General features: G+C 61.6%; 49 protein-coding genes, 1 tRNA gene and 1 pseudogene (1 of these 51 cut by a window edge). 27 read left to right on the forward strand and 24 right to left on the reverse strand.

Annotated elements, in window-relative coordinates; all coding sequences use genetic code 11:
* Window positions 1-223: pseudogene (locus ABDB87_RS16765) on the forward strand (hypothetical protein); the annotation flags it as partial.
* A gap of 85 nt (window positions 224-308) precedes the next feature.
* Here the strand turns inward: ABDB87_RS16765 and ABDB87_RS16770 are convergent.
* Window positions 309-3,038, reverse strand: coding sequence for an EAL domain-containing protein (locus tag ABDB87_RS16770; protein WP_345929179.1), 2,730 nt, complete (start codon window positions 3,036-3,038; stop codon window positions 309-311).
* 550 nt (window positions 3,039-3,588) lie between these two features.
* Between ABDB87_RS16770 and ABDB87_RS16775 the strand changes: the two genes are divergently transcribed.
* The 4 genes from ABDB87_RS16775 (at window position 3,589) to ABDB87_RS16790 (ending at window position 7,217) form a co-directional block, all read left to right on the forward strand.
* Window positions 3,589-4,041 (forward strand): hypothetical protein, encoded by a 453-nt coding sequence (locus ABDB87_RS16775; RefSeq protein ID WP_345929405.1) that lies wholly within the window; start codon window positions 3,589-3,591, stop codon window positions 4,039-4,041.
* A 283-nt stretch (window positions 4,042-4,324) separates the two neighbouring features.
* Window positions 4,325-4,867, forward strand: a complete 543-nt coding sequence (locus ABDB87_RS16780; RefSeq protein ID WP_345929180.1) for a GbsR/MarR family transcriptional regulator — start codon at window positions 4,325-4,327, stop codon at window positions 4,865-4,867.
* Window positions 4,868-4,896: 29 nt separating this feature from the next.
* Window positions 4,897-6,225 carry a cytochrome ubiquinol oxidase subunit I gene (locus ABDB87_RS16785; RefSeq protein WP_345929182.1) on the forward strand — a complete coding sequence of 443 codons (1,329 nt, stop codon included), beginning with the start codon at window positions 4,897-4,899 and terminating at the stop codon, window positions 6,223-6,225.
* Window positions 6,222-7,217, forward strand: coding sequence for a cytochrome d ubiquinol oxidase subunit II (locus ABDB87_RS16790; protein ID WP_345929184.1), 996 nt, complete (start codon window positions 6,222-6,224; stop codon window positions 7,215-7,217). Before ABDB87_RS16785 ends, ABDB87_RS16790 begins: the two co-directional genes overlap by 4 nt.
* A 176-nt stretch (window positions 7,218-7,393) precedes the next feature.
* Here the strand turns inward: ABDB87_RS16790 and ABDB87_RS16795 are convergent, their stop codons facing one another.
* The 5 genes from ABDB87_RS16795 to ABDB87_RS16815 all read right to left on the reverse strand — a co-directional run bounded on the left by ABDB87_RS16795 (window position 7,394) and on the right by ABDB87_RS16815 (window position 16,152).
* Window positions 7,394-8,815 (reverse strand): efflux transporter outer membrane subunit, encoded by a 1,422-nt coding sequence (locus tag ABDB87_RS16795; RefSeq protein WP_345929186.1) that lies wholly within the window; start codon window positions 8,813-8,815, stop codon window positions 7,394-7,396.
* Complete coding sequence (locus tag ABDB87_RS16800; RefSeq protein ID WP_345929188.1) at window positions 8,812-11,964, reverse strand: efflux RND transporter permease subunit; 3,153 nt, start codon at window positions 11,962-11,964, stop codon at window positions 8,812-8,814. Before ABDB87_RS16800 ends, ABDB87_RS16795 begins: the two co-directional genes overlap by 4 nt.
* A 24-nt stretch (window positions 11,965-11,988) precedes the next feature.
* The gene (locus ABDB87_RS16805; protein ID WP_345929190.1) at window positions 11,989-13,131 is read right to left on the reverse strand and encodes an efflux RND transporter periplasmic adaptor subunit; all 1,143 of its coding nucleotides are present in this window, start codon (window positions 13,129-13,131) and stop codon (window positions 11,989-11,991) included.
* A gap of 68 nt (window positions 13,132-13,199) precedes the next feature.
* Window positions 13,200-13,760 (reverse strand): TetR/AcrR family transcriptional regulator, encoded by a 561-nt coding sequence (locus tag ABDB87_RS16810; protein WP_345929192.1) that lies wholly within the window; start codon window positions 13,758-13,760, stop codon window positions 13,200-13,202.
* Between the two features lie 511 nt (window positions 13,761-14,271).
* Window positions 14,272-16,152 (reverse strand): methyl-accepting chemotaxis protein, encoded by a 1,881-nt coding sequence (locus ABDB87_RS16815; protein WP_345929194.1) that lies wholly within the window; start codon window positions 16,150-16,152, stop codon window positions 14,272-14,274.
* 384 nt (window positions 16,153-16,536) lie between these two features.
* Between ABDB87_RS16815 and ABDB87_RS16820 the strand changes: the two genes are divergently transcribed.
* From ABDB87_RS16820 to ABDB87_RS16850, 7 genes are all read left to right on the forward strand, one after another.
* On the forward strand, window positions 16,537-17,040 hold the full coding sequence (locus ABDB87_RS16820; RefSeq protein ID WP_345929196.1) for a sigma-70 family RNA polymerase sigma factor: 504 nt from the start codon (window positions 16,537-16,539) through the stop codon (window positions 17,038-17,040).
* 8 nt (window positions 17,041-17,048) lie between these two features.
* Complete coding sequence (locus ABDB87_RS16825) at window positions 17,049-18,008, forward strand: FecR domain-containing protein (RefSeq protein ID WP_345929198.1); 960 nt, start codon at window positions 17,049-17,051, stop codon at window positions 18,006-18,008.
* A gap of 84 nt (window positions 18,009-18,092) precedes the next feature.
* The gene (locus tag ABDB87_RS16830; protein ID WP_345929200.1) at window positions 18,093-20,528 is read left to right on the forward strand and encodes a TonB-dependent siderophore receptor; all 2,436 of its coding nucleotides are present in this window, start codon (window positions 18,093-18,095) and stop codon (window positions 20,526-20,528) included.
* 1 nt (window position 20,529) lies between these two features.
* Window positions 20,530-21,750: a PepSY-associated TM helix domain-containing protein gene (locus ABDB87_RS16835; protein WP_345929202.1), complete on the forward strand. Its 1,221-nt coding sequence runs from the start codon at window positions 20,530-20,532 to the stop codon at window positions 21,748-21,750.
* 287 nt (window positions 21,751-22,037) lie between these two features.
* On the forward strand, window positions 22,038-22,217 hold the full coding sequence (locus ABDB87_RS16840; protein WP_345929204.1) for a hypothetical protein: 180 nt from the start codon (window positions 22,038-22,040) through the stop codon (window positions 22,215-22,217).
* Window positions 22,214-22,465, forward strand: a complete 252-nt coding sequence (locus tag ABDB87_RS16845) for a hypothetical protein (RefSeq protein WP_345929206.1) — start codon at window positions 22,214-22,216, stop codon at window positions 22,463-22,465. Before ABDB87_RS16840 ends, ABDB87_RS16845 begins: the two co-directional genes overlap by 4 nt.
* Window positions 22,466-22,551: 86 nt before the next feature.
* A complete protein-coding gene (locus ABDB87_RS16850) occupies window positions 22,552-23,226 on the forward strand; it encodes a hypothetical protein (RefSeq protein WP_345929208.1) in 675 nt (224 codons plus the stop codon).
* 214 nt (window positions 23,227-23,440) lie between these two features.
* On the opposite strand, the gene ABDB87_RS16855 is transcribed toward ABDB87_RS16850, so the two are convergent.
* Window positions 23,441-23,516 (reverse strand) — tRNA-Val (locus ABDB87_RS16855).
* A 124-nt stretch (window positions 23,517-23,640) separates the two neighbouring features.
* Here ABDB87_RS16855 and gltX point away from each other — a divergent pair.
* Window positions 23,641-25,029: a glutamate--tRNA ligase gene (gltX, locus tag ABDB87_RS16860; RefSeq protein ID WP_345929210.1), complete on the forward strand. Its 1,389-nt coding sequence runs from the start codon at window positions 23,641-23,643 to the stop codon at window positions 25,027-25,029.
* Window positions 25,030-25,101: 72 nt separating this feature from the next.
* Here gltX and ABDB87_RS16865 read toward each other — a convergent pair whose 3' ends face one another.
* The 9 genes from ABDB87_RS16865 to ppsR all read right to left on the reverse strand — a co-directional run bounded on the left by ABDB87_RS16865 (window position 25,102) and on the right by ppsR (window position 36,400).
* Window positions 25,102-25,851 (reverse strand): rhamnogalacturonan acetylesterase, encoded by a 750-nt coding sequence (locus ABDB87_RS16865; protein WP_345929212.1) that lies wholly within the window; start codon window positions 25,849-25,851, stop codon window positions 25,102-25,104.
* 109 nt (window positions 25,852-25,960) lie between these two features.
* Window positions 25,961-27,118, reverse strand: a complete 1,158-nt coding sequence (gene dinB / locus ABDB87_RS16870; protein ID WP_345929214.1) for a DNA polymerase IV — start codon at window positions 27,116-27,118, stop codon at window positions 25,961-25,963.
* 30 nt (window positions 27,119-27,148) lie between these two features.
* Window positions 27,149-28,051: a TIGR01777 family oxidoreductase gene (locus tag ABDB87_RS16875; protein ID WP_345929216.1), complete on the reverse strand. Its 903-nt coding sequence runs from the start codon at window positions 28,049-28,051 to the stop codon at window positions 27,149-27,151.
* Between the two features lie 74 nt (window positions 28,052-28,125).
* Window positions 28,126-29,031: a DUF808 domain-containing protein gene (locus ABDB87_RS16880; protein ID WP_345929218.1), complete on the reverse strand. Its 906-nt coding sequence runs from the start codon at window positions 29,029-29,031 to the stop codon at window positions 28,126-28,128.
* A 90-nt stretch (window positions 29,032-29,121) separates the two neighbouring features.
* Window positions 29,122-30,963 carry a glutamine--tRNA ligase/YqeY domain fusion protein gene (locus ABDB87_RS16885; RefSeq protein WP_345929220.1) on the reverse strand — a complete coding sequence of 614 codons (1,842 nt, stop codon included), beginning with the start codon at window positions 30,961-30,963 and terminating at the stop codon, window positions 29,122-29,124.
* A 44-nt stretch (window positions 30,964-31,007) separates the two neighbouring features.
* Window positions 31,008-32,231 carry an MFS transporter gene (locus ABDB87_RS16890; RefSeq protein ID WP_345929222.1) on the reverse strand — a complete coding sequence of 408 codons (1,224 nt, stop codon included), beginning with the start codon at window positions 32,229-32,231 and terminating at the stop codon, window positions 31,008-31,010.
* 72 nt (window positions 32,232-32,303) lie between these two features.
* A complete protein-coding gene (locus ABDB87_RS16895) occupies window positions 32,304-32,630 on the reverse strand; it encodes a cupin domain-containing protein (protein WP_345929224.1) in 327 nt (108 codons plus the stop codon).
* A gap of 122 nt (window positions 32,631-32,752) precedes the next feature.
* Window positions 32,753-35,335 (reverse strand): sodium-translocating pyrophosphatase, encoded by a 2,583-nt coding sequence (locus ABDB87_RS16900; RefSeq protein WP_345929226.1) that lies wholly within the window; start codon window positions 35,333-35,335, stop codon window positions 32,753-32,755.
* 234 nt (window positions 35,336-35,569) lie between these two features.
* Window positions 35,570-36,400: a posphoenolpyruvate synthetase regulatory kinase/phosphorylase PpsR gene (gene ppsR, locus ABDB87_RS16905; RefSeq protein WP_345929389.1), complete on the reverse strand. Its 831-nt coding sequence runs from the start codon at window positions 36,398-36,400 to the stop codon at window positions 35,570-35,572.
* Window positions 36,401-36,529: 129 nt separating this feature from the next.
* Here ppsR and ppsA point away from each other — a divergent pair, with 129 nt between their 5' ends.
* The 5 genes from ppsA to ABDB87_RS16930 all read left to right on the forward strand — a co-directional run bounded on the left by ppsA (window position 36,530) and on the right by ABDB87_RS16930 (window position 41,353).
* Window positions 36,530-38,905, forward strand: a complete 2,376-nt coding sequence (gene ppsA / locus ABDB87_RS16910; protein ID WP_345929391.1) for a phosphoenolpyruvate synthase — start codon at window positions 36,530-36,532, stop codon at window positions 38,903-38,905.
* Between the two features lie 185 nt (window positions 38,906-39,090).
* Complete coding sequence (locus ABDB87_RS16915; RefSeq protein WP_345929229.1) at window positions 39,091-40,095, forward strand: M23 family metallopeptidase; 1,005 nt, start codon at window positions 39,091-39,093, stop codon at window positions 40,093-40,095.
* Entirely contained in the window at window positions 40,088-40,483 is a 396-nt protein-coding gene (locus ABDB87_RS16920) for a hypothetical protein (RefSeq protein ID WP_345929230.1), read from the forward strand. The genes ABDB87_RS16915 and ABDB87_RS16920 overlap by 8 nt, the downstream gene beginning before the upstream one ends.
* 10 nt (window positions 40,484-40,493) lie before the next feature.
* Entirely contained in the window at window positions 40,494-40,913 is a 420-nt protein-coding gene (locus tag ABDB87_RS16925) for a bactofilin family protein (RefSeq protein ID WP_345929232.1), read from the forward strand.
* A 2-nt stretch (window positions 40,914-40,915) separates the two neighbouring features.
* A complete protein-coding gene (locus ABDB87_RS16930) occupies window positions 40,916-41,353 on the forward strand; it encodes an NfeD family protein (protein WP_345929234.1) in 438 nt (145 codons plus the stop codon).
* Between the two features lie 25 nt (window positions 41,354-41,378).
* On the opposite strand, the gene mnmC is transcribed toward ABDB87_RS16930, so the two are convergent.
* From mnmC to ompR, 7 genes are all read right to left on the reverse strand, one after another.
* A complete protein-coding gene (gene mnmC, locus ABDB87_RS16935) occupies window positions 41,379-43,289 on the reverse strand; it encodes a bifunctional tRNA (5-methylaminomethyl-2-thiouridine)(34)-methyltransferase MnmC2/FAD-dependent 5-carboxymethylaminomethyl-2-thiouridine(34) oxidoreductase MnmC1 (protein WP_345929236.1) in 1,911 nt (636 codons plus the stop codon).
* Between the two features lie 123 nt (window positions 43,290-43,412).
* Window positions 43,413-44,204: an enoyl-ACP reductase FabI gene (locus ABDB87_RS16940; protein ID WP_345929237.1), complete on the reverse strand. Its 792-nt coding sequence runs from the start codon at window positions 44,202-44,204 to the stop codon at window positions 43,413-43,415.
* Between the two features lie 78 nt (window positions 44,205-44,282).
* Entirely contained in the window at window positions 44,283-45,068 is a 786-nt protein-coding gene (locus ABDB87_RS16945; RefSeq protein WP_345929239.1) for a peptidylprolyl isomerase, read from the reverse strand.
* Between the two features lie 46 nt (window positions 45,069-45,114).
* A complete protein-coding gene (locus tag ABDB87_RS16950; protein WP_345929241.1) occupies window positions 45,115-45,384 on the reverse strand; it encodes a BolA family protein in 270 nt (89 codons plus the stop codon).
* 3 nt (window positions 45,385-45,387) lie between these two features.
* Complete coding sequence (locus tag ABDB87_RS16955) at window positions 45,388-46,029, reverse strand: septation protein A (protein ID WP_345929243.1); 642 nt, start codon at window positions 46,027-46,029, stop codon at window positions 45,388-45,390.
* 57 nt (window positions 46,030-46,086) lie between these two features.
* Window positions 46,087-47,409, reverse strand: coding sequence for an ATP-binding protein (locus ABDB87_RS16960; RefSeq protein ID WP_345929245.1), 1,323 nt, complete (start codon window positions 47,407-47,409; stop codon window positions 46,087-46,089).
* A gap of 5 nt (window positions 47,410-47,414) precedes the next feature.
* Complete coding sequence (ompR, locus tag ABDB87_RS16965; protein WP_345929247.1) at window positions 47,415-48,131, reverse strand: osmolarity response regulator transcription factor OmpR; 717 nt, start codon at window positions 48,129-48,131, stop codon at window positions 47,415-47,417.
* Window positions 48,132-48,313: 182 nt separating this feature from the next.
* On the opposite strand from ompR, the gene ABDB87_RS16970 reads away from it, so the two are divergent.
* Genes ABDB87_RS16970 through ABDB87_RS16985 form a run of 4 tightly spaced genes read left to right on the forward strand, consistent with a single transcriptional unit; the run spans window position 48,314 to window position 50,632 of the window.
* A complete protein-coding gene (locus tag ABDB87_RS16970) occupies window positions 48,314-48,643 on the forward strand; it encodes a hypothetical protein (protein WP_345929249.1) in 330 nt (109 codons plus the stop codon).
* A gap of 38 nt (window positions 48,644-48,681) precedes the next feature.
* Window positions 48,682-49,359: a tRNA (adenosine(37)-N6)-threonylcarbamoyltransferase complex dimerization subunit type 1 TsaB gene (tsaB, locus tag ABDB87_RS16975; protein WP_345929251.1), complete on the forward strand. Its 678-nt coding sequence runs from the start codon at window positions 48,682-48,684 to the stop codon at window positions 49,357-49,359.
* Entirely contained in the window at window positions 49,356-49,802 is a 447-nt protein-coding gene (gene rimI, locus ABDB87_RS16980; protein ID WP_345929253.1) for a ribosomal protein S18-alanine N-acetyltransferase, read from the forward strand. The genes tsaB and rimI overlap by 4 nt, the downstream gene beginning before the upstream one ends.
* A gap of 35 nt (window positions 49,803-49,837) precedes the next feature.
* Window positions 49,838-50,632, forward strand: coding sequence for a uracil-DNA glycosylase (locus tag ABDB87_RS16985; protein WP_345929255.1), 795 nt, complete (start codon window positions 49,838-49,840; stop codon window positions 50,630-50,632).
* A gap of 47 nt (window positions 50,633-50,679) precedes the next feature.
* On the opposite strand, the gene lplT is transcribed toward ABDB87_RS16985, so the two are convergent.
* A complete protein-coding gene (gene lplT, locus ABDB87_RS16990; protein WP_345929257.1) occupies window positions 50,680-51,942 on the reverse strand; it encodes a lysophospholipid transporter LplT in 1,263 nt (420 codons plus the stop codon).
* A 167-nt stretch (window positions 51,943-52,109) separates the two neighbouring features.
* Between lplT and ABDB87_RS16995 the strand changes: the two genes are divergently transcribed.
* The 5 genes from ABDB87_RS16995 to dnaQ all read left to right on the forward strand — a co-directional run.
* Complete coding sequence (locus ABDB87_RS16995; RefSeq protein ID WP_345929259.1) at window positions 52,110-53,066, forward strand: LysR substrate-binding domain-containing protein; 957 nt, start codon at window positions 52,110-52,112, stop codon at window positions 53,064-53,066.
* Window positions 53,063-54,130, forward strand: coding sequence for an alanine racemase (gene alr, locus ABDB87_RS17000; protein WP_345929261.1), 1,068 nt, complete (start codon window positions 53,063-53,065; stop codon window positions 54,128-54,130). Before ABDB87_RS16995 ends, alr begins: the two co-directional genes overlap by 4 nt.
* Window positions 54,130-55,494: a DNA repair protein RadA gene (radA, locus tag ABDB87_RS17005; protein ID WP_345929263.1), complete on the forward strand. Its 1,365-nt coding sequence runs from the start codon at window positions 54,130-54,132 to the stop codon at window positions 55,492-55,494. Before alr ends, radA begins: the two co-directional genes overlap by 1 nt.
* 69 nt (window positions 55,495-55,563) lie before the next feature.
* Window positions 55,564-56,340: a triose-phosphate isomerase gene (tpiA, locus tag ABDB87_RS17010; RefSeq protein WP_345929265.1), complete on the forward strand. Its 777-nt coding sequence runs from the start codon at window positions 55,564-55,566 to the stop codon at window positions 56,338-56,340.
* A protein-coding gene (dnaQ, locus tag ABDB87_RS17015) for a DNA polymerase III subunit epsilon (protein ID WP_345929267.1) crosses the window boundary here: on the forward strand, window positions 56,337-56,980 show its 5' portion. It continues 67 nt past the right edge of the window; only the first 644 of its 711 coding nucleotides appear in the window; the start codon lies at window positions 56,337-56,339; its stop codon lies beyond the right edge, outside the window. Before tpiA ends, dnaQ begins: the two co-directional genes overlap by 4 nt.

Below are 56,980 nucleotides of genomic sequence, written 5' to 3' on the forward strand. Positions count from 1 at the left end.
CACCCCGCAAACCCGCACGGCTACGTTGCCGAGAGGTCAAGAAAGGCGGTTTTTGGAGGTGAAGTGTCGAACTCGGGTAACCAAGATGCGCTGTTTCAAGTTGCTCGGCGAGCGCGTGATGAACCGTGACTTTGATCGGCAGGTTGCGGAGCTGCAAATTCGCGCTGCATTGCTCAACCGTTTCACCCGGGTTGGCACGCCTCAAACCGTGCGCGTGGCATAAATCCGTCTGGGGTCAGGGGGAGGGGGCGGCCTTGCTTCAATTTGTGCAACAAAGCCGGGATAACGCGAAAATTGTCTGGAAGGATTCAACAGGGGTGTGACAGTTGGTCATGCCGCATGGCGCAGAAATCGGGTAGCGCCTGTGGCCGGGCGAAGTGAAAGCCCTGAAACGCTTTGCAGCCATGCATCAACAGGAACTGATGCTGGGCTTCAGTTTCTACCCCTTCGGCAATGACCTCCATCCCGAGCGAATGACCCATCGACAGGATGGCTTGCACGATGGCACAGCTATCTGAATCCTCCGGAACGCCTTGCACAAAACTCTGGTCGATTTTCAATTGCTGGAACGGAAGGCACTTAAGGTAAGAGAGCGACGAATAGCCTGTACCAAAATCATCCAGTGCGAACACGATCCCTTGTGCGCATAGCGATTGCATGTGACTGACGATGTTCGGGTCTTTGATCGCAAAAATGCTTTCCGTCAGTTCCAGTTTGAGACGTGCCGGATTGACGCCGGTGATGACCAGCATCTGAAGCAGGCGCTGGCTGAAGTCCGGCTTTATGAACTGCCGTGCGCTCACATTGACCGACAGCGTGAGGGGGGAAAGTTTTGGATCGTTCGACCATTCAACCAGTGTTTCGCAGGTTTTCAGTAATACCCAATGTCCGATTTCATGAATGGATCCAGTTTCTTCAGCGAGTGGAATAAATTGAGCCGGGGAAATCCAGTCTCCATTGGCGTGCCGCCAACGCAACAGGATTTCGCCTCCGGTGACTTCTTTGTCTCTGCCCACCTGGGCCTGGCAGAATAACCGGAATTCGTTGCGGGCAATCCCGCCGTGCAAGGCGACTTGCAGTCGAGCATTGATCTCTATGGCATATTGAACGGCGATATCAAAAAATCGGATAGTGTTGCGACCACCTTCTTTGGCCTTATAAAGCGCCATGTCCGCATGTTTTAGGATTTCGTCTACGGCAAGTTTTTCGCCTTGAAAAAGGCTGATGCCGATACTGGACGATGTGTGGTGCGGTTCAGCTTTCTCGCATAGTGCAAAGGGCTGGCTGATCGCATCGCGGATTTTCTCAGCCAGAGCTTCAGCTGCTTTGGCCGCCTGGTTTTCAGAGGTTCCGAGGTTTTCGAGCAGAATGACAAATTCATCGCCACCCAGCCGGGCCACGGTATCTGCGGCACGCAGGCCGGCGGTCAGACGGCGGGATACCTGAATCAGCAGCTGATCGCCTGCATCGTGTCCCTGTGTGTCGTTCAGGGTTTTGAAGTGATCCAGGTCGAGGAAAAAAATGGCGCACCATTCCTGGTTACGTGCGCTGCTCACCCGTGCGTGCTGCAAACGCTCTTGCAGCAGGCGCCGGTTTGGAAGTTCTGTCAGCGTGTCGTAGTAAGCCAGATTCATGATCTGAGCTTCTGCTTTTTTTCGCTGATTGATATCGTTAACCACGCTGATGAAAAAGCTGGGCTGCTGGGCATGGTCACGTACCAGTGCAACCGTGAGTTCGATCCAAGTGGATTCGCCGGTTTTTCGGAAATAGCGTTTTTCCAGTGTGTAGGTCGATATTTCACCAGCCAGCAACTGCGCAACCATTTTCAGGTCTTTGCCAAGGTCTTCCGGATGGGTGATGTCCTGAAAGCTTTTATGCAGCAGCTCGGCCTCGCTGTAACCCACGATTTCACATAGGCGCTGATTCACTTGCAGCCAGCGACCGTCAGGAGATATCAGGGCAATCCCCACGGCTGCCTGATCAAAGATTCCGCGAAATTTGCGCTCGCTCGCTTCCAGTGCCTGCGCTGCCTGGCGGATGGCGGATTGATCGCGCAGCATCAGCATGATCCGCAAATCCGCCCCATTCAAGCGTGACAGACTGGCTTCTACCGGATGCGCATAGCCATGTCTATCGGCGACAATCAGACTGAACTGGCTGTGTTCGACCAGCCCCGCACGCAGGCGTGCGAGTTCCAGATCGAGCAATTGCAATCCCTGCGGATCAATGCGCTGGCGCAAGTCCGGGGTGTCGACTGCATCGCCAAGCGCATGGCGTGCCGAGGTAGAAACATACAATGGCTCATTGCTCTCACCAAAGACGGCAATGACTTCTGCGGCGTGATCGGTGACCCAGAGTCGCTCCGCTTCGGAGCGATTCAATTCGAGCAGGAGTCTGGAATTCTGCTGATGCAGGTACATCAGGCTGCCTAGCGCCAGCATGCTGGCCAACTGGAATAATGCCAGTATCCAGCCCGTGCTCAGGGCAAGCTGCAGACCGTAGGCGTAAGGGGTAACAAGAAACAGCGACAACGCTTCGCATAAGCCACTCCATGCCCCGAGAGTTGCAAGCTGTCGGAAAAATGCCTGCGGGCTTTCCTGTAGCGGTTTCTTGTGGAAATGAAAGTACAGCAGAAGCCCGCCGGCATTGAGTGCGAGTCCCCATACTCCGGCCCACGCGCCGGCCCCGCCCAAATAGAGCCGATACAACATGCCGGTGATGGTTGTGACAATCCCGACCCATGGGCCGCCGAACAGCACGGCGGTGGCAAGAACCGCTCCTCTTGAATCCAGAATGACTCCTGCCGAAACCGTAAAAGGTCTGGCCAGGATCAGACACATCGCAGCTGAAAACAGGACGCCCAAAAGAGCCTGACGTGCAAACGTGTTGGCCGGATAGCCAAAGGAGACGACTACAACATAGCAGCCAAAGAGGCTGATCAGCGGGAAGAGTGTCGGCAATATGCCCAGTAACAACGACATGCCCACCTCCGACAACATGAGGTCAAGTGTTACGCCAGCACCGGGCATGTCTGTCATCTGAAGAGCCGGTTTGCTGAAGCGCCCGGCTATCTTGGATGGCGCTGTACCGTTTCACGGCACAGCCCGGTTGGACGACGCAAGGCTGCACACTGGCGGCTAAGGCCAGGTTGTTTGCCGTTGCGGGCAGTCCGGTCTCCGACGTCTTGTGACCATCTGGATCTCGCGATTGCAGATGATGCGACCGGCAGTCTTCGCTTTTAATCGGACTTCTTGAGAAAGACCTTAGTAAATGGCCGATGACATGCCCCTATGGCACGCAAAAGCAAGGTCAATCCACCGCGTAGGGCACGCATCGGGGGACTCTGCACAACTCTTCGCATCAATGAGACCGAGATTGAAATCGTCCGGGGAGTCAATCTGCGCGTCTATCGGGGGCGACGAGTTTTGGCGACAGTTGAACCGGGAAGGTATCGAAGTGGCGGGCTGCCCAGTCTGGCGACTCATGCGGTGCCAAGGCTTCTGCTTGGGAACTGGCCGATACATCGGTCGAGGAGATGCCTCTACCCGCGGCGCCATCTACTGGCATTTCCCTGACAAAGAGTCTTTGGTGAAGGCTGTATTCGAGGACATGGTCTGGCCCTTTGACATCGGAGCATCTCCCGATGCAGCGCCTCTGACCGAGGATCCGCTGGGCCTGCTCCATGAAGTGCTGTGGCAGAAAATGCATGACAGCCTCATGAACCCCAGGCAGCGGCGCAGAACGGAGATTGCCGTTCGCTATCGTGGCACCCCTGAACTGCCCGAGGAACTCAGCGCTCATCTGCAGCAGCTTTTACTGCGTGGTCTGGAGCGTTTGATCGTCATGCTGAATCTCGCTTATGAACGGGGCGAGTTGCGTCGCGGGCTCAATCCGGTTGGCGTCGCTCAAAGTCTGGTGGCTGCCTGCATCGGTGTGGTTGTCGAGCATATGAACAACCCTCAGGCGGACTTGATTCACTCTTTCAGCTTCGCGCCGGGCCTGGTTTTGCTGGGGGCTGGGAGGCACTTGAATCCTCGCTGAGGGGGCACGAGGATTCTTTTGGGGGCTTCCGGAGTCCCCTGATTTCCGAGGCTCAGGCGTCAGGGCGTTCAGAACAGCCTGGTTCACGCGGGGGAGGCCGCGTGCGCGTCGTGGTGTGGTCCCTGATGTTTCCGGCTGCTTGCGGGTCGGCGCGCAAGCTGTGCGGCCCGCGGTGGAATGGACAATCTCGGGGCGTGATCGGTGTTCTGTTTCTCAATTTTCAGAAATTACTGAAAATAGTGATAGGATTGATCCAGATCAAAATACAACAGAGAGCATGCCCGTGACGCCCCTTGTCCGCGCCTTCGTTTCCCACTTCGGCGAGATGGGTTCCCGCTGGGGAATCAACCGCACTGTCGGCCAGATCTACGCGCTGATCTATGTGTCGCCGCGCGCGCTGAACGCCGATGAAATCGCTGAAACCCTGGAGTTCTCACGCTCGAATGTGAGCATGGGCCTGAAAGAGCTTCAGGCCTGGAAGCTCGTTCGCCTGCGCCATTTCAGTGGAGACCGGCGCGAATACTTCGAAGCGCCCGGAGACGCTTGGGAGGTGTTCCGCACGCTGGCCGAAGAGCGCCGGCGGCGCGAGATCGAGCCGACACTGTCGATGCTGCGCAGCGCCTTGATGGAAGAGGCCGGCAACGAGGAAGACCTGCATGCTCAGGCCCGCATGCGCGACATGCATGCGCTGATCGAGCAGCTGACCAACTGGTTCGACGACATCCAGCGCCTCGACAGCGCCACCCTCAGCAAGCTGATGGGCATGGGCGCCACCGTGCACAAGCTGCTCGACTTCACCGACAAGTTCAAGCGCGCAAAGCGCTGAGTTTCAGCCTTACCCCCCGGAGTAGCACCATGGAAGCTGTTGATCCCTTCATGCTGGCGCGCATCCAGTTTGCCGCCAACATCACTTTTCACATCCTGTTTCCCACCCTCACGATTGCCTTGTGCTGGGCCTTGCTGTTCTTCCGCTGGCGCTGGATGGCCACGCGCAACCAGGCCTGGCTGGAGGCCTACCGGCTGTGGACCAAGGTCTTCGCGCTGTCTTTCGCGATGGGCGTGGTCTCGGGCATCACCATGAGCTTCCAGTTCGGCACCAACTGGCCCGGCTTCATGGAGCGGGTGGGCAACATCGCCGGCCCCTTGCTGGGCTATGAAGTACTCACTGCCTTCTTTCTGGAGGCCACCTTCCTTGGCGTGATGCTGTTCGGCCACGGCAAGGTCTCCGAGCGGGTGCATCTGTTTGCCACCGCGATGGTCGCACTCGGTACCACCTCCTCGGCCTTCTGGATCCTGGCCCTGAATTCCTGGATGCAGACGCCGGCCGGCTTCTATGTGGAGGGCGGTCAGTACCATGTGGCGAGCTGGCTGGCGGTGATTTTCAACCCGTCCTTTCCTTACCGCTTCGCCCATATGCTTTTGGCATCGGGCCTGACGGTGTCTTTCCTGATGGCGGGCCTGTCTGCCTGGCAGATCCTGAAGAAGCGGGAATCACCGGCCACTGGCGTCGCCTTGCGAACCGGTCTGATTGCGGGCGCGATTCTGATCCCGATCCAGATCTTCGTTGGCGACATGCACGGCCTCAACACGCTGCAACACCAGCCGCAGAAGATCGCGGCGGTCGAGGGCGTATGGGAGACCGAGCGTGGCGCGCCCTTGCTGCTGTTCGCCCTGCCTGACGAGAAGACGCGCAGCAACCGCTTCGAGATTGGCGTACCCAAGGGCGCGAGCCTGATCCTGAAACACGATGCAGACGGCGAGATCCGTGGCCTGAACGAGTTCGAGGGCAAGCATCCGCCGGTGGCTCCCCTGTTCTGGGCCTTCCGGATCATGGTGGGCATCGGTGTGCTGATGCTTGTCGCAAGCTGGACCGGCGTGTGGGCGCTGCGTCGTCGTGCACCTGATGCTCTGCCGCGCCCGCTGCTGTGGGGGCTGGTGGGCATGACCTTCTCCGGTTGGGGCGCCACCGTCGCCGGCTGGTATGTCACCGAGATCGGTCGCCAGCCCTATCTGGTCTTCGGTGAGCTGCTCACGCGGGATCTGGTGGGTCCGGCGCCCGCGTCCTCGATCGCGATTTCACTGATCGCCTACCTCGTCACCTACCTGCTGCTGATCGTGGCGTATGTCAGCGTCCTGTTCTACATGGCCGGCAAGCCGGTCAGCGCTCAAGGAGCCCACGCATGAGCTTCGATCAATTCCTGCCGGTCTACTTCTTCGTCATCCTCGGCGTGGCGATGCTGATGTATGTGCTGCTCGACGGTCTGGATCTGGGCATCGGCCTGCTGCTGCCGCTTGCCGAGGATGCCGAAAAAGACCGCATGATTGCCTCCATCGGCCCTTTCTGGGATGCCAACGAAACCTGGCTGGTGCTGGGGGTCGGCGTGCTGCTGATTGCCTTCCCGCAGGCTCACGGGCAGATTCTGGGAGCACTCTACCTGCCGGTCGCGGCCATGCTGATCGGGCTGATCCTGCGCGGGGTGGCCTTCGATTTCCGGGTCAAGGCGCGAGACCACCACAAGCGCCTGTGGAACCGGATCTTCTTTGTCGGCTCGCTGCTTGCCACGCTCGCACAGGGCTGGATGCTCGGCCGCTACGTCACCGGCTTTGCCGCCGGCGCCGGCGCGCATGCCTTCGCCTTGCTGATTGCGCTTACCCTTCCGACCGCCTATGTGATGATGGGGGGCTGCTGGCTGCTGATGAAGAGTGAAGGCACGCTGCAGGAGAAAGCCCGCTGCTGGGCGCGCAACAGCCTCCTGCCGGTCGCACTCGGCCTGCTGCTGATCTCGCTGGCCACGCCGCTGGTGAGCGATACGGTGCGTGACAAGTGGTTCGCGATGCCGGTTTTCCTCGCCCTGCTGCCGATTCCGCTGATCAGCGTGCTGGCGCTGGCCGGTCTTGCCTGGGTGCTGCAACGCCCCGGCGTGCGCGAGGAGTTCTCGTGGCTGCCTTTCGTGCTGGCCATCGTGATCCTGTTGATGGGGTTCTTCGGGTTGGCCTACAGCCTCTATCCCTTTGTCATCATGGATCGCATGACGCTCTGGCAGGCCGCTGCGTCAACGCCAGCACTGACCGTGATCTTTTTCGGCACCGTGGTGACCGTGCCACTGATCCTGCTCTACACCGCGTTTTCCTACTGGGTCTTCCGTGGCAAGAGCACGCTGTTGACCTACGGCTAGCGGCGTACGTCCCCAGCTTCCCGATCAGTTTCGGCTCACAAAGGTGCCATGCGTCTGCACAACAGGTGTTCGCGGTGCGTGCGAAAAGGGGGAGGCGAGGCGCGCCGCCGATCGGGCGCCGGATGCGGCGGGGGGCTGCCGCGATCCGGCGCTGGCCGGGGAACTTCGCTGCTCGCCTACTCTTTTACGCCGCCTCCCAGCACCTTGTAGAGCGTGACCAGATTGGTCTGGCTCGACAGTTTTGCGCTCACCAGTGAGAGCTGTGCGGCATAGAGCGAACGTTGGTACACGAGCATCGAGAGCGAGCTGTCCAGACCGTTCCTGTAGCGCAGCTGGGCGAGTTTGTAACTCTTGTCATAGGCCTCGAGCTGGCTCTGCTGGGCGTTCAGCACTTCATTGACGGCGCTGCGCTGGGCCAGTGCGTCAGCCACTTCACGGAAGGCCGTCTGAACGTCCCGCTCGTAGGTGGCGACCTCGATCTGCTGGCTGACCTTGGCCTGGTCGAGCGAGGCGCGCAGCCTGCCGGCAGTGAAGATCGGCAGGTTGATCTGCGGCGCGAACACCCAGGTGCCGTTGCCTGCGTTGAACAGGCGCCCGAGCTCGGTGCTGGCGGTGCCGGCGTTGGCTGTCAGCGTGATGCTCGGGAAGAAGGCCGCACGCGCGGCGCCGATGCTGGCGTTGGCAGACCTCAGCGCGTGTTCGTCGGCACGCAGGTCGGGGCGGCGCAGCAGGATGTCGGAACGCAAGCCGACCGGCACGTCTTCCAGGATTCCAGCCGCTTCGAACAGGCCCAGAGGTGGCCGGAGCTCAGCGGGCAGCGGGGTGCCGATCAGGAGCGCGAGCGCATTTTCGTCCTGCGTGACGGTGGTCCGGTAGTTGGCGATATCGGCTCGTGCGCTGTCGAGGCTCGCCTGCGCGGAGCTCACGTCGAGTTGCGAGGCGATCCGGAGCTCATGACGCCGGAGTGTGAGCCGCAAGCTGTCCTGCAGGCTCGCGAAGGTGTCTTCGGCAATCTTCAGGCGCTCCTGGTCGGCAGCCAGCGTGAGGTAGCCGCTGAGGACCTGGGCGATCAGACTGACCTGCGAGGCGTCTCGCGTTTCCACCAGTTGCAGCCAGGCTTCGCGTGAGGCATCAGCCTGATTCTGCAGCCTTCCGAAGAAGTCCAGCTCATAACTCGAAAAACCGAGCGTGGCCGTGTAGGTGTGGCTGATCCGGTTGCCGTCGGTGCCCAGCACATCCCGCGAGGCCTTGGCGTGATTGGCGCCACCCGTGGCACTCACGCTCGGGAACATGTCTGCGCGGCTGATGCCGTAAGCCGCCCGGGCTTTTTCGATGTTCAGTGCAGCAATGCGGAGATCGCGATTATTGGCGAGCGCGAGTTCGACCAGCTTGCGTGCGCGCTCATCGCGCACGAAGTGCCTCCAGCCCATGTCGATGGCATCAGAGGGGGGCGCGCTGTTGCTCCCGCCGTCTGTGGTCTGCGCCGGCAAGGTCGTGGGAATGGGCGCTTCAGGCCGCTCGTATTTCGGGGTCAGCAGCGTGCCGCACGCTGACAGAAAGAGGGTTGCCACGGCAACCGGGAGGAGAGCTTGCTTCATTCTTCAACTTTCTGTGCCGTGCTGGCGCGAGTGGCTTCGGAGCTGTCCGAGCGGCCGGGGAACACACCGCGGATGACGACGAAGAACACCGGAATCAGGAAGATCCCGAGCACGGTGGAGGCGAACATCCCGCCGAGCACACCGGTGCCGATGGCGTTCTGGGCGCCAGAGCCCGCACCGTTGGCAAGGGCCAGGGGCAACACGCCCAGGCCGAAGGCCAGCGAGGTCATCAGGATCGGGCGCAGGCGCTGGCGTACAGCCATGACGGTAGCATCAATCAGGCTGTGACCCTGTTCCTGCAGTGACTTGGCGAATTCAACGATCAGGATCGCGTTCTTGGTTGCCAGCCCCACCGTGGCGAGCAGGCCCACCTGGAAGTAGATGTCATTGGAGAGCCCGCGCAGCGTTGTGGCGAGCACCACGCCGAGCACGCCAAGCGGCACGACGAGGATCACCGAGAAAGGCACGGACCAGCTTTCATACAGCGCCGCCAGACACAGGAACACCACCAGCACCGAGAGCGCGTACAGCATGGGCGCCTGGGCGCCGGCCATGCGTTCCTGGTAGGACTGGCCGGTCCAGGAATAGCCGATGCCGGCCGGTAACCGGGCGACGAGCTTTTCCATCTCGGCCATCGCCGCACCGGAACTCACGCCCGGTTGCGGCGCGCCCTGGATGTTCATCGACGAAACACCGTTGTAGCGCTCGAGACGCGGCGAGGAGTAAGTCCAGGACGCCTTGGTGAAGGCGGAGAAGGGGACCATGTCGCCGTTTTCGTTTTTCACATGCCAGCGGTCGATATCCCTGGGTTGCATGCGGAAAGGTGCATCGCCCTGAACATAGACCTTCTTGGTGCGGCCGTTGTCGAGGAAGTCATTGACGTAGCTGCCGCCCCAGGCGGTCGACAGCGCGCTGTTGATGGACGAGAGATCCAGCCCCAGCGCGCCGGCCTGGCGCTTGTCGACCTGCAGGTGATATTGCTGCGTGTCGTCCATGCCGTTCGGACGGACGCCCGCGAGCAGCGGACTTTGCGCCGCCATGCCAAGCAGCATGTTGCGCGCTTCCATCAGTTTCTCGTGGCCGAGACCGCCCTGATCCTGCAACTGCATGTCGAAGCCGGAAGCATTGCCGAGATCCATGATGGCCGGCGGCGCGAAGGCAAAGACCATCGCTTCGTTGATCTGGCCGAAGGCTGCCATCGCGCGGCCGGTCACGGCGGCGACCTTCTGTTCCGCACGCTGACGCTGGCTCCAGTCTTTCAGCTGGACGAAGACCATCGCGGTGTTCTGGCCATTGCCGGCGAAGCTGAAACCGGTGACGGCGAAGACCGAGTCAACCGTGTCCTTCTCGTCTTCCAGGAAGTGTTGCTCCACCTTCTTGATCACTTCCAGCGTGCTGGCCTGGGTGGCGCCCGGCGGCAGCATCGCCGAGACGAACAGCACGCCCTGGTCTTCATCGGGCAGGAACGAGGTCGGCATCCTCACGAAGATAAAGCCCATGATCAGCACGATGCCAAGATAGACCGCGCTTGATGCGCCCTTGCGGCGCAGGATGCGGGCGACGGCGCCCTGATAGCGGTCGGCGCTGCGGTCGAAGGCCCGGTTGAACCAGCCGAAGAAGCCGCTCTGGTGATGGACTTCGCCCTTGGCCACCGGCTTGAGCAGGGTGGCACACAGCGCAGGCGTGAGGCTCAGGGCCACGACGACCGAGAGCGCCATCGACGAGACGATGGTGATCGAGAACTGGCGGTAGATCACGCCGGTGGAACCGCTGAAAAATGCCATCGGAATGAAGACGGCAGAGAGCACCAGACCGATGCCGATCAGCGCGCCGGTGATCTGGTTCATCGACTTGCGGGTGGCTTCCTTCGGCGAGAGACCTTCCTCGCTCATCACGCGCTCGACGTTCTCCACCACGACGATGGCGTCATCGACGAGCAGGCCGATGGCCAGCACTACGCCGAACATGGTCAGCGTGTTGATCGAGTAACCGAATGCGTAGAGGATGCCGAAAGTGCCCAGCAGCACGACCGGCACGGCGATCGTCGGGATCAGCGTGGCGCGGAAGTTCTGCAGGAAGAGATACATCACCAGGAATACCAGCAGGATCGCTTCGCCCAGTGTCTTGATCACTTCGTGAATGGAGTTCCGGACCACTGGCGTGGTGTCAAACGGATTGACGACAGACATCTTCGCCGGGAAGTAGCGGGAGAGCTCATTCACGCGGCTCGTGACCAGGCGTGCGGTTTCCAGCGCGTTGGCGCCGCTGCTCAGATTGACCGCCAGACCGGTAGCCGCCTTCGAGTTGAATCGCGAGAGGTAACCATAGTCTTCCGCGCCGATCTCGATGCGGGCCACATCCTTGAGGAAAACCGTCGAGCCGTCGGTCCGGGTCTTCAACAGGATGTTGCCGAATTCTTCGGGCGTTTTCAGCAGCGACTGAGCGGTGATCGTGACGTTGAGCTTCTGATCCTTCACCGAAGGCGTGCCGCCGATCTGGCCTGCCGAAACTTCGGCGTTCTGCGCGCTGATGGCCGTGCTGACGTCCTTGGGGTCGAGCTTGTAGGTCTTGAGCCGGTGCGGATCCAGCCAGATGCGCATGGCGTGCTGGGCACCGAAGAGCTGCACGCTGCCCACGCCTTTGACCCGGCTGATCGAATCCAGCAGGTTCGCCGATACGTAGTCCGACAGGTCCGTGTCGCTCATGCTGTTGTCGTCGGAGACAAAGCCCAGCACCATCAGGAAGTTCGCGTTGGCCTTGGCCACGGTGATGCCCTGCGTCTGCACCACGCTGGGCAGCTTGGGCGTGGCGAGTTGCAGCTTGTTCTGCACCTGGACCTGTGCGACGTCCGGATTCGTTCCGGCTTCGAAGGTCAGCGTGATCGAGGTCGAGCCTTGCGAGTCACTCGTGGAGGACATGTAGACCAGGCCATCGATACCCTTCAGGCTCTGTTCGATCACCTGTGTGACGGTGTTTTCGATGGTGGTGGCGGACGCGCCGGGATAGCTCGCCGAGATGCTGACCTGAGGCGGCGCGACGTTGGGATACTGCGAGATCGGCAGCTGGAAGATCGCGAGGGCACCGGCCATCATGATGATGATGGCAATCACCCAGGCGAAGATCGGCCGGTCAATGAAGAAGCGTGACATGGACGGAAATTCCTGGTGGTCGGATTACTTGGCCGGCGCAGCGGCCGGGGCAGAGGCTTCGGCAGCCGGCGCGATCTGCACCGCTGCGCCGGGCTGCACGTACTGCAGGCCGCCGGTGATGAGGCGGTCACCCGCCGCGAGGCCACTGCTGATGAGCCACATGTTGCCGACCGAGCGGCTGGTCTGAACCTCACGCTCTTCGACCTTGTCATCCTTGCCCAGCACCATGACGACCGCCTTGCCGCTGGCGTTGTGCACCACGTAGTTCTGCTGGACGAGGATGGCCTGTTCGCTCACGCCTTCCACCAGGGTCGCCTTCACGAACATGCCCGGCAGCAGGCGGTGCTTCGGATTCGGGAAGATCGCGCGCAGCGTGACCGAGCCGGTGTTTGGGTCGACCGACAAGTCAGAGAACTGCAGCTTGCCTTCGAGCGGATACTCGCGTCCGTCTTCAAGCGTGAGCTTCACCCGCGCCGCATTGTCGCCCGCTGCCTTGATGACGCCGTTGGCAAGCTGCTCCTGCAAATCAAGCAGCTCGCGGCTGGAACGCGTGACGTCCACATAGATCGGATCGAGCTGCTGCACGGTGGTCAGTGCCGTGCTCTGATCCGCGGTGACCAGCGCGCCGACGGTGACCGAGGATCTGCCGATGCGGCCGGCAACCGGGGCCTGCACATGGGTGTAGTCCAGATTGATGCGTGCGGTCTGCAGCGCGGCTTCGGCCTGCTTCAGCGAAGCCACGACATCGTCATAGTCCTGACGACCCACGGCGTCGTCAGCCGCGAGTTCCTTGTAGCGCTGGGCCTTGAGCCGCAGCGCGACAGCATTCGCTTCGGCACTCTCGAAACTCGCACGATAGGTCGCCGGGTCGATCTGGTAGAGCGCCTGACCCGCCTTCACTTCGCTGCCTTCTTCGAAGAGGCGCTTCTGGATGATGCCGCTGACCTGCGGACGAACTTCGGCAATCGTGTGCGCGGTCGTACGGCCGGCCAGCTCGGTGTCGAGCATGACTTTCCGGGGCGTAATGGTTTCGATGTTGACCACCGGCAGTTGTTGCGTGGCTTGCGCCTGGGCGGTGGCCTGCTCGCCGGATGTGCAGGCGCTCAGCGAGAGTGTGATCAGGGCGCAGAGCAGAAACGCCGATGTTGTCTTGAACGGGGGAAGCATGGGGGAGGGGTCTCGCAAAAAGTGATTTGAACAGCGGTTGTGCAAGTTGAAGCCAGTGCAGGAAAGACTCAGAGGGAATCGGTCAGGGCAAGAAGCCGGTCGAGCAGGGCGGTTCGGGTGTCGTGATCGAACTCGATCACACCAGAAGCTTCTGCTGCCCACAGGCCATCCGCAGCGAAGCGGCACAGCAGCAGCATCTGGGCAAGCTCAGGCGCATGCGCGGTGTCCTGCGCGATCAGCTCGAGCGTCCATTCGCGCTGCAGCCGTGCGAAATCCGGGAGTGCCAGCGTAAGGATCAGCATGGCCTTCGAGCACAGCGGGGCGACCTCGGCGAAGCAGGCGCGGATGTAGGCGCGTGTGTGGCGTTTCGGGCCGGCAGGCTCTTCTTCAAGGGCCTGGTAGAAAACAGGTTCGAAGACCTCCCGCAGGTGGTCGCATACGCCCTGCAGCAGCGCCTGCTTGCTGGCAAAGTGGTATTGCAGGCCGCCTTTCGTGACACCTGCCAGCTTTGCAACCTTGTCGAGGGTCACGGACTCATAGCCGTCACTGACGATCAAGGCCAGGGTCACGCTCAGCAACTGACTGCGAACCTGATCGGGCTGCTTCTTTCGGCGATGGGCTTCGGACATAACAATCCTTCCGTACGGATTGTTTAATGTAGAGCCTGCCGGCGTGAGCTGTCAAGCTCACCTTCATCCTTGAGCGGCTTCGTGTGAGCCATCAAGGTGAAGGAACAAAGGGCCGTGCGGCTGACGACGCCGCAGCATGATCCCTCATGCCTTGAGCGCCGATGTGTTCGCTTCCTCCGGATGGACGCGGCAGCGGCCGCAGGGCTCTGCGTGCTTCCTCGTTTCCGAAGCGCAGGGAACGATAGAAGCGAGGTTGAAACGAAGTGCTGCAGACAGTCGCGGGGTAGGTGCCGAGCTCTCCTGGTTCCCCAGCGTTTCTGCCGATAGCCTTCCCGACTCGGGGATCGGAGCGTCGGCAAAACGGAGGGGGCTTGTACGGCCATGCGCACTGCCTGAAACAGGCCGGAGCCTCGGGACCGGTGAATACGGACCGCATTCCCGGCTCCGAGTGAGAGGCCGGGGCCGAACCGGCGGGTTGGCCGCGTGCATACCGGTTCGCGGCCGGGGAGGCTTACAGCCTGAACTGGGCCACCAGTCCTTGCAGGCGCTGCGAGAGCTGATGCAGTTGTGCGCTGGTGCTGGCGGCAGACTGAACCGCCGCATCGGTTTCTGTCGTCATCCGGTTGACCTGCTCGGCAGCACGCGCCATTTCGGTGGTGGCCGCCGATTGCTCGCGGGTCGATTCGGCAATGTCGCGAATGCCGCGCACCACCTCATTCATCCGTGCATTGATGCCGGACATGTGCATGGCGACCTGATGGGAGGTGGTGACACCTTCCGTTACGAGATGGCGCGTGCTGTCCATGTCGGCGAGTGCCGAGGCGATTTCATCGTGATTCGAATGGATCAGCTCGCCGATTTCAACCGTGGCACGTGCCGTGCGCTCGGCGAGCTTGCGGACTTCATCAGCCACCACGGCAAAGCCGCGCCCTTGCTCCCCGGCACGGGCGGCTTCGATCGCGGCATTCAGCGCAAGCAGATTCGTCTGCTCGGCGATTTCCTTGATGACGCCGACGATGCTGGTGATCTGGCCGGAGCTTTGCCCCAGGCGGCCGAGTGTCGCCGAGAGCTGTTCGACCGCACCCGAGATGCGATCGATGCCGGAGGCCAGTTCATTGACTGCACTGGCTGAGTCCTGCGACACGCGCCCGGTTTCGATCGCGGTTGCCTCGGCAGACTGGGCGTTGTCGGCAATGTGGTTGATGCTGACGGTGATTTCCTCGATGGTGGCCGCGGTGGAGCTGGACAGATCGGCCTGTTTCAGGGAGTCGGCTGACAGCGTACGGGTGGCCTGCTCCAGGGTACGTACCTCGTCGTTCATCTGGACGGACTGCTGGCGCACGGCCAGGAACATTTCGCGCAGGCTGGCGGTGAAACGGTTGAAGGCTTCGGCGGTGAGGCCGATTTCGTCACGCCCGTCAATCTGCAGCGAGCGCGTCAGGTCGCCGCCACCGGAGGCGATTTCGGTGAGCGCGTCGCGCAGGCGGGTCAGCCCGCCAAGGAGCCGCGTCAGGGCCACATTGGCCACGACGATGGCCAGAGCGCCAAGCACCACACCTGCCACGACCAGCATCGCCAGCATCTTGCGCAGTGGCGAAAAGATCCGGTCACGATCAATGACGGTGCCCAGCAGCCAGTCCGTTCCCGCAACCGGGGTCACGCTTACCAGCGCATCCTTGTCGCCGATGCGGCGCTCCTCGAGTTGCCGGGCTTGCGCGATGCGCCCAAGATCCGCAGCGGCGAGGCCGGGAACGACTTCTTCGACCGGCTTGAGCGTGGATTCGCTTGCCGGGTGGGCCACGATCTTGCCCTCGCGGGTCACCAGGAAGGCGTAGCCATCGCCGTTGAGGCGAATGTCCTGGGTCAGCTTGACAATGTCCTCCAGCGCGATGTCACCGCCGACCGCACCGGTCATGACGCCATTCTCCATCACCGGCGCCGCGAAGGTCACGCCCAGCTTTTTGGTAGAGGAGAAGATGTAGGGCGCGGTGAGGATGGTGGCTTTTTCCTCGCTGGCCTTCTTGTACCAGGCACGCGAAGTCGGGTCGTAGCCTTCAGGCGGCTTCTTTTCCGGGTTGAAATACATCATGCGCTTGTCGGCAAACCCGGCGAAGGTCTGGTCGAAACGCCCGCCTTCCCTGGCGACCTGCAACACCAGATAGGGCTCGCTCTGCCCGTTGATGCGACTGGCCGCCGCGGTCACCGCGTCGCTGCGCTGCCCGGCCCAGCGACTCAGTGCTTCGCCGCTGCCATTGACTGCCGACTGGATTTCCCGCTCGACGCCATCGCGGATCTCCGTCTCCATGCGGAAATACGCCAGCAGCGTGACGATGAAGATGATGACGGCCACCAGGGCCGCAACGAACAGGATGAGACGGGATCGGAGAGTCATGGTCGGGCCGCTTGAAAGGTGAATGCCTCCTGCATATAACGGCTAGGGAATCCCCTACTTTAAGTAATGTCATGCCGATTTCGGGTTCGGTACGCCCATGGCATCGGGTTGGGCGCGGGTGACGCGGGCTGTCTATCCGCCATCGAGCATGCGATCGCGCTGAGACCGGGCACATACCCTGAGGGCTCGGCCGGCACGTGCGGCGAATGCGCGTTGTCCGCCGGGTACCTGAAGGCGCTGGCCGAGGCCACGAAGCGCCTTTCGGCGCGAGCGTGAATATTCCGCAGGCGCGCGACGGAGTGGGTGCAATTATCTGCAAAAATTGTAGAATGACAATCATTCTCGTTTGGTCTTTCCGGCCCTCCCCTGAGCCTCCAAAAGGACATGCAGCTCGTGAGTCCTGTCACCCGGACCGTAGAAGGTCTCTACCAGCAGCACCACACCTGGCTGCAGGGCTGGTTGCATCGCAAGCTGGGCTGTTCGCAGCTGGCCGCCGATTTCGCGCAGGACACCTTCACGCGTCTGCTGGGCGGGCGGATGCCGGACGTGCTTCATGAGCCGCGCGCCTACCTGACCACGCTCGCCAAGGGCTTGCTGGTCAACTGGTACCGGCGCCGGGATCTGGAACGCGCCTGTCTGGAGGCGCTGGCGCAATTGCCGGAGCCGGTACAGCCGTCCGCCGAAGAGCGTTACATGCTTTTCGAGACTCTCTGCGAAATCGATGACATGCTGGCCGATCTGCCCGCCCTGGTTCGTCAGACCTTCCTGATGTCACAGCTCGAGGAAATGAAGTATGACGAGATCGCCGATGCGCTCGGGATCTCCCTCAGTACTGTCAAGCGCTACATGCGCGAGGCCTTTCTGCGTTGCCTGCGCGTGCAGCCGTGAGCGCCGCGATGCGTGAGTCCTTCCCGCAGACGATCGAGGAGGAGGCGGCCGACTGGCTGGTCCGGATGGCGGAAGGCCCGCTTGCCCCGACCGAGCAGCTGGCCTGGCAGCAGTGGCACGAACGCAGCGCGCTGCACGCCGAGGCCTGGGCGCGCGCTGAACGGGTGCTGCAGAAACTGCACCGGATTCCCGGAGCGATCGCCTTGCCGGGCCTGGAGGCTGCCGCCCGCTCGCGTCGGGCGGCACTGAGCAGGATCGGCAAGCTGGTGCTCGGTGTTGCTGTGATGCCGCTGGCCTGGCAGGCCTGGCGCAGTGATCTGCGGCGCAGCCTGCAGGCCGATCAGCGAACCGCAAGCGGGGAGCAACGCTCACTGCCGCTTGAGGAGGGAACTCAGCTTCTGCTCAATACCGCCACTGCGCTGGACACCGATCTGCGCCCCTCCGGATACGAACTACGATTGCATGCCGGTGAGGTCTGGGTAGACGCCGCGCGGGCTTCCCGCGCGATTCGTCTCGAGACGCCGCACGGCGTGCTGGAGACCCAGCGGGCGCGTTTCGCGGTGCGCGTGTGGCCCGGGCATAGTCAGCTGGTGGTGGCGGAGGGCCTGCTGGATCTGCGTGCCGAGCCGGGCACGCACGTTGGGGCGGGCGAGGGATTGCGCTTCGGCAGCGGGCTCGCAGCGCGCGCACCTGCCGATCTGGCGGTGGCGTTGGCCTGGACGCGCGGTTTGCTGTTTGCGGACCAGATGCGTCTGGATACGCTTGCCGCAGAGCTGGCACGCTACCGGCCCGGGCTGATCGAATGCGATGAGCGTATTGCCGCGCTGCGTGTGTCCGGCACTTTTCCGGTGGGTTCGGTGGCGGCCACCGAGCGCGCCTTCGGAATGCTGATGGACACCCATCCCGTCGAGATCACGCAGCGCGCTGCCGGACTGTGGGTGAGCTGGCACGCAAGCGCCACGGCCTGAAAAAAAGTTCGATCGGCCTGACACTTTTTTCGTGCTCGATTGGCAAGGGGATGAAAGCGTCATGTTCACCAAGGAAATCATCCCATGCCCGTCACCCGCGTTTCGTCCTCATCCTTTTCGTCCTCCTCACCCTTTGCCCGTCGCGCCCTGAGCGTGATGTTGAGCGCCTTGCTCGGCGGCGGAGCCGTTCAGAGCGCCTGGGCGCAGTCCGCCGCCACGCGTGACGAGCGCGTTCAGCATTTCAGGATTCCGGCCGGCTCGCTCGGCAGCAGTCTGGCGAGGCTGGCCCTCGATGCCGGCCTGAACCTGTCCTTTGATCCGGCACTGACGGCCGGCCGGGAAAGCGCTGCGCTGGAAGGCGACTTCATGCCGAGCACCGCCCTGGCGATCCTCCTCAAGGGAAGCGGACTGGTCGCCTTTTCGCGCAATGACGGAAGCATCAACCTTCGCAAGCAGGAGGAAGCTGGCGCAGGCGGCGGGGCTGAGCCCGTGCTGAAAGCGGTCACAGTCGTGGCGACGAATCTTGGCGAGGGGGGCGAGGCACGCGCCTACAGCAGCAGCTCTGCCAGGCTGGGGGCGCTGGGCGAGAAGGCGCTCAAGGACACGCCCTACAGCCTCGAGGTGTTTTCACGCGACCTGATCGACAACAAGCAGGCACAGTCGCTCGCGGAGGCGACCAAGGGCGATGCCAGCATCGCGCTCTCGGGAAGCAACCTCACCGGTGAGAACAATGCCTTCGCGGTGCGTGGCATCGCGCCGGATTTCTACACAGGGCAGCGCATCGATGGCATGGCCACCCGCTCGCGGGCAGCCGACCTGCCGCTGGAGAATTTCGACCGGGTCGAGATCCTCAAGGGCGCGTCGGCCTTCCAGTATGGCTTCGGTGCGCCAGGGGGCGTCGTGAACTACGTGCTCAAGCGCCCGACCGAAGAGACCCTCAGACGGATCGGCACGCAGGTGATGGATAGCGGCCTGCTCGGTGTGCAGGGCGATTTCGGCGGACGCTTCGGAGCGGAACGGCAACTCGGCTACCGCGTCGCCGCGGTGCGCGAGGAGGGTGACACCTATATCAAGGGTGGGCGATCGAAGCGGGAGTCGGCCTCGCTTGCGGCGGATTGGCGGATCCGTCAGGATCTCACCTGGCGGGCCGACATGCTGGTCGCCCAACATGCCCGCTACGGTGGCTACTGGGCGCTGGTGCCCAATGCCAATGGCGTAGCGAACAACTACACCGCGGCGTCCCCCTTGTCGCCCATTGATGGCAGCCGACGCCTCGCCCCGTCCTTCACACGCTACGGCTCGGTTCATCAGGGCTGGGGGACGGATCTGGGCTGGCAGCTGAATCCGGACTGGCGCGCGGAACTGGCCTACCGCAGGGCGATCAACGGCCGCGAGTTCAACGCACCGGCGATCTTCACCGACGCCCAGGGAAACTATTCGATGCGGATCTGGAACTATGCCAACCGCTTCGAAAGCAATCAGACCCAGGCCAGCGTCCAGGGCAGATTCGCTACTGGCCTCTTGCGCCATGAGCTGGTGGCCGGCTACAGCATGACCTCGACAACGAGCTTCAATTCGCCCACGCAATCGAGCCTTCTGGCGGGCGGCTCGCTCTCGAATCCGGCTGACCCCGGCAATCCCTATTCAAGCCATGTGTCCTATCACGACGCGCGCACCGAGTATGACAAGGTCTTCCGGCGTGAGCTCTTCGCGTCCGACACCCTGCATGCCGGTGATGCCGTCGATTTCATCCTCGGCGCCCGCCATGGCCGCCTGGAAGATCGCTATACCGGCTATGACCGCGCTGCACTCACGCCCAGTGTGGCTGCGGTGTATCGGCCGCTCGCGTGGCTGAGCACCTATGCCAGCTATGTCGAAGCGCTGGAAGAGGGCGGCACCGCTCCCACCACGGCAGCGAACGCGGGGCAGGTCTTCGATCCGCTCAAGAGCACCCAGCACGAACTCGGTCTCAAGGCCGAAGGACGCGACTGGACGGCCAATGCTTCGGTCTTCCGCCTGCAACGCGGGCTCACCATGACCAGTTCGACCAACGTTTATTCTCAGGATGGAGAGGCGCATTACCAGGGCGTGGAACTTGGCCTCAAGACCCGCCTCGGACGCCAGTGGCTGCTCGGCAGCACCGCCATGTGGCTGGATGCCAAGGCCCAGAAAACCAGCAGCAGCGCGCTTGACGGCAAGCATATCCAGGGCGTGGCGCGTACCCAGTTGAGCCAGTATGCCGAGTACCGGGTGAGCGGGCTGCCGCTGACCCTGACGGCCGGTGCCCGCTATATCGGCAAGCGTCCGATCGATGCGGCCAACAACTGGTCGGTCGGTGCGGTCACCCTGTTTGACGCCGGCGCGCGCTACGAAACCGAGCTGCAGGGTTATCCGACCGTATTCCGGCTCAATGTCGACAACCTTGCCAACAAGGCTTACTGGATCACCATCCCGACCTACAGCTACCTGCAGCAGGGCGCGCCGCGGACGGTGAAGCTGTCGATGCAGCTGGACTTCTGAGATGCGGCGTATCCTCGTCTGGTGGCATCGCTACGTCGGCCTCGTGCTGGCGGTCTTCCTGCTCGTCTCGGGGCTGACCGGCAGTCTGCTGGCCTGGAACGACGAGCTGGAGGCGCTTCTCAGCCCGCAGCTGTTTCTTGCCGAGCCTCCGACGCCGGAGGCGCGCCCGCTCGATCCGCTCGTGCTGCGCGAGCAGGTGGCAAGGCGGTATCCGGCGACATTTGTGCCACGCGTGCCACTGCAGATCGAGCCTGGCAAGTCGGTGATGTTCCGGCTCTATGCGCTACCTGATCCGCGCACGGGAAAAACGCCCGAGTTGGCTGTCGACCAGGTCTTCGTGGATCCCTATGGCGGGCGCATCCTCGGCACGCGGAAGTATGGCGATCTGGGCCAGGGACTGGTCAACCTGATGCCCTTCGTCTTCGAGCTGCACGATGCGCTGGCCATGGGCAGGACCGGCACCGTGCTGCTGGGCGTGATTGCCTTGCTATGGAGCATCGACTGCATCGCGGCAATCTGGCTGACCTTCCCGGCCGCACGCGCAAGCAGCCAGGGCAAGTCCTGGCTGGCGCGCTGGCGGCGGTCCTGGTGGCTGCGCTGGCGGGGTGGTGCGTACAAGCTGAGCTTCGATCTGCATCGCGCGGGCGCGCTGTGGCTGTGGGCGATGCTGTTCGTGATCGCCTGGAGCAGCGTGGCCTTCAATCTCCGCCCCGCTTATGACGGCGTGATGAAGCGGATCCTCGCGCATCAGCCTGAGCCTTCGCGCGAGCAGCTCGCGCGCCCGGTGCTGCGCCCGCCGCTTGACTGGCAGCAGGGGCTGACGCTGGCCCGCGCGCGGATGAACGAGGCCGCCAAACGTGAGGGCCTGCGCATCGATTTCGAATACATGCTGATCTATGACCCGCGTTATGCGCGCTACAGCTACTACGTGCGCAGTGATCGTGATGTGGCACAGCGCTGGGGCATCACCTCGCTGCACATCGATGCGCGAGATGGCAGCGTGTCACCACTTTGGTATCCGACGGGGGCTGCGGCGGGTAACACCTTCAACACCTGGATTACCGCGCTGCACCTGACGGCCATGTGGGGCCGCCCCTTCCAGGCCTTCATGAGCCTCTTCGGCCTGGCGCTTGCAATGCTTTGCGTGACCGGGGCGTGGATCTGGGCGCGCAAGCGGCGAGGTCGTGTTCAGGCAGCACTTCAGCGCGCAGCGAAGGCGTAACGCAAGCGGGCCGTGCCGCGGCGAGCCTCACGCGTCAGGGTTTTGCCTGGTCATCGGGACGGCTTCGATTCACGTGTCGGTCCGTGTCGACGCGTGTGCCGAAGTCTGGCGTAAGAGGCTGCGTCGGAGCGTTCCGGTCTTGGGTCGAGACCTGAAGGCGACAGACATGAGAAGGCTGGTCCGTATAGCTCATAGTGGCCCCGTGCTGTCGGGACGGGGCGCGCATGGTCGGCCTGGTCGATGCTTCACGCTACGGGGATTCGTCTGTAGAAGGGTGACCCCTCTGCATGGGGGTCTATGCCTCCGCCCTGTGGCTGCTCGGTTTGGCCGATGGATTGGGGGATCTGGCCGAGCCAGCCAAGGATGTGCGGGCGCTCGAATCCGACGTGCGCCAAGCCAGCCAGCTGCGCGCTCGCAGGACACGTACGACAGTCGCCGGGTCTAAAAAGGAAGACCGCGAATCATGAATACGCCAGCCGTGCCCGCCACGCTTTACCTCTGGTATCTCGGCACGCCAGCGATGCCTGTGCTGGTGGGCGAACTCCATCTCGTCATGAATCGTCGTGCGGTCTCGCTGCGCTACGCCGATGCCTGGCGCCGGAATGGCATCCCGCTCAGCGAAGACCTGCCTTTGGGGGAGCAGGAGTTTTTCCCGAAGGACAAAGACCTGGCCACTTACTTCTGCTTGAACGGCAGCAATAGTGCACAAAGCTGATAGCATCATCTTTATAAAATCAGGTGCGATTCAGTACCGTCCCGGCCACGCCGGAGGCCATATGGGTCGCCCGGCAGCTCGGACAGATGCTTTCAACGCCGCCCCGGGTGGCGGCTGAAGACGTGGTGACGCTTCTTGAAACGGTTATCGAGCGCATGGCGGATGGCAATGTTGCTTCTTTTGCCAAAAGGCTCGGGCTCTCGAAAAGCGGAGTTTGGTACTGGGTGCGCAAAGGCGGGCTGCCCACGCTGCCTGCCTGGCTGGCGATTTCGCTTCATGGCGGCATCGGGATGGCGCAACTCTATTCCGGAACACTGGCTGGCTGGGAGCCCCCGCGTGAGCCATTGCAGCTCTCGATGCCACTACTGAGCTCTTCACGGAAGGGGATTCCTTCTCGCGTGCTGGATTGGGATGCCATTCGTGCGCAGCTGCGCGAGTTGCTGAAGGTGGAGCCGCCTGTTCCGCTAGTCGAGGCGTGCGAGCGCGTTGGCGTGAGCCACACCCGGCTTTACTTGCACGCGACCGTAGAGACCCGAGCCATTGCAGACCGCTTCCGACGGTACCGGGCGCAGGTACGCGAGTCCAGGGAGGTGCGACTGCAGGCGCAAATCAGCGAGCTTGTTCAGGAGCGGTTCGAGGCCGGCTATGTCGGCATCAGCGCTCGCGAAATGTGGCCGCGCCTGCCGAGCGACCTGAAGTCAGTGCGCAACAGCTTCAGTCTGGTTGCCAAGGCGGTGGCTGACGACGATGACTTGAAGTAGTCCGGCCGCAACAAAACAAAAACGGGACCCGAGGGTCCCGTTTCTTTTTGCTCTACATCCAACCTGCAGAGGCTTTGCTAGGCAAAGCCTTCTACTGTACATCGATGTGCCCGTAAAACCAAAATGTGGCCAAACGTGAAATAAAGCAATTAGTGGCCAGGTGGCCAATTTATGCTTTTCGCCACAAACATCGCTGCAGGCTTTTCTTGAATTCTGGTAGGCGATACTGGACTCGAACCAGCGACCCCGTCCGTGTGAAGGACGTGCTCTACCAACTGAGCTAACCGCCTGTTGATCTGGAAGCGTTACCGCTCCGTCACAAGAGAGGCCGAATTATAGGGATAGATTTTGCGTTCGTCAAAGGTTTGATGGCTTAAAATGCAATCTTTCGTTTTTCAGATGGCAGAGCATTCAATGAGCACTCCGGTTCGCACACGTTTCGCTCCCAGTCCGACGGGATTCCTGCATATCGGTGGCGCGCGTACGGCACTGTTTTCGTGGGCTTTTGCCCGCAGACACGGTGGTCGCTTCGTGCTCCGGATCGAAGACACAGACGTGGCGCGTTCCACGCCCGAGGCCGTTCAGGCGATTCTGGACGGTATGGCCTGGCTGGATCTGGCGCACGACGAAGGCCCGTTCTACCAGATGCAGCGCATGGATCGGTACAAGGAAGTGCTCAAGCAGATGCTGGAAGCCGGTACGGCCTACTACTGCTACATGAGCCCGGAAGAGCTCGAAGCGATCCGTGAAGCACAGCGCGCCCGCGGCGAGAAGCCGCGCTATGACGGTCGCTGGCGTCCGGAGCCTGGCAAGGTCCTGCCCGAGCCGCCGGCAGGCGTGCAGCCGGTCGTGCGCTTCTGCAATCCGGCTGATGGTGTGGTCGCCTGGGATGATCTGGTCAAGGGGCATATCGAGATTGCCAACGCCGAGATGGATGACCTGATCATCGCTCGTCCGGACGGCACGCCGACCTACAACTTCTGCGTGGTCGTGGATGACTGGGACATGGGCATCACCCAGGTGATCCGCGGTGACGACCATGTGAACAATACGCCGCGTCAGATCAACATCCTCAAGGCGCTGGGTGCGCCGGTGCCGCAGTACGCGCACCTCTCGATGATTCTGGGCGATGACGGCACGAAGCTCTCGAAGCGCCATGGTGCCGTGAGCGTGATGCAGTACGATGAAGACGGCTATCTGCCGGAAGCCGTGATCAATTATCTCGCCCGGCTGGGCTGGAGCCACGGCGACGATGAAGTCTTTTCGCGGGAGCAGTTCGTCGAATGGTTCGATCTGGATCACATCACGCCGTCGGCGGCGCAGTTCAACACCGAAAAGCTCAAGTGGCTCAATGCTCATTACATCAAGCAGCGTGATCCGGCGCTGCTGGCGGCCGACGCGGCGAAGCGTCTCGGCGGGCGGGGCGTGGATCTGGCGAGCGGCCCGGCACCGGCCGCGGTTGTGGCGCTGTACCGCGAGCGGGTGAATACCCTTGTGGAACTGGCCGATGCGTTGCAACCCTATTACCAGTCGCCCGCGATTGCCGAAGAGCTGGCGGGCCAGCATCTAACGCCTGCTGCGCTGGAAGCGCTGGAGAGCCTCAAGGCGCGTCTGGCCGTCTGCGCCTGGGACAAGGCTGCGCTGAGCGCGGCGATCAAGGAAACCTGTACCGAGAAGGGCCTCAAGATGCCCCAGGTCGCCATTCCGCTGCGGGTGAAGCTTCTGGGCGTGACGCAGACGCCGTCGATTGATGCCGTGCTCGAGGTGCTGGGCCGCGAGCGTGTGCTGGTCAGACTGGGCTGAGACCGGCGTTTGAAGGAATAAGGCCGTCGGGCGTTTTGCCCGGCGGCCTTTTTTGCGTCCAGACGCTATTGCTCAGGGTCTGACTGCGGCTTCTTTCCTGAGGTAGGGCGCGAGTTCCGGCACGCTGGCCACCATTGCTTCGGCCACCATGCGGCCGAGCACATAGGAGCCGTCCAGATTGAAGTGCGTCTTGTCCGGCACGATCGAGCCATCCGGCCCGGCCTTGGTGGCGCCCAGCTTGTGCGCGGCGGTTTCGCCGAGCTTTTCGAAGTAGGTCTGGCTCAGGGTATGCAGGTCGATCAGTGGCACGTTCATTTCTGCGGCCACCTTCTTCATGGCTTCGACATGACCTGGCAGGTCGTCGACGATCCTGCCATCCGGCTGGAAGTACCGACGTGCGATGGGCGTGACGAGGATCGGCTTGATGCCGGCTGCGCGTGCCTCGGTGACGAAGCGTCTGAGGTTGGCCGGATATTCGGTGACGAGGTCGGTCTGGCGTTCGAGATGGGCGCTGCTCTGCACATCGTTGTGGCCGAACTGGATCAGCATCCAGTCAGGCTTGGGGGATTGCGCCGCGTCCCAGAGTCCTTCGCGGCGGTAGGTCTTGGTGCTGGCTCCGCCCTTTGCGCGATTGACGCAATCCACGGCGGCGGTGAGGTTGGCGCAAAAGCCGGTGCCGTAACCCTGCTTCTCGGTCTGAGTGGAGTCCCCCACTAGTGTGATGCGAACGCCGCCGTCGGCGGGCTTGCTGCCGGAGACGGCGGCGCAGCCTGCGAGCAGGACGAACAGCAGTGCAGAGCCTGCGCGGGCAATCGGTGTCATGTCAGTGTTCCTGTTTGCGGAGAGGCCGGGCAATTCCGGCGTTCGCAGTTTAGGACCGAAGCAGTCCGGAGTATCTGATCGGGATTGCCGAATTACGCAGGTCGATGGCTCACAGCGGCGGGAAGAGCAGGTCGCCCTGTTCGCCGTGGAAGCCGCCTGAATGGCGCGATGGTTCTTCAAGATGGCTGATCCGCACGCCCAAGAGGCGCAGCCGTTTTTCAAGCGGAACCCGTTTCAGGCATTCGCCCGCGGCGCGTCGGATGATGGTGGCATCTGCCGTGGCTTCAGGCAGGGTCAGGTCGCGGGTGACGGTGCTGAAGTCTTCATAGCGCAGCTTGATGCCGATGGTCTTGCCGACCACGCGTTTGCGGACCAGATCTTCCGCGACCCGTACGCACAGGCGGGTGAAGATGGCGGAGAGCGTCTCGCGGTCTGCGCGGGCGTGCAAGTCGCGCTCGAAGGTCGTTTCGCGGCTGACGGATTTCGGTTCGGAGGCCGTTACGACGGCGCGGGTGTCGATACCATGTGAGGCGTCGGCGAGCCAGGCGCCGTAGCTGCGCCCGAAGCTTTCCTGCAGCCACAGCTTGTCGCGTGCAGCGAGTTCCCCGATTGTCCGGATACCAAGCGAGGCCAGCTTTTCATCCGCCTTCGGCCCGATCCCGTTGATCTTGCGCACCGGAAGCGGCCAGATCCGGGCAGGAATGTCGTCCATGCCGAGGATGGTCAGCCCATCGGGCTTCTCGAGATCCGAGCAGATCTTGGCCAGCAGCTTGTTGGGCGTGACACCGATCGAGCAGGTGAGGCCGGTCGCACTGCGGACCGCGTCCTTGATGCGTTGTGCGAGTGCGCGGGTTTCGCCAGCGACCTCGGTAAGGTCCAGGTAGATCTCGTCGATGCCCCGGTCTTCCATCAAGGGCGCGATTTCCCGCACGGCGGCCTTGAACAGGCGCGAGTAGTGCCGGTAAGCATCGAAGTCGACAGGCAGCAGGATTGCATCAGGAGCGAGCCGGGCGGCCTTCATGATGCCCATCGCGGAGCCGATTCCGAGCGCCCGGGCTTCATAGGTGGCGGTGGTGATGACGCCGCGGCCCACGTAGTCCTTCAGTCTGGCGTAATGCCAGCTTCCATCCTCGAGCTGGCGGGGCGTGTCGACCGAGCGGCCACCGATGACTACCGCATGACCTTTCAGCTGCGGATAGCGCAGGAGTTCGACCGATGCATAGAACGCATCCATGTCGAGGTGGGCGATACGGCGTGGTGGGGGCATGCTGCGGCGGGCGGAGCGGGGGCCGGCATTCTAGCGGCAGGCGTTGGCGAGGGCGGCGTCCAGTGCGGGCTGGGCGAAACGAAAGCCGGCCTGGATCAGGCGCTCGGGCGGTGCGTTCTGCCCGCCCAGCAACAGATAGGCCCGCTGGCCCAGTGCGGCTTTCAGCAGCCAGGCGGGCTGGGGCAGACAGGCCCTGCGGCCGAAAGTGGAGGCCAGCGAGGTACTGAAGTCCGCGTTACGTACTGGTTCCGGGGCGGTGAGGTTGAAGGGGCCTTCGAGTCCGGGCGTGTCCAGCAGGAAGCACACGGCGGCGACCCAGTCGTCAATGTGAATCCAGCTCATCCACTGTGACCCCTGGCCGAGTGCACCACCCAGCCCCAACCGGAAGGGCCACTTCATGCGGGCAAGCAAGCCACCCTCCGGCGCGAGGACCAGGCCGGTCCGCAGATGGCAGACCCGCACGCCGCTGCCAGACGCCTTGCTGGCTGCGGCTTCCCAGTCGGCACAGAGCCGCGAGCCGAAGTCGTCCTGCAGGGGGAATTTGACCGTGTCAGGGCAGGGGCGCTCGCCGGCGTCTCCATAGACGCCGACTGCCGAGCCGGACAGCAGCAGCTTCGGCTTGCTGTGCGCGCGTGCGATTGCGCTCACCAGCGCGTCGGTCAGTCCGATCCTGCTGCGCCGCAGCGTGGCCTTGCGCGAGTTGCTCCAGGGCAGATCAATGATCGGCGCACCAGCCAGATTGATGATCGCGTCAAAATGCTGGTCCGCTGAATAGTCGCGGAGACTGGCCAGTACCCCCGTGTCGGCACCGCAAAGCGCCTTCACGCGTTCCGGACGTCGGCTGAGTACCCAGAGCTGGTGTCCGCGGTTCCGCAGGGCCTTGCACAGCGAGCGCCCGAGAAGTCCGGTGCCGCCGGTGATCAGGATGTTCATGATTCGACTCCTTCAGCTGAAAGCGCGTGCGGGCCGCGCGCGCCTGGTTCTTCCCGCAGCAGACCGCGCGGTGCTCAGGCCTTGCTGAACAGTGTCTTCAGACGCTGCCCCAGCGTGACGCAGCTCAGTACTATCGCGCCGATCAGGATGCCGGCTACGGCATTGATGAGGGTGCCGGTCATTGGTGCCAGAAGCATGCCGGCATGGGGCAGCGCGTCGACCTGCTCGCTGACATGTTCGATCAGATGATGTGCGCCCGGCAATCCGTGCAGCACGATGCTGCCGCCCACGAGAAACATCGCAAGCGTTCCCAGGACCGAGAGGCTGCGCATCAGCCAGGGCGCCAGCCACAGCAGGGCACGACCCACTGACCTGAGGGCGTTCGAAGCACGCTGACTGAGGTAGAGCCCGGCGTCGTCCAGTTTGACGATCAGTGCTACGAAGCCGTACACCCCCATCGTCATGAGCAGTGCGACGGCAATCAGTACCGCCACCTGTTGCCCGAACGGAGCGCTCGCCACCGTGCCGAGGGCGATGACGATGATTTCGGCTGAGAGGATGAAATCGGTGCGGATCGCCCCCTGGATCTTTTCGCGCTCGGGGAGCGGGGCGACAGGCGTATGCGCCTCTGCGTGCGGGGCGCCGTGGAAAAAATGGTGGGCGATTTTCTCGAAGCCTTCAAAACACAGGTAGGCGCCGCCGATCATCAGCAGTGGGGTGATGGCCCAGGGCAGCAGTGCGCTGATCGCCAGGGCCGCGGGCACGAGAATGGCCTTGTTGCGCAGGGAGCCGAGGGCAACTGCCCAGACTACCGGCAGCTCCCTGTCGGCATTCACGCCACTGACCTGCTGGGCGTTGAGTGCCAGATCGTCGCCCAGTACGCCGGCGGTTTTCTTGGCGGCAACTTTGCTCATGACCGCCACGTCGTCGAGGATGCTGGCGATGTCGTCAATCAGTGCGAGCAGGCTGGCAGCGGCCATGTGTGTGTCCTGAAGTGTCGGGTGTGGGTGGGGCGGAGGGCATGAAAAAGGGAGAGCGAACTCTCCCTTCCGGTGCGCCTGCGGGACAGTCTACTTGCTCCAGCTGTCCTTGAGCGTGGTCGTCCGGTTGAAAACCGGCTGGCCGGGCTGATGGTCCTTGCGGTCGGCCACGAAGTAGCCGTGACGCTCCAGCTGGAAACTGGTGCCGGGGGCGGCCTGGGCCACGGACGGTTCGATCCAGGTCCGCACCACGCGCTTGGCATCGGGGTTGATGACTTCGAGGAAGTCACGGCCTCCTGCATCCGGCTGGGCTTCCTTGAACAGGCGGTCATAGAGCCGGATTTCGGCCGGCACGCCTTCGCTGGCAGAGACCCAGGTAATCACGCCCTTGACCTTGACGCTGTCGGCGCCCGGCGTGCCGCTCTTCGTGTCGGGCACAACCTCGGCCAGCACCGTAAGGATCTGACCATCGACATTCTTTTCACAACCGGTACAGCGGATGACATAACCATATTTCAGGCGTGCCATGTTGCCGGGGAAGAGTCTGCGGAAGCCCTTTTCGGGGACTTCCTGGAAGTCTTCGCGTTCGATCCAGACTTCGGCGCCCAGGTTGAAGTGACGCTGACCCATCTCCGGATGGTGGGGATGCACCGGTGCCGAGCAGGGTTCGGCATGGTCTGCGCCGAAGAGTTCGGCCCAGTTCGTCAGGCGAAGCTTGACGGGGTCCAGCACGGCCATGCCACGGGGGGCTTTTTCGTCGAGATCGTCGCGGAGTGCGCCTTCGAGGATGGAGTAGTCGATCCAGCTGTCGCCCTTCGATACGCCGATCCGCTCGCAGAACAGCTGGATGGCGCCCGGGCTGTAGCCCCGCCGGCGCAGGCCGACGATGGTCGGCATGCGGGGGTCATCCCAGCCGTCCACATGTTTTTCGGTCACGAGCTGCATCAGCTTGCGCTTGCTGGTGACCACATAGGTCAGATTCAGGCGGGCGAACTCGTACTGGCGGGGCAGGGGATCCGAGAACATGCCTGCGTCACGCAGCTGGCCCAGCAGCCAGTCGTAGAAGGGGCGCTGATCTTCGAACTCAAGGGTGCAGATCGAGTGGGTGATGCGCTCGAGCGCATCTTCGATCGGGTGTGCGAAGGTGTACATCGGGTAGATGCACCACTTGTTGCCGGTGTGGTGGTGCTCCGCAAAGCGGATGCGGTAGATCGCCGGATCGCGCAGATTTATGTTGGGCGAAGCCATGTCGATCCTGGCGCGCAGAATCATGCTGCCTTCGGCATGCTTGCCGTCACGCATCTCACGGAAGAGCCGCAGGTTTTCCTCGACCGGGCGGGCACGCCACGGGGAATCCTTGCCGGCTTCGGTCAGCGTGCCGCGATTGATGCGCATTTCTTCCGGAGTCTGCTGGTCTACATAAGCCAGGCCACGCTCGATCAGAAGTTCGGCGGCACGGTACATGAAGTCGAAGTAATCGCTGGCCTGATACTGATGCGAGCGGCCGTTGAAGTCCCAGGAGAAGCCGAGCCACTGGATGGCATCCAGGATGGAGTCGACGTATTCCTTGTCTTCCTTCTCGGGGTTGGTGTCGTCGAAACGCATGTGGCAGACGCCGCCATAGTCACGGGCCAGCCCGAAATTCAGGCAGATCGACTTGGCGTGCCCCACATGGAGATAGCCGTTAGGCTCCGGCGGGAAGCGGGTGCGGATGCGTGCCGGATCCGGCTCCGCAGCGTCGTGCAGGCTGCCTTCGCCTGGCTGGCCAGCCCAGCCCCGCCCTGCGAACTTGCTCGCGGCGAGGTCTGCGTCGATGATGTTCCGAAGGAAGTTTGTGATTTGCGCTGCGCCTTCGGCAGCGTTCTTGTCAGGGGTGCTCACGCGATCAGTTCCGGAAGTGGGAGGGGCGACATCCTTGTCGCAATGCGGCATTCTAACTTAGGCGTCCGTCGCCGGCAGTGCGGCGCGACGACCAATCAATGACCGCCGGCAACGAGTTTTTCCCGACGGACCAGCTCGGGAAACAGCTTCATCCAGATCGCGACAACGGCCAGCGTACCGACGCCGCCGACGACGACCGACGCGACCGCTCCCCAGGCCGCAGCGGTGACGCCCGATTCGAATTCACCCAGCTGGTTGGAGGCGCCGATGAACACCGAGTTGACCGCGCTGACGCGACCCCGCATGTCGTCAGGGGTTTCAAGCTGTACCAGCGATTGCCGGATCACCACGCTGATCATGTCGCCCACTCCGGAAAGCGCCAGCATCAGCAAGGAGAGCATGAAGTTGGTGGAGAGTCCGAAAATCAGCGTTGAAACGCCATACAGCGCGACGGCGGCAAACATCGTTTTTCCGGCCGCACGCTCGATGGGGTGGCGCGTGAGCCAGATCGACATCAGAAAGGCGCCGACCGCAGGAGCTGCGCGAAGAAAGCCCAGCCCCCACGGTCCGGTGTGAAGAATGTCCCGTGCGTAGATGGGCAGCAAGGCGGTGGCGCCTCCCAGCAGCACCGAGAACAGATCCAGCGAGATCGCACCCAGTACGGGTTTGCGCTGCCAGATGAAGCGAATTCCCGCCAGCAGGCTTCGGGTGGTCACCGGCTCGCGGGCACGGACGGGTTGCTGCTCGAGCTTCACGCCAGCCAGAAACAGCAATCCGAGCAGGATCAGGAATGTGCAGAGGCTATACACAACGCCCGCGCCGGCGACATAAACGAAGCCACCCGCGGCCGGCCCCGCGATGATGGCGAACTGCGCACCGGACGAGGCGAAGGCCAGCGCACGCGGGAGCAGTCCGGCAGGCACAAGTTGCGGCGTGAGCGCCTGCTGTGTCGGCATCTGGAAAGCCTTGGTGGTGCCAAGAGCGACGGAGGCGAACAGGATGTGTTCCCGGCTGATCCAGCCTGCAAAGCTTGCCCAGATCAGCATCAGGGCGACCAGGGCCTGACCGGCCAGGCAGATGGCGAGCACGTAACGGCGGTCGTAGCGATCGGCGACCTGACCGACGACGAGCGTGAGCAACAGGGCCGGAGCAAATTGCGCCAGACCGACGAGCCCCAGGTCAAACGCACTGTGGGTCAGGTCATACATCTGCCAGCCGACGGCCACCATCAGCATCTGGTTGGCCATGGTCGTGCTGACACGGGTCGCCCAGAACTTCAGGAAAGAATGCTGGGCAAAAAGCGGATTGCGGTCGCTCATTTTGGGGTCCGGATTGGCCGCTGAATGAAAAAGCCGGCTCGCGCCGGCTTTCTCGTCATGCAAGGGAAGCGATTACTTCTTCAGGAAGTCTTCGCGAACCGGCGTGAAGGTGTCGAGCAGCACGCCAGCCTTCAGGCACTTGCAGCCGTGCATGATGTTCGGTTCCTTGTACAGGGTGTCGCCCGGGCCGACGATCTTCACTTCGTCGCCGATGGTGAATTCGAACTCGCCGGACAGCACATGGGTCAGCTGTTCATGCGGATGGTTGTGCATGTAACCGATGGCGCCATCGGCAAAGTGCACTTCAACCTGCATCATCTTGCCATTGTGGGCGAGGATCTTGCGGCTCACGCCGCCGCCCAGATCTTCCATTACGCAATCTTTGCCAAATACGAACATGATCTATCTCCGGTGGAACAGACGGCAATTATAGGGTAGTCCTGTACCGGCTCGGCAAGGATCTGGATCAATGCCATGAAAAAGCCGGCCCGAGGGCCGGCTTGGCAAATGCTGCGAAGCGCTTACTTCGCGGATTCGTAAGACACCTCGGGCGTCACTTCCGTCGTTGCCTTTTCCTGGATGCGCATGCCGTAGAAGCTGCGATACACGAAAATCAGGTTCAGGAAGAGGAAGACGGCTGCCAGCGTGTACTGGAGTGCCGAGTTGCCCTGATGGTTCAGGCCGACCGCCATTTCCACAGCCAGCAGGCCGAAGAGCGTGGTGAACTTGATGATCGGGTTCATGGCTACCGAGGAGGTGTCCTTGAACGGATCGCCCACGGTGTCGCCGATCACGGCTGCTGCGTGCAGGTCGGTACCCTTCGCGCGAAGTTCGGTTTCCACGATCTTCTTGGCGTTGTCCCAGGCGCCACCGGCGTTGGCCATGAACACGGCCTGATACAGCCCGATGATGGCCAGCGAGATCAGGTAGCCGATGAAGAAGAAGGGCTCGACGAAGGCGCAGGCCAGCGTGCCGAAGAACACCGCCATGAAAATGTTGAACATGCCTTTCTGCGCGTACTGCGTGCAGATGGCTACCACCTTCTTGGAGTCTTCGGTGGAGGCCTTGCTCACGCCGTCCAGTTTCATGTTTTCCTTGATGAACTCGACTGCGCGATACGCCCCGGTTGAAACGGCCTGCATCGAGGCGCCGGAGAACCAGAAAATCGTCGCGCCACCCGAGATCAGACCCAGCAGGAACGGCGGGTAGAGCATCGAGAGTTTCTGGACATCGGCGACGCTGTTGAGGCCATCGGTGAGCAGCATGATGATCGAGAACACCATCGTGGCCGCGCCGACCACGGCGGTGCCGATCAGCACCGGCTTGGCAGTGGCCTTGAAGGTATTGCCGGCACCGTCGTTTTCCTCAAGCAGATCCTTGGCAATGTCGAAGTTGGCGTCGAAGCCGAAGTCCTTCTTCACTTCTTCCTTGATGCCGGGGATTTCCTCGATGGTGGAGAGCTCGTACACCGATTGTGCGTTGTCGGTCACAGGGCCGTAGGAGTCCACTGCGATCGTGACCGGGCCCATGCCGAGGAAGCCGAATGCGACGAGGCCGAACGAGAACACTGCCGCCATGATCTTGCCGTGCTCGGGATCCGGGTTGATCACGTGAGCGAGCTGACCCTGCGAAACCAGGTACGCGCCCGTCATGAGACCGACGATGATCACTCCCATCCAGAACGACGAGAAGTTGCCTGCCGTCAGACCGGACAGGATGTTGAGGCTGGCGCCACCTTCGCGGGAAGCGGTGACCACCTCGCGGACGTGGCCGGATTTGGTCGAAGTGAAGACCTTGACGATTTCCGGAATGATCGCGCCGGCGAGGGTGCCGAAGGTAATGATCAGCGAAAGCTGCCACCACAGACTGGAATAGGTGACGCCATTGATGGCGAGGTCACCGATCAGGGCCTTGGAGACCACAAAAGTGAGGATCAGGGAAACGAAGGAGGTGACCCAGACCAGCGAGGTCAGCGGCGCTTCGAAATCGAATTTGCTCGTGTTGCCGTACTTGGCCTTGGCCCAGACTTCATTGAGCAGGTAGGACGCGCCCGAGGCGATGATCATCATCACCCGCATCACGAAGATCCAGACCAGGAGCTGAACCTGGGTTGCCGCTTCCGGTACCGCCAGCATGATGAAGCTCACGAGTGCGACACCGGTCACACCGTAGGTTTCGAAGCCGTCGGCGGTCGGTCCAACCGAATCCCCTGCGTTGTCACCCACGCAGTCGGCAATCACGCCGGGGTTGCGTGCGTCGTCTTCCTTGATCTTGAAGACGATCTTCATCAGGTCGGAACCGATGTCCGCAATCTTGGTGAAGATGCCGCCTGCGATGCGCAGTGCGGAGGCGCCGAGCGACTCGCCGATCGCGAAGCCGATGAAGCACTTGCCGGCCAGGGCGGGATCGATGAACAGCAGGATGGCCAGCATGATCAGCAGTTCGGTCGAGATCAGCAGCATGCCGATCGAGATGCCGGACTTCAGCGGAATGGCGTAGACCGGGAAGGCCTTGCCCTGAAGCGAGGCGAATGCCGTGCGGCTGTTGGCAAAGGTGTTGATGCGGATACCGAACCACGCCACGCCGAAAGAGCCGGCAATACCGACGAGAGAGAAGGCCAGGATCAGCAGCACTTCGCCAGCCGGCAGGCCTGCACCACCTTGCGGGTTCTGGGCGACGAAGCCGAAGTAGCCGATGATGATGATGGCGATGAATGCTTCGAGGAGCAGGAGGAACTTGCCCTGGGTGATCATGTAGGTCTTGCACGTCTCGTAGATCAGCTCGCTGACTTCGGCCATCGAACGATGCACGGGAAGATTCTTGACCTGGTTGTAGATGATCGCGCCGAATACGAGGCCCAGTACGCAGATCAGAAGGCCCCAGCCAAGCAGGGTGCTGCCGGTCATGCCTCCCAGGAAGGTTGCCAGCCCAGCGTCACCGAGGTTCGGCAGAACGAGGTTGGCTTCCCCTCCGCTCGCCATGGCGGGGAGCGAAACTGCGCCGGATGCGACCGCCAACAGGCGATGCAGGCGGCCCGAGAATACCCTTCTGACAAGCGCGGAACTCAATGCGCCTGCCGAGCGGGCAGATGATGCTGATGACATAACCGTCTCCTCATGGTGCTTCTTAAACAAAGACACTTCTCTTCTTGGTTTGCCTCTGCAGACGTTCTTTCCAAAAAAGAAAAAAACGTTGCGGGCAATGTCATTGTTCTCTTCGCTTGCCCATTAGGGTTGACGCGGCTCAAATACCCTTGATGAGGAGTGGGGGGTATCGCTCCGGCGCAGCATTTATGCAAATCCGGAAAATGTCTGCTCGCGAGGCTCGGGGTGGGGCAATCAATAGCCAGTTCGGGAGATCCTGATTTCGTGCAGGATTTTTGCCGAGATTTCTTCGATGGAGCGGGAGGTAGATTCGATGAAGGGAATGCCTTCCCTGCGCATCAGCTTCTGTGCGGCATCGATTTCGTTGCGGCAGTTGTCGAGGGCGGCGTAGCGGCTGTTGGGGCGTCTTTCACGCCGGATTTCGGAGAGACGCTCCGGGGTGATCGTGAGTCCGTAGAGCTTTGTGCGATAGCGGACGAGATCGGCTGGAAGCTTGTTGCGTTCAAAGTCCTCCGGGATCAGCGGGTAATTCGCAGCCTTGACCCCGAACTGCATGGCCAGATAAAGACTGGTAGGTGTTTTCCCTGATCTTGAAACGCCTACGAGGATGACATCGCTTTCTGCCAGTTTTTCATTGCTCTGTCCGTCGTCGTGCGCAAGCGCGAAATTGATGGCCTCGATTCTGGCCTTGTAATCCTCGCTCTCCGCAATGCCATGAAAGCGGCCGACGGTGTGGGTGGATTTCGTTCCGAGTTCGGCTTCAAGCGGCGCGATGTATTTATCGAAAAGGTCGAGAAAAAATGCATCGGCCTGGCGCAGTACGGCAACGATTTCCTGATCGACAAGTGTGCTCACGACGATGGGTCTGACGTTCTGCGAGGCGGCGGCTTCACGGATCTGTCGCACGCAGTCACGCACCTTGTCAGCTGTGTCCACAAAAGGCATGCGCACCTGCTTGAAATGGCAGTCCGGGAACTGGGCGAGAAGGCTGTGCCCGAGCGTTTCGGCGGTAATTCCGGTTCCGTCCGAAATGAAGAACACACTGCGAGTTGATTTTGTCGGCATGAAAAATGTTCCTTTAATACAGTGACTTGGGTTTGTTGCCCTGTAGGGGTTCATTCTGATGCGGTGCAGCAACCCCCTCTATAAAATGATGCGCAAAGAATGAACACACAACCTTCAGAGAGGTGCTGCATGAAACAGTATGTCATTCCGTTTGAGGCATTGCGCATGACCGACGTGGGGATTGTCGGTGGCAAGAATGCATCCCTCGGAGAGATGATCAGCCAGTTGCATGATGCCGGTGTCAGGGTTCCGGGGGGCTTTGCCACCACGTCCGAAGCCTATCGGGATTTTCTCGCGCATCATGGGCTTGCCGAACGCATCCGTGCAGCACTGGAGGCGCTGGACGTTGACGACGTCATCGAGCTTGCAAATGTTGGTGCGCGAATCCGTCAGTGGATCGTTGAGACGCCGCTGCCCACCGAACTCGAAGCACAGATCCGTGTTCGCTATGAAGCGCTTGCCAGCGAGGGTGATGGCAGTTTCGCTGTGCGCTCTTCGGCAACCGCCGAAGATCTGCCGGATGCTTCCTTTGCGGGCCAGCAGGAAACCTTTCTGAACATTCGCGGATTCGAGAATCTGCTGCATGCCATTCGGGAGGTCTTTGCTTCGCTCTACAACGACAGGGCCATTGCCTACCGCGTTCACAAGGGATTCACGCATGCAGAAGTCGCGCTCTCCGTTGGCGTGCAGCGCATGGTCCGGTCCGACAAGGGCGTTGCAGGTGTCATGTTCACGCTCGATACCGAATCGGGTTTCAACGATGTCGTGTTCATTACTTCGTCATACGGTCTCGGCGAAACGGTTGTTCAGGGAGCGGTGAATCCCGACGAGTTTTTTGTTCACAAGGCGATGCTGGCTGCCGGAAAGAATGCGGTCATCAGGCGCAGTCTCGGCTCCAAGATGATCAGCATGGTATTCGCCGAAGGAACGGCTGCCGGACGCTCGACCCGGATGGTCGATGTGCCTGAAGCGGAGCGGCAAAGGTTTTCACTGAGCGACGAGGAGATTCTCGAGCTGGCCAGGTATGCATGCATCATCGAGCGGCACTACGGTCGTCCGATGGATATCGAATGGGGACGGGACGGCGTTGATGGACGGCTCTACATTCTGCAGGCACGTCCGGAGACGGTGAAATCCCGAGGAGATCATGCGCTTGTGCGCGAGAAGTACCGTCTCAGGCAGCATGGACGTGTACTGGCCTCGGGCAGGGCGATCGGCCAGAAAGTCGGTGCTGGGCCGGTGCGCATTGTCGAGGATGCATCGGAGATGCACCGGGTTCAGGACGGCGATGTGCTGGTAACCGACATGACGGACCCGAACTGGGAACCGGTGATGAAGCGTGCTTCTGCAATTGTCACCAACCGGGGCGGACGTACCTGCCATGCGGCCATCATCGCCCGCGAGCTTGGTATTCCGGCCATTGTGGGTTGTGGCGATGCGACCGAGGTTCTGCTGGAGGGTGACTCCGTTACGGTTTCATGTGCGGAGGGGGATACCGGCTACGTGTATCGTGGCCGGCTCGAATACGAAATTGTCACGACAGACATGGGTAATCTCCCTGCGCTGCCGGTCAAGATCATGATGAATGTCGGCAATCCGGAGCTGGCTTTCGAGTTCGCGCAGATTCCGAATGCTGGCGTGGGCTTGGCCCGCCTTGAGTTCGTGATCAACAACATGATTGGCATTCACCCCAAGGCGCTCCTCGAGGTGAGTTCGATGCCCGCGGGTATCCAGGACGAGATCCGGCGGAGAGCGAGAGGTTATGCGTCGCCGCGGGAGTTCTTCATTGAGCGGCTGGCGGAGGGCGTGGCGACCATTGCGGCTTCGTTCTGGCCCAAGCCGGTGATCGTCCGGCTGTCTGACTTCAAGTCAAACGAATACCGGAAGTTGCTCGGCGGAGAAATCTACGAGCCGGAGGAGGAAAATCCGATGCTCGGTTTCCGCGGTGCGTCTCGCTATATCGCCCACAGCTTCCGGGATTGCTTTGAACTCGAGTGCATGGCCATGCGGAAGGTCAGGGGGGAAATGGGGCTGACGAATGTTCAGCTGATGGTGCCATTTGTCCGCACGCTTGACGAGGCGAGAGAGGTTGTCCGTCTGCTGGAGGCGAACGGACTCCGGCGGGGAGAAAATGAACTCAAGCTCATCATGATGTGCGAGATTCCGTCCAATGCACTGCTCGCTGAAGAGTTTCTTCAGTATTTCGACGGTTTCTCCATCGGTTCGAACGATCTGACCCAGCTCACGCTTGGTCTTGATCGCGACTCCGGACTGGTCGCGCACTCCTTTGATGAGCGCGACGCGGCTGTCAAGAAACTGCTGTCGCTCGCTATTGGAGCCTGCAATCGGCTTGGCAAGTATGTCGGCATATGCGGGCAGGGCCCGTCGGATCATGCCGATTTTGCGGAATGGTTGATGGATGAAGGTATCCAGACGATTTCGCTGAACCCCGATACGGTCGTCGAAACCTGGATCAGGCTTGCAGAGCATCGCGTCGCGCAGTGAGAAAAGCGTTCTTCAGGTGGAAAAAAAGCAACGCGTCCGCTCATTAATCGGATTGGCGGTCAAGAGCGAACTAAAACTTAAGTGTTAATATTCATGGAGTTTTTCCACCCATCATAGCTGTTGGAAGAACGCAGTTCTCTTCTGGCCCCGCCTGCGCGCGGGGCCGCCTCGTCCTCGAGCGAGCGGTGGATTTCCCCATATCCTCCGCGCTGGAGGCCTCATTGCTGATCAAGGGGGAAGGGATGGCGTTTGTCATTCATACGACACGCTCGGTAAGCCAGTCCACGGTCCGCATGGTGACGACTCGCCAGATCCTGCTTGCGTCGGGAGTGGCCTGCGTTGTGCTGGCCAGCGCGTCCTTTGCGGCAGGCTGGTATATCGGACAGGACGGCGTGGCTGCACGCAGCAGCGCGCTCAAGGATTCGGATCCTGCGAGGGATCGGTTTGCTCTTGATCGCATCGGTAACGTTGCGGGTCGGCTGGTGACCCTGGAGTCCGAAGCGCGTACGCTGCTCAAGAAACTTTCTGCGCTTGAAGCGCTCGATTCACGCATCGAAAGCCTGCGGGGCGGCAAGAAGCCTCAATCCACGCGTCAGGGCAATGACGCTGGCGGCTTGGGAGGACAGGCTTTTGCAGCACAGCCCTGCCTGGAGCTCGATAGTCGCGCGGAGGTAAGTCCGGAGCTGATGGGCGGGGCCGAAGAGACGGTTGCCTGCCTGAAGAAAGTGCTGGAGCGCGTATCGGCTGCAACGGCGACGCGAAGCGTCAGCTACATGTCGATGCCGATTCAGCAGCCGGTGTCCGGCTCGCGTCTGGGATCTTCCTTTGGAAACCGGATTGACCCTTTCAACGGCGCCATAGCCTTTCATGCTGGCCTCGATTTTCAGGCGCCTGTCGGCACCGAGATCCGTGCAGCAGGTGGCGGACGCGTCAAGCGTGCTGCGTGGGCCAATGATCTGGGCTATCTGATTGAAATCGAGCATGGCAATGGCTTGATGAGCCGCTATGCTCATACCTCGAAGATGTACGTGAAGATGGGCGACCTTGTGGCGCCCGGGCAGTTGATCGCTCTGGTGGGGTCAACCGGGCGTTCCACCGGGCCGCATCTGCACTTCGAGGTTCTGCATGACGGAAAATTCGTGAATCCCGAGCAATATCTTGAAGTGGGGAGTCTGATTCCCGATGCCTGAAACCGGAACCGACGCGCTGACGCGCCGACTGGCCGGCAGGGAGTTCCTGCTGGTGCCGCGGTCAAGATCCGGCTTGTGGCTGGCTTTATGTGTCACCCTTCTGGCCGTTGCGGGCTACGCAGCGGCGTACGCAACCGGACATGCTCCGGGCCGGCAGCCGGATGGTACGCAGGATCAGAGCAAGCAGGAGGTTGTGCGGCTGACAGGCCTCAATCAACAACTCTCTCGCGAGCTTGAAGAACTCAAGATGCTTCAGGCTCACGACAAGGCTGCACTGGCTGCGCTGCAAAAAGACTATGCGGAGCAGGTCGAGGCGCTCCGGCAGGCGAATCGAAATCTCGCGTTTTATCGCAAGAATGCACCTGGATCGCCTTCAGGCGGCCAATGATTCTGGAGAAATGATGTTCAGCAAGAAAAAATCACCGGTCAAGCTCACGAAGCTTTCCAGTCTTGTAGCGTCGAGCATGGAGGTCAGGGGAGATGTCATTTTTTCCGATGGCCTCCGGATTGACGGCCATGTGAAAGGCAACGTGAATCCCGCTTCGGACGCGATGAATCTGCTGGTGCTGAGCGAGGTGGGCAGTATTCACGGCAATGTCTGCGCCTATGACGCGATCATCAATGGCACCATCGTGGGCGATCTGGAAGTTCTGCATTTTCTGGAGCTGCAGGAAAACGCGCGTATCACCGGCAACATCCGTTACCGCCAGATCCGCATGAATTGCGGAGCGTCGGTTGATGGCAAGCTGTCTACGCTGGAGGATCAGGCGGACATCACCAATGTTGTGGAGCTGGCCGCCAATCAGGCTGCCAAATAAGCATGCATCTGCAATGGTGGTACTGGATCGTGCTGGGCTGCATGCTCTGCCTGGCCGAGCTGGCCTTGCCGACGCTGGTGCTGGTCTGGCTCGGTCTGGCAGCTGTATTGACCGGCGTTCTCAGCGCCGTATTGCCGGTCACCCTCGTCGTTCAGGTGGCATTCTGGGGGGCGCTCTCGGTCGTGATGACCCTGGTGTTCCTGCGTTACTTCAAGCCACGCCCTTCGGACGCGGCGGCCGGGCGGTCCGATGAAATACTCAACGAGATCGGTCTCGTGACCCGTCCGGTCGAGCCGTGGTCGAAAGGCGAGATCCTTTTCCAGAAGCCGCTGCTCGGTGCCGATCGCTGGACCTGTGTTGCAGAGCAGGCGATTGCGGTCGGTTCCAGAGCCAAGGTCATTGCAATCGAGGGCAGTGTCCTGCGGATTGCAGCCCTCTGAGCCTGCGAGGCCTGAGTCTGCCGGTTTAGTCGCCCGGCAAATTCCGGTTGCCGACCGGGTGAATGACGAAGCGACCCGGGTCCAGCGCTGCGACCAGATCGCTCTCCAGCGGGAGGGCTTCCCCGCAGATCTGGGACGCCAGCAGTTCCGCACAAATGCTGCTCCAGACCAGACCCCTGGCGCCAAAGCCGGTAATCATCCACAGCCCGTCCGTTCGTGGCAGGGTGCCGAGATTGTAGCCTTGGCCGGAAATCGTCGCAGGAGCCTGTCCTACCATCGGCAGGCGATCAATGGATACCGGGCGAAGACTGACGCGGCCGTCCATTTCCGTGCTGGCTGTCAGCTCCTGCAGGCCCGGTAGCATGCGCCCCAGCTTTTCGAGATTCTCGGCATGTTCGTCTTCGCGCAGCGCGAGGTCGAAATCATCGACGACAAAGCTGGCGCCCAAAGCCGCGTGACCTCCGATGCCTGGCGTGATGTAGCCTTGTCCGCAGACGACGACACCGAGCGGCGCGAGCTGGGCCATGGGCAGATGGCTGACCTGTCCTCTTGCCGCCCGTAACGGTAGCCAATCGGCGCCCAGAAGACGTTTGGCGTCATGTGCGTTGGCGAGGATCAGATGTGGCGCCTCCGCGATACAGTGTCCATCTTCGGCCAGCGCTTGCCAGTGCCCGTCGTGAAACTTGATCCGCGCGACACTCGTGGACGCCCGAAGTCTTGCCCGCGTTCCGGCCTGTGCCAGATTGGCGGCCACCAGACTGCGCGGCTGTATCCAGCCTCCTTGCGGAAACCACCATCCACCGTAAGACGCCGTATGGCCGGCCTTGCGGGTTGCTTCTGCAGCATTGATCCAGTCGACATAGGCTGTCGGCCACTGGCGTGCGTCCAGCACCGAGCGCTGTTTCGTCTCCTGCTCGGCGCTGCGTGCAAGATGGAGTACGCCGCACGCTTCCCACAGTACCGGATGTTCGTTCCGGCTCAGCATGTCGAGGTGGCGAAGTCCATAGAGATAGCCCGCGCGCGTAATGCGGGAAATCGGGTTGTCGTCCTTGCTGGGCAGGGGGCGGAATGCACCCGCCAGATTGCCCGATGCCCCTTGTGCGATGTCTTCCCGTGCTTCGAGAATTTCAATCTCGAAATCCCGTGCGGCGAGTCGCTCTGCAATCGCCGCACCGGCGAGGCCTGCGCCGACAACCAGAGCCTTGCGTCGGGCAGGCGGGGCTTTGCGAGGTCGGGCGCCGCGATAACGGCCGCGAAGCATCTCGCGCTTGCCGGTGAATCCTTCGTCACGAAAGACTTCAAAACCCGCCTCGGCAAGCCCGTTCCGGACCATGGCTGAAACCGACCAGGTGGCCAGACGGGTGTCGGTATCGGAAAGCGAAGCGAGGGCGCGGAAGACTTCGACAGACCACATCTCCGGATTCTTGGAGGGCGAGAATCCGTCAAGAAACAATGCATCGGCCCTTGCATCGATTTTTTCGAGTGCCTCGACGCACTCCCCGAAAAACAGCGTCAGAACGACATGACCGCCGTCGAATTCCAGTCTGTGCGATCCGGGGAGCGGAAGTGGCCATTGCTCGAGCAGCGCGTTTTTCATGTCCGCGGGGAAAGGCGTTGACTCGAGGACCCGCGCAAGGTCGTCTCTGAGGAAAGGGTGTTTTTCCACCGACATGAAATGCAGACGTGCGCAGGACGTCTCATCGTCGCGCCAGGCTTGCCAGGTGGTTAGGAAGTTGTTGCCCAGGCCGAAACCCGTTTCGACAATGGTGAAGACTTCTCGCATCTGCCAGCGCTGAGGCAATTCGTTGCCTGCCAGAAACACATGCCGGGCTTGTCCCACCGCGCCGGATGTCGTGTGATAGACGTCCTCATAGATTTCGGAGCGAGGGATGCCTTCTTCGGAGAGGCTGTAGCGGGCTGGGGCAATGGAGCTCACGAGGGCGTGTCTTTCCTGGGAGTTGGCTGCAGGTATTCATGAGACCGTGCGGGATCTTCATGGATTCCCTGCAGACATAAAAAAACGCTGCCTGAAGGCAGCGTTTCATTCTAGCGATCCTGCTCAGAGCGGCTCATCTGTACCGATGGCAACCGAGTTGAAGCCGCCGTCGACATACATGATCTCTGCCGAAATGCCGGAAGCGAGGTCGGAGCACAGGAAGGCCGCGGCATTTCCGACTTCATCAATGGTCACATTGCGGCGCAGCGGGGCATTGCGCTCGTTGAATGCCAGAAGCTTGCCGAAATTGCCGATACCGGAAGCCGCCAGCGTGCGAATCGGACCCGCCGAGATCGCGTTCACCCGGATGCCTTCCGGGCCAAGCGAATTGGCCATGTAACGAACCGATGCTTCCAGGCTGGCTTTGGCAAGGCCCATTACGTTGTAGTTGGGGAGCGTACGCACAGCGCCGAGGTAGGACAGGGTCAAGAGCGAGGCATTGCGACCCTGCATCAGAGGACGTGCTGCTTTTGCCAGGGCAGCGAAGCTGTAGCTGCTGACTTCGTGTGCAGTGCGGAAAGCGTCGCGCGAAAAGCCTTCCAGGAAATCTCCCTTGAGCGCTTCGCCCGGCGCAAATGCCAGTGAGTGCACGATTCCGTCCAGGCCATCCCATGCCTCACCGATGTTTTCCATCAGTGCGACGATCTGCTCGTCGGACTGAACGTCACACGGGAAAACCTTGCTGCTTCCGAATTCGCCCGCCATCTTCGTGACGCGGTCGACAAAACGGTCGTTCTGATAGGTAAAGGCGAGCTCCGCGCCTTCACGATGCATGGCCTTGGCTACCCCGTAGGCGATGGATCGATCACTCAGCAATCCGCTGATCAGGATGCGTTTGCCTGCCAGAAAACCCATTCTTGTGCTCCGGTTATTCAAAAGAGCGATTATAGCGGGTCGTTCGCGACGACCCGCAAAATCGTCTTCAGCGCTGCATTACTCAACCTTGGCTTTGCTGACCAGGCTGTTCACATAGTTGCTCAGCGCTTGCTGCTCGAGCTCGCGACGCAGGTTTTCGGCGACTTCCTCGTACTTCGGCGGAACGGCTTGGCGCGTATCTTCCACCTTCAGCACATGGAAACCGAAGTTGCTCTTGACCGGAACAGCGGAGAACTTGCCCTTTTCGATGGTGGGGAGGGCAGCACCGATGGCCTCCGGAACACCCTTGGGCGATACCCAGCCAATGTCACCGCCGTTGTCCTTCGAGCCAGTGTCGTTCGATTCCTTGGCCAGGTCTTCGAAGCGGCTGCCTGCCTGCAGCTTGGAAATCAATGCCTTGGCGGCGTCTTCGGTATCCACCTGGATATGGCGAACGCGGTACTCGGTGCTGGCCATGTTCTTGACACGCGCGTCGTACTCGGCGCGAACCTTGGCTTCTGCCACCGGATTGGCGCGCATCCAGTCGTTGATGTAGCCACCGATCAGGATGCCCTGGCGCGCCACGTCCATGCGCACGAGCATTTCGGGCTTCTTGTCGAGCCCCTTCTTGCGGGCTTCCTGGGCGAGCAGTTCGCGGCGGACCAACTCGTCCTTGACGGCACGACGCAGTTCGTCGTTGTTGGGAGCACCTTGGGCGACTTGCTCGGCGACCATCAGATCGGCCAGCGAAGCAGGAATGCTGACGCCATTGACCTTGGCGATGGCTTTGGCCGGTTCGGCTGCTCCTGCGAGGCTTGAAATCAGGATCAGGCTTGCTGCTACACAACTCAACGTGGCTTTCATTGGGATTCCTGCAAGAGAAACAGAGTGGAAATGTGGAAGTGGCCGGTCAGGAACCGGATTCCTCCGGAGCGCGTGCGCTGATGGCCAGCGCATGGATTCGGGACGGCATGAGATCTGCCAGCAAAGCATGGATGCTGCGATGACGAGCGAGCGTGTTCTGCCCGGCAAACGCGACAGACACGATGCGGAGCTCGAAATGCCCGCCTCCTGCGCGCGCACCGGCATGGCCAGCGTGGCGGTGGCTGTCGTCGGTAATTTCAAGCTCAAGAGGCTCAAGGGGCGAGAGCCGACTGCGAATGATGTCGATCAATTCCATGGATCAGGCCGAATTGCCGTCGTCCGGCGATTGGGGCTTCATGTGGCGGGAAAGATAAACGCCCTGGGCAAGTGCAAACAGCAGCGTCAGCCCCATGCTGCCGAACAGCTTGAAGTTGAACCAGGCATTCTCCGAGAAATTGTACGCCACCACCAGATTGAGCGCGCCCATGCCGATAAAGAACAGCGCCCAGGCTGTGTTCAGCGTGTTCCAGGCCTTGCCGGGCAGTTCGATGCTTTCGCCCAGCAGTGCCCGGATCGGATTCTTGCCGAAAAATCTTGCACTCACCAAGAAGGAGAAGCCCATCAGCCAATAGACGATGCTGAACTTCCATTTGATGAAAGCCGGGTCATGGAACCAGACAGTCATGCCGCCAAACACGATGGCCGCGAGCAGGCTGAACCAGAGGACCTTGCTCACTTCCTTCTTTCGCGCAACGAGCCAGACGATCTGCGCCGCGATGGCCAGTACGACTACGACCGTCGCGAGCACGGTAGGGGCTTCGCGTGGACCAACGACGCCACCGGACACCATGAACCCGAACCATTCGGTGGCTTTCAGAGCTGCATACTCTGCGTTCGCCCTAGCGTACTGGAAGGTTGCATAAAAAAGCGCAACCGGAAAGAAATCGAAAAATAGCTTCATTTGGCGGCGGATTATAAACGAGGGGGTCGGCGTTGGATTGACCGTCCGGATGTAAGTTCAGCTCTTGCGCTGCAGTCGCACAAGCGCGCTCAGTCCTCCACCCGGGCGCGGCAGGAGGTCCAGCCCGCCACCGTGCATGCGGGCGATCCGGTCGACGATGGCGAGGCCGAGACCGGCGCCCTGCACGTTGCTGCGAGACGTACCCAGTTGCGTGAAGGGACGCTTGAGTCGCTCGACCTGTTCGGCCGGAATTCCCGGACCACGGTCTTCAACACAGATCGAAGCCATTTTGCCAGCAGTGCGCAGCGACACCTCGATTGCAGGCAATGCTCCGCCATGTCGGAGTGCGTTGTCGATGAGGTTGATCACCGCTCGTCGTACGGCCTGAGGGCGAATGCGGATTTCCAGGTGGCCCGTTCCGATCAGGCTCACGTTCGCATTGCGGTTCCGGTAGCCCTGGACGATCTGCTCGAGCATGGCATGCAGCTCGACGGATTCCTCGGGTTCGGCATGCTGGTCCCGCGCAAAGTCCAGAAACTGGTTGATCGTGCGGTCCATTTCCTCGATGTCGCCATTCATCGCGGCGAGGTCCTCGGCACGGGCGCCAGACATCTCAAGCCCCAGCCGGAGTCGTGCCAGAGGCGTTCGCAGATCGTGCGAAACGCCCGCAAGGATCAGCGCCCGGTCCGAATCCAGCTGCTCGAGGTCGCGTGACATCTGATTGAAGGCTGCAGCAAGCGTTGCAACTTCCTCCGGCCCCTGCTCGGACAATGGCGGCACCTGCTCGCCACGGCCAATGGCGCGTGCGGCATGCTCGAGCGCCTTGAGCGGCCGACCGATGCTCAGCACCAGAAGCCAGGCCGCTACCAGGGACCCCAGGATCGCGATGACTCCCCAGCCGAGCCAGCGGGTCGCCATGATGCGGCGCACGCGCTCCGACGGCAGCATGATCCAGTACTGGTCCTCCGGATCCATTTCGTCGAGCTGGAAGCTCACATAGAAGCCGGATTGTCCGTAGAGCTCCCCGGTAAACCGGGTGTCGTTGCCGAGCCGGCGGCGGACCTGCTCCTGCACGATCTGCATCGTGGCACCGTCGGGCAGTGCGACGAGGGCATCGTTAGTCTCGGCGGGATAAAGCCTTATGCCTTCAAGCGTATTGAGTTCAGCCAGGAGTGCGAGACGCTGGTCGGCATCGGCCGCGAGCAAGGCAGACCGGGTGAGATTGACGACGCTGACCACGAGTTGCGCCAGCTGCCGCGTTCTGGGCTCCATGACATATTGCCGATAGATCTGGAACCAGCCGGCAAGCGAGATGCCGAGCAGCAGGACGATCAGCAGGAAGGTTCGCCAGAGCAGGGTTCTCGGCCACGGGAAACGCATCCGGTTCAGTTTCCGTCAGGAACGAAAACATAGCCGAACCCCCAGACTGTCTGAAGGTAGCGTGGTTTGGCCGGGTCTTCTTCGATGAGCTTCCGCAGCCGGGATATCTGAACGTCGATCGAGCGGTCGAACGCGTCATATTCGCGTCCTCGAGCCAGCTCCATCAGCTTGTCACGCGAAAGAGGCTCACGCGGGTGCTGCAGCAGCACCTTGAGCAGGGCGAACTCGCCCGTCGTCAGTGCCTGGCTTTCGCCTTTGCGGGACAGCCTGCGCGTGGACAGATCGACTTCGATGTCGCCGAAGCTCACGAGCGTATTGCCGGCAGTCGGTGCGCCAGGCAGGGCGCGTGGCCGGCGTCGGAGGACGGCATGGATCCTCGCGACCAGCTCACGGGGGTTGAAAGGCTTGGGCAGGTAGTCGTCGGCTCCGAGCTCCAGTCCGACAATGCGGTCCACCTCGTCTCCCCGGGCGGTCAGCATCACGACGGACAGCTCGCTGCCTGCAGCTCGCAGGCGCCTGCAGATCGACAGTCCGTCTTCCCCCGGCAGCATGAGATCCAGCACGAGCAGATCGAAATGCTCGCGCGCCAGTGCCCGGTCCATCTGCGCGGCATCGGGAACGGTTTTCACGGCGAAACCCTGCTCTTCGAGATAGCGTTCGAGCAGGCTGCGCAGTCTGTTGTCGTCATCGACAACCAGAATTCTGTGACGGTCTGTATTCATGCCTGAATGCTAAGCAATGCCCGGCAGGCTGTCAGCAATCCCTGCCGGTCTTTGGTGAGCAATTGTGAGCATGGGGCCGTCCTGCAACATGTGCTTACATTTTGTGAGGGCAGGCTCGTTCGGACAAGTGATAATGGAAACAAGGGGCGGGCGATCCGAGTCGGCCCGGGAATCAGAGTGTCATGTCCGGTCGTTTGCTTGTCTTCCTGCTGGGTCTCTCCTGTCTCGCTCCGGCGTGGGCGAGGGACGACCGTCCGCAGCGCATGCAACCGGCCCGGGAGATGCAGGAACTCCGGCGAGAAAGGATGCGCGAGTCGCGGGACGAGTTCCGGGCCATGCGTGAGCAGCTGCGGGAGCAGTCGCCGCGCGACGGCGGAGGCGCTCGCCGGGACTTTCGCGATGAGGATGCACAGGGGCCACGAGGTCCCGCGTTGCGGCGACTCGAACCCGAAGAGCGGGAGCGTTTGCGACGCACGATGCGCGAGGCGGCGCGCGAGCACTACAGTCGTTGAGGGTGAGTCGGCCCGCGCTACGGTAGAATTGCGCGGAAATGAACATTCTCGCGCTGGAAACTTCCACTGATCTCGCGTCCGTTGCCCTGCAATGGAACGGACAACTCACGAGCCTGCAACTTCAGAGCCCGCCCGCGCACTCTGCGACACTGCTTCCGGCCGTCCGGCGTCTGATGGACGAAGCGGGCGCCAGCTTCAAGGGGCTCGACCGGATAGCATGCGGAACCGGACCGGGCTCCTTTACCGGTGTCAGGCTGGCGTGCTCGGTGGCTCAGGGGCTTGCGCTGGCGGCAGGATGCGGCATCGTTCCGGTCTGCAGCCTTCTTGCGCTGGCAGAGGGGAGTGGCTTCAGCGAGGTGTATTGCGCGATGGACGCACGCATGAGCGAAGTCTATGTCGCGGCCTATCGGGCTTCCCCGGCTGGATGGCAGGAGGTTGTAGCTCCCTGCTGTGTTCCGCCTGCAGCGACCCCCTTTCCTGGTAAGGGAGACTGGCACGGGGTGGGAACGGCTTTTTCAGCTTATCCCTCAGTCATGGAAGGCTGTCAGGCCTGGCTGCATGACGCGCCAGTTTTTGCACAGCCGGATGCCGGCGCAGTCCTCGCGTTGGCGCGGATCGGGGCTGTGATCGATCCTGCCGGACTCACGCCCGTGTATGTCCGTGACCGCGTGGCGCAGACCATTGCTGAGCGACTGGCCGCTGGAGGACGCGCATGAGCGAGGAGTTTCTCCCGATGCTGGAGTCGGATCTCGATGAGGTCGTGATCTGCGAGCAGGCTGCAGCCCGGTCTCCCTGGTCGCGCGGAAATTTTGCCGACGCGCTGGCGGCGGGCAACTCAGGCTGGATCCTGCGTTCCGGGGGCGTTCTGGTGGCCCAGGCTGTTTTCATGAGCGTGCTTGATGAGGCGCACCTGCTGATCCTGAGTGTGTTGCCTGAGTGTCAGGGGCGAGGTCATGGGCGGCGCATGCTTGAGTGGATCTGGAGCAGAGCCCGCCTGGCAGGGGCACACAGCATCTTCCTGGAAGTGCGGGCGTCCAACGCTCGGGCGATTGCTCTTTATGAGTCGCTTGGCTTTGCCTTGATCGGTCGCAGGAAGGCGTATTACGCCACCGAGGACCATGGGCGTGAAGATGCCCTCGTGATGAGCGCGGTGTTGTGATGGCGACCGCGACAAGAAGCAGGCTGCTTGCCGAGATGGGGATCAGACCCGTCTGGCGTTTGCGCGGACAGACCGATGACGAGGTGGTGCCGGCTGTTCCGGTCAGTCATGAGGCATCCGCTGTGCCACCGGTTTCCGAAGCGCCGGCCAGGGAACGTCCCCGGGTGGAGCGCAAGCCGCTTGTGATCGCGCCCTTGCAGCCCGCTCAGGCCGAAGCAAGGCCGGCCGAGCTTGTGTCCGGGCAGGATTCCGTTGCGAGCATGGATTGGGATGCGCTGGAGGCAAGTATCCGGGCGTGTACCCGTTGTGGTCTGCACCGCCAGCGCAAGCAGGCCGTGCCGGGCGTGGGGGACCGGTCGGCAAAATGGTTGTTTGTCGGGGAAGGGCCCGGCGCTGAGGAAGATGCGAAGGGAGAGCCGTTTGTCGGCGCAGCGGGCAAACTGCTGGACGCGATGCTGGCCGCCATGGGCAAGCGCCGCGGTGAAGATGTCTATATCGCCAATGCGGTCAAGTGTCGCCCACCCGGTAACCGAACGCCAGAACCTGAAGAGATTCGTGCCTGTCTGCCTTTCCTGCATCGGCAGATCGAGTTGCTGAAGCCCGGGATGATCATGGCCTTGGGGCGTCCTGCTGCTCAGAGCCTGCTTGAGCGGGAGATCAAGATTGGCCCGGCCCGAGGCAAGCGCTTTGATTTCAAGGGCATTCCGGTGGTGGTCAGCTACCACCCGGCCTATCTGCTGCGTACGCCTGCAGACAAGGCGAGAGCCTGGGAGGACATGTGCTTTGCCTCCAGCCTTGCCGAATCAGGTGGTGCGTCCAGCGCGGACTGACCCATTGCGTGCCGCCATCGGAATCAGGCGACGCCGCGTCTTTCAACTCAGTGGCAGCGATCGTCCAGCAAGGCGACCGAGTCATATTCCCGCTGGTTGGCGTCATGTCTGCGCTTGACCAGATACATGGCGCTGGCCATGAACACCGCAAACATCGCGATCACGATATTGACCGATAGCCCGAGCATGATCAGCAAGGCATAAAGGCCCGTCATGATCAGGATGCTGAGGTTTTCATTGAAGTTCTGTACGGCGATCGAGTGGCCGGCGCCCATCAGCACGTGGCCCCGATGTTGGAGCAGGGCATTCATCGGCACCACGAAAAAGCCTGCGAGCGCGCCGACTGCGACCATCAGCACCATGGCAAGCGGTACATGCCGGATGAAAATCATGGCCATGATGCCGACAGCCATCGCGATGCCGAGCGGAATGACCCGGGGTGAGTGCCGCAGGCTGATGAACTTCGCGGCGAGCACCGATCCGATAGCTACCCCGACCGCTACGACGCCCTGCATGTTGGTGGCCTGGGAAAGCGTGAGTCCCAGATTGACCTTGGCCCAATCCAGAACAATGAACTGGAGCGTCGCGCCAGCACCCCAGAACAGTGTGGTTACGGCCAGTGAAATCTGGCCGAGCTTGTCGCGCCAGAGCAGGCGCACGCAGTGATTGAACTCGTGCACGAGAAAGAGTGGATTCTTGCGCAGCGGCCGATGATCTACGCCGGTGTCGGGTACATACATGTTGAAGATCGCGGCGACCACATAGAGCAGACCGATGAAGAGCACGCTCAGATCAACGCTCGTATTCAGGATCGGACCTTGAGAAGGAATGTGGAGACTGTTGATCCACTGGAGGGTCGCCGGGTGGATCAGCGCGCCTCCCAGGAGGGTGCCGAGAATGATCGCGCCCACTGTCAAGCCCTCGATCCAGCCGTTTGCGATCACCAGTTTTGCCGGAGGCAACATCTCGGTGAGGATGCCGTACTTGGCGGGCGAGTAAGCGGCAGCACCGAGGCCGACCACTGCGTAGGCGAGCAGCGGATGGAGGTCGAGGAACATCAGGGCACAACCGACGACCTTGATCGAGTTGCTGATCAGCATCACGCGCCACTTCGGCATCGAGTCCGCAAAGGCTCCGACGAAGGCTGCGAGCAGGACATAGGAGATGGTGAAGAAAAACTTCAGCAGCGGGATCTGCTCGGCAGGAGCATGCATGTCCATGAGCAGTGCGATGGCTGCTATCAGCAGCGCGTTGTCTGCCAGCGCAGAGAAAAACTGCGCGGCCATGACAATGTAGAAGCCCAAACCCATGTAAGCCCTTTGGTCACCTGCCATATTGACAGTCGAGGGGGCGTTTATACCACAGTCGCCTTGCCAGTCCTCGTGCAAGACACATTGCGAATTCTTTGTTCTTTCGCAATCGACGCTCCATTGCAGTTTGCGTACAATAATAAATAACCTTTATCAGGGAGGTCGATATGGCTGATCGCAGACTTCAGGTTTTTCACGCTGTTGCAAGACATGGCTCCTTTACGAGGGCCGCAGAGACGCTGTACATGACGCAGCCCGCGGTGACCTTCCAGATCAAGCAGCTTGAAGAGCAGTTCAATACGCGTCTTCTGGACCGTGGGCACGGCCGGGTCACCCTGACACCCGCAGGCGAAATCGTTTTCGCCTACGCGGAGCGCATTCTTGGCTTGTCTGACGAAATGGAAACCCGCATAGCCGAGCTGACGGACGAGCTGACCGGCGTGCTGACCATCGGGACGAGTCAGACCATTGCGGGCTACTGGCTTCCAATGCTGCTGGATGCCTTCATCAAGAAGCACCCCCGGGTTGTTCCGCGAGTATTCGTGGCGAACTCAGAGAACATCGAGAACCGGGTGGCCGCCCATGAGCTCGACGTCGGGCTGGTGGAAAAGCAGTCGGATGATCCGACACTCGAATGCACGCTGGCTTGTCAGGATGAGCTCAAGGTGATCGTGCGCCAGGGCCATGAGCTGGCTTCCGCAACCTCGCTCAAGGCGACCGACCTGCAGGGTTTTCCGTTTGTCGATCGCGATCCGGGAGCGGCTATCCGTGCGCTCGCCGAGGATTTCTTCCGACGCAATGGTGTGGCGCCAGAAACCCTGAATCGTCGTGGCGAACTGGGTTCGCTTCCTTCGATCCTGCATCTGGTGAAACAGGGATTCGGATTCGCGATCGTGGCGAATGCCGCGCTCAATGATTACAACAATCGCGGGCTTGTCGGCATTTCGCTTGAGCCCCGGCTGTTCTCCTCCTTGAACGTGCTGGTGCCGAAAGACCGTTTTCGCGCACGTCTGCACTCGACCTTTGCCGAGTTCGCGGTAAACATGTTCAGCAACATGCAGGTGAAGCCTCAGGCTCCTGCTGAAGTAACCGGTCTGACGCAGTCCGGAGTTGCCGACTCATGAGCAGACCGATCATCGCGCGGATCGACACGGCAGCCTTCCGACACAATTACCTGCTTGCCAAATCACGGGCTCCCGGCGCGCGGGCCTGGGCGGTCGTCAAGGCGAACGCCTACGGGCACGGGCTCCTGCGTTGCGCGGAAGCCGTCCGTGACGTGGCAGACGGATTTGCCTTGCTTGAGATCGGTGAGGCCGTGCAGCTGCGGGATGCCGGTTTTCGTCAGCCCATCGTCCTCCTTGAAGGGTTTTTCGCGGAGGATGACCTGCATGCTGCATCGGAATACGGCATCAGCTCGGCCGTTCACGGCGAGGAGCAGCTGCGGATGCTTGAACTCAGCGAACTGAGCCATCCGCTGGATGTGTTCGTCAAGCTGAATACCGGCATGAACCGTCTGGGATTCTCGCCGGCACGGCTTCCTCAGGTGCTTGCACGTCTTCGCGCAAGCGGGAAGGTGGGCCAGATTTCGGTCATGACGCACTTCGCCTGCGCAGATGGGGAAGGGATCAAGGCGCAACTCACTTCTTTCGACGATGCCGTGCACGGCGCGGTCGTGCCTGTCAGCGTGGCGAATTCCGCGGCGCTGCTGCGTTATCCGGAAAGCCATCGTGACTGGGTGCGGCCCGGCATCATGCTTTATGGCGGATCCCCGATTCCCGATATCGAGTCGGCTGCTGCGATCGGCCTCAAGCCGGTCATGACCTTGTCGAGCCGGATCATCAGTGTCCAGGAAATCGGTGCGGGTGATGCGGTGGGCTACAGCGCAACCCTGCGCGCAGACGGACCGATGCGCGTCGGCACGGTGGCTTGCGGTTATGCCGACGGCTATCCGCGTCATGCGAATACCGGTACGCCGATTCTGGTGAATGGTCGCCGTACGCGTACGATCGGACGCGTCTCGATGGACATGCTGGCATGTGACCTGACCGGGATTGATGCCGGAGTCGGATCGGAGGTCACGCTCTGGGGCGAGGGCATGCCGGCGGACGAGGTGGCCGCTGCTGCGGGTACGGTCAGCTATGAGCTGTTCTGTGCGCTGGCGCAGCGCGTACCGGTTGTCGAGTTCTGATGGCACGCGGCAAGACCGTTTATATCTGTACCGAATGCGGCGCTCAGAGCCCGAAGTGGCAAGGGCAATGTCCGGGCTGTGGTCAATGGAATACGCTGGTCGAGGGCGTTGCCGAACCCGCTGCGGGCAGCGGAGGGCGCTTTGCAGCGCTGGCGGCCGGAGCAGGGCGCTTGCAGAAACTCTCGGAGATCAATCCCGAAGAATCTCCGCGCGAGCCGACGGGGATCGAGGAACTGGATCGCGTGCTGGGGGGCGGACTTGTGCCCGGCATGGTTGTGCTGATCGGCGGCGATCCGGGTATCGGCAAATCGACCCTGCTGCTGCAGGCGCTGACGCGGCTTGCTCCGACGCGCAAGGCCTTGTACGTATCCGGTGAAGAGTCGGCCGAGCAGATCGCGCTGCGCGCGCGACGGCTTCAGCTCGAGGCAGGTGACTTGCCCCTGCTGCCCGAGATTTCTCTCGAAAAAATCGTCGCTTCGCTGCAGACCATCAAGCCGGACGTGGTGGTGATCGATTCGATCCAGACGCTGTATTCCGAATCGCTTCAGTCGGCCCCCGGGTCGGTAGCACAGGTTCGCGAATGCGCGGCGCAACTGACGCGACATGCGAAGGCGACTGGGACCAGCATGGTACTGGTCGGACACGTCACCAAGGACGGCGCGCTGGCGGGGCCGCGGGTGCTGGAACACATCGTCGACACCGTGCTGTATTTCGAAGGCGATACCCATTCGAGTTACCGACTGGTGCGGGCCATCAAGAATCGTTTCGGAGCGGTGAACGAGCTCGGCGTGTTCGCCATGACCGACAAGGGTCTGCGCGGCGTCTCGAATCCGTCCGCACTGTTTCTCTCCCAGCACCAGCAGCCGGTGCCGGGGTCCTGCGTGCTGGTGACTCAGGAAGGGACGCGCCCCCTGCTGGTCGAAGTGCAGTCGCTGGTCGATTCGGCATTCGGCAATCCGCGCCGTCTTTCGGTGGGGCTCGAGCAGAACCGGCTGGCCATGCTGCTCGCCGTCCTGCATCGCCACGCAGGCATTCAATGCGCTGACCAGGATGTCTTCATCAACGCGGTCGGTGGCGTGAAAATCTCCGAGCCGGCCGCCGATCTGGCCGTGTCGCTCTCGATCGTGTCATCGCTGACCGGCCGCGCGCTGCCTCCGCGTCTTGTGGCGTTTGGCGAGGTGGGGCTTGCCGGCGAGATCAGGCCTGCGCCGAGAGGTCAGGAACGCTTGCGGGAAGCGGCCAAGCTCGGCTTCGAAATCGCCATGATTCCGGCAGCCAATGCACCCAGGCAGCCGATTGAGGGCATCCGCGTGATTGCGCTGGATCGCATCGAAGATGCATTTACTGCACTGCGGGAATTTTGAACTTGTTTCAGTGCTGACTGGCGGGTAAGCTCGCGCCGCATCTTAAACAGCGTCGACCAGGGGATACGGATGAAGAAAAAATGGCTGATCGGAAACTGGAAGATGCACGGCAACCTTGCCAGCAACAAGGCGCTGGTCGGCGGCATCCTGGCTGCGGTGCCGAGTCTGCATGAGCAGGTTTCCATCGCGGTTTGTCCGCCGTTCCCCTATCTGTATCAGCTCGCCGAGCTGACCCGGGATACTTATCTGGGCTTTGGCGCGCAAAACGTTTCCGACCATCTTCAGGGGGCCTATACCGGCGAAACATCTCCTCTCATGGTCAAGGAGCTGGGCGGCAGTTACGCCATCATCGGCCACTCCGAGCGGCGGCAGTATCAGGGCGAGAATGACGGCCTCATGGGGCGCAAGGCGCTCGCCGCCATTGATGCCGGCCTGATTCCGGTGATCTGCGTCGGAGAGACCGCGGAGGAGCGCGATTCAGGGCGCACTCATGAAGTCCTGGCACGCCAGCTTGATGCGGCGTTCGGATATATCCGCACGGCGCATGACAAGATCATTCTCGCCTATGAGCCCCGCTGGGCGATCGGTACCGGCATCGCGGCCACGCCCGAGATCGTTCAGTCCGAGCATGAATTCCTTCGCCAGCGCATTGCCATCCGCGACAAGGCCTTCGCGGCAAAGCTGCCGATCGTCTATGGCGGTTCGGTCAAGTCCAGCAATGCAGCGTCCATTTTCTCCATGCCTGATGTTGACGGTGGCCTGATCGGCTCGGCCGCGCTCAATGCGCAGGAGTTCGTCACCATCTATGGCGAGTTGCTCAAGGCCATCGTTCCGGCAAACTCATGAGGCAGATCTTTCTCGATACCGAAACAACCGGTCTGGATTGGCGAGGCGGCCAGGACCGGATTGTCGAAATCGGGTGTGTGGAAATGATCGACCGGCGGCTGACCGGTCGGACCTACCACGTGTATCTCAACCCCCAGCGCGAGGTGGGGGATTCGGAGCGGATTCACGGCCTGTCTGATGAGTTTCTGGCGGACAAGCCGCTCTACAAGGCTGTTGCGAAAGAGTTTGAAGACTTCGTGACGGGTGCAGAGCTGATCATTCACAACGCCGCTTTCGATACCGGCTTCCTGAACATGGAGCAGGATCGGATCGGTCGGCCGAAGGTCACGGTGCTTTGTCCCGAGGTGCTGGATACGGTGAAGCTTGCCAAGGAGATGTTCCCTGGCAAGAAAGCGTCGCTGGACGCCCTGTGTGACCGCTACGGCATCAACAACTCGCACCGCACCCTGCACGGCGCCTTGCTTGACGCGGAGTTGCTGGCCGAGGTCTATCTGGCCATGACGCGTGGTCAGGAGAGCCTTTCGATCTGGGATGAGGCGCCTGCACAGGAGTCGAATACCAGCGAGTTGCAGGTCGAGGTCAGGAGTCGTGGTCTGCGCGTGCTTCGCGCAAACGATGAAGAACTTGCCGGTCACGCGAC

This window comes from Uliginosibacterium paludis (assembly GCF_039631355.1).
GTDB classification, from domain to species: domain Bacteria; phylum Pseudomonadota; class Gammaproteobacteria; order Burkholderiales; family Rhodocyclaceae; genus Uliginosibacterium; species Uliginosibacterium paludis.

Bases quoted from the DNA above. Each gene is read 5' to 3' on its own strand.
- ABDB87_RS16770 (WP_345929179.1), bottom strand. From the start codon at position 3,038: ATGACAGACATGCCCGGTGCTGGCGTAACACTTGACCTCATGTTGTCG.
- ABDB87_RS16785 (WP_345929182.1), top strand. From the start codon at position 4,897: ATGGAAGCTGTTGATCCCTTCATGCTGGCGCGCATCCAGTTTGCCGCC.
- ABDB87_RS16790 (WP_345929184.1), top strand. From the start codon at position 6,222: ATGAGCTTCGATCAATTCCTGCCGGTCTACTTCTTCGTCATCCTCGGC.
- ABDB87_RS16795 (WP_345929186.1), bottom strand. From the start codon at position 8,815: ATGAAGCAAGCTCTCCTCCCGGTTGCCGTGGCAACCCTCTTTCTGTCA.
- ABDB87_RS16800 (WP_345929188.1), bottom strand. From the start codon at position 11,964: ATGTCACGCTTCTTCATTGACCGGCCGATCTTCGCCTGGGTGATTGCC.
- ABDB87_RS16805 (WP_345929190.1), bottom strand. From the start codon at position 13,131: ATGCTTCCCCCGTTCAAGACAACATCGGCGTTTCTGCTCTGCGCCCTG.
- ABDB87_RS16810 (WP_345929192.1), bottom strand. From the start codon at position 13,760: ATGTCCGAAGCCCATCGCCGAAAGAAGCAGCCCGATCAGGTTCGCAGT.
- ABDB87_RS16815 (WP_345929194.1), bottom strand. From the start codon at position 16,152: ATGACTCTCCGATCCCGTCTCATCCTGTTCGTTGCGGCCCTGGTGGCC.
- ABDB87_RS16820 (WP_345929196.1), top strand. From the start codon at position 16,537: ATGCAGCTCGTGAGTCCTGTCACCCGGACCGTAGAAGGTCTCTACCAG.
- ABDB87_RS16825 (WP_345929198.1), top strand. From the start codon at position 17,049: ATGCGTGAGTCCTTCCCGCAGACGATCGAGGAGGAGGCGGCCGACTGG.
- ABDB87_RS16830 (WP_345929200.1), top strand. From the start codon at position 18,093: ATGCCCGTCACCCGCGTTTCGTCCTCATCCTTTTCGTCCTCCTCACCC.
- ABDB87_RS16835 (WP_345929202.1), top strand. From the start codon at position 20,530: ATGCGGCGTATCCTCGTCTGGTGGCATCGCTACGTCGGCCTCGTGCTG.
- ABDB87_RS16840 (WP_345929204.1), top strand. From the start codon at position 22,038: ATGGGGGTCTATGCCTCCGCCCTGTGGCTGCTCGGTTTGGCCGATGGA.
- ABDB87_RS16845 (WP_345929206.1), top strand. From the start codon at position 22,214: ATGAATACGCCAGCCGTGCCCGCCACGCTTTACCTCTGGTATCTCGGC.
- ABDB87_RS16850 (WP_345929208.1), top strand. From the start codon at position 22,552: ATGCTTTCAACGCCGCCCCGGGTGGCGGCTGAAGACGTGGTGACGCTT.
- gltX (WP_345929210.1), top strand. From the start codon at position 23,641: ATGAGCACTCCGGTTCGCACACGTTTCGCTCCCAGTCCGACGGGATTC.
- ABDB87_RS16865 (WP_345929212.1), bottom strand. From the start codon at position 25,851: ATGACACCGATTGCCCGCGCAGGCTCTGCACTGCTGTTCGTCCTGCTC.
- dinB (WP_345929214.1), bottom strand. From the start codon at position 27,118: ATGCCCCCACCACGCCGTATCGCCCACCTCGACATGGATGCGTTCTAT.
- ABDB87_RS16875 (WP_345929216.1), bottom strand. From the start codon at position 28,051: ATGAACATCCTGATCACCGGCGGCACCGGACTTCTCGGGCGCTCGCTG.
- ABDB87_RS16880 (WP_345929218.1), bottom strand. From the start codon at position 29,031: ATGGCCGCTGCCAGCCTGCTCGCACTGATTGACGACATCGCCAGCATC.
- ABDB87_RS16885 (WP_345929220.1), bottom strand. From the start codon at position 30,963: ATGCCGCATTGCGACAAGGATGTCGCCCCTCCCACTTCCGGAACTGAT.
- ABDB87_RS16890 (WP_345929222.1), bottom strand. From the start codon at position 32,231: ATGAGCGACCGCAATCCGCTTTTTGCCCAGCATTCTTTCCTGAAGTTC.
- ABDB87_RS16895 (WP_345929224.1), bottom strand. From the start codon at position 32,630: ATGTTCGTATTTGGCAAAGATTGCGTAATGGAAGATCTGGGCGGCGGC.
- ABDB87_RS16900 (WP_345929226.1), bottom strand. From the start codon at position 35,335: ATGTCATCAGCATCATCTGCCCGCTCGGCAGGCGCATTGAGTTCCGCG.
- ppsR (WP_345929389.1), bottom strand. From the start codon at position 36,400: ATGCCGACAAAATCAACTCGCAGTGTGTTCTTCATTTCGGACGGAACC.
- ppsA (WP_345929391.1), top strand. From the start codon at position 36,530: ATGAAACAGTATGTCATTCCGTTTGAGGCATTGCGCATGACCGACGTG.
- ABDB87_RS16920 (WP_345929230.1), top strand. From the start codon at position 40,088: ATGCCTGAAACCGGAACCGACGCGCTGACGCGCCGACTGGCCGGCAGG.
- ABDB87_RS16925 (WP_345929232.1), top strand. From the start codon at position 40,494: ATGATGTTCAGCAAGAAAAAATCACCGGTCAAGCTCACGAAGCTTTCC.
- ABDB87_RS16930 (WP_345929234.1), top strand. From the start codon at position 40,916: ATGCATCTGCAATGGTGGTACTGGATCGTGCTGGGCTGCATGCTCTGC.
- ABDB87_RS16940 (WP_345929237.1), bottom strand. From the start codon at position 44,204: ATGGGTTTTCTGGCAGGCAAACGCATCCTGATCAGCGGATTGCTGAGT.
- ABDB87_RS16945 (WP_345929239.1), bottom strand. From the start codon at position 45,068: ATGAAAGCCACGTTGAGTTGTGTAGCAGCAAGCCTGATCCTGATTTCA.
- ABDB87_RS16950 (WP_345929241.1), bottom strand. From the start codon at position 45,384: ATGGAATTGATCGACATCATTCGCAGTCGGCTCTCGCCCCTTGAGCCT.
- ABDB87_RS16955 (WP_345929243.1), bottom strand. From the start codon at position 46,029: ATGAAGCTATTTTTCGATTTCTTTCCGGTTGCGCTTTTTTATGCAACC.
- ABDB87_RS16960 (WP_345929245.1), bottom strand. From the start codon at position 47,409: ATGCGTTTCCCGTGGCCGAGAACCCTGCTCTGGCGAACCTTCCTGCTG.
- ompR (WP_345929247.1), bottom strand. From the start codon at position 48,131: ATGAATACAGACCGTCACAGAATTCTGGTTGTCGATGACGACAACAGA.
- ABDB87_RS16970 (WP_345929249.1), top strand. From the start codon at position 48,314: ATGTCCGGTCGTTTGCTTGTCTTCCTGCTGGGTCTCTCCTGTCTCGCT.
- tsaB (WP_345929251.1), top strand. From the start codon at position 48,682: ATGAACATTCTCGCGCTGGAAACTTCCACTGATCTCGCGTCCGTTGCC.
- rimI (WP_345929253.1), top strand. From the start codon at position 49,356: ATGAGCGAGGAGTTTCTCCCGATGCTGGAGTCGGATCTCGATGAGGTC.
- ABDB87_RS16985 (WP_345929255.1), top strand. From the start codon at position 49,838: ATGGGGATCAGACCCGTCTGGCGTTTGCGCGGACAGACCGATGACGAG.
- lplT (WP_345929257.1), bottom strand. From the start codon at position 51,942: ATGGGTTTGGGCTTCTACATTGTCATGGCCGCGCAGTTTTTCTCTGCG.
- ABDB87_RS16995 (WP_345929259.1), top strand. From the start codon at position 52,110: ATGGCTGATCGCAGACTTCAGGTTTTTCACGCTGTTGCAAGACATGGC.
- alr (WP_345929261.1), top strand. From the start codon at position 53,063: ATGAGCAGACCGATCATCGCGCGGATCGACACGGCAGCCTTCCGACAC.
- radA (WP_345929263.1), top strand. From the start codon at position 54,130: ATGGCACGCGGCAAGACCGTTTATATCTGTACCGAATGCGGCGCTCAG.
- tpiA (WP_345929265.1), top strand. From the start codon at position 55,564: ATGAAGAAAAAATGGCTGATCGGAAACTGGAAGATGCACGGCAACCTT.